40 protein-coding genes (2 of these 40 running past the window's edge) are annotated in these 57,671 nt (G+C 55.2%); 19 read left to right on the forward strand and 21 right to left on the reverse strand.

The window, feature by feature from the left end; genetic code table 11:
* The 4 genes from K239x_RS27755 to K239x_RS27770 form a co-directional block, all read right to left on the reverse strand.
* Nucleotides 1–842 carry the 5' portion of a NupC/NupG family nucleoside CNT transporter gene (locus K239x_RS27755; protein WP_419189473.1) on the reverse strand. Its footprint begins 625 nt before the window's first position, so only the first 842 of its 1,467 coding nucleotides appear in the window; the start codon lies at nucleotides 840–842; its stop codon lies off the left edge, out of view.
* A gap of 62 nt (nucleotides 843–904) precedes the next feature.
* Nucleotides 905–2,224: a citrate synthase gene (locus tag K239x_RS27760; protein ID WP_145421743.1), complete on the reverse strand. Its 1,320-nt coding sequence runs from the start codon at nucleotides 2,222–2,224 to the stop codon at nucleotides 905–907.
* A 443-nt stretch (nucleotides 2,225–2,667) separates the two neighbouring features.
* Nucleotides 2,668–3,495, reverse strand: coding sequence for a ParA family protein (locus K239x_RS27765; RefSeq protein ID WP_145421746.1), 828 nt, complete (start codon nucleotides 3,493–3,495; stop codon nucleotides 2,668–2,670).
* A 100-nt stretch (nucleotides 3,496–3,595) separates the two neighbouring features.
* Nucleotides 3,596–3,901, reverse strand: a complete 306-nt coding sequence (locus K239x_RS27770; protein ID WP_419189474.1) for a hypothetical protein — start codon at nucleotides 3,899–3,901, stop codon at nucleotides 3,596–3,598.
* A 483-nt stretch (nucleotides 3,902–4,384) separates the two neighbouring features.
* Here K239x_RS27770 and K239x_RS27775 point away from each other — a divergent pair, with 483 nt between their 5' ends.
* The gene (locus tag K239x_RS27775; RefSeq protein ID WP_145421749.1) at nucleotides 4,385–8,062 is read left to right on the forward strand and encodes a S1 RNA-binding domain-containing protein; all 3,678 of its coding nucleotides are present in this window, start codon (nucleotides 4,385–4,387) and stop codon (nucleotides 8,060–8,062) included.
* Nucleotides 8,059–8,559 (forward strand): hypothetical protein, encoded by a 501-nt coding sequence (locus tag K239x_RS27780; RefSeq protein WP_145421752.1) that lies wholly within the window; start codon nucleotides 8,059–8,061, stop codon nucleotides 8,557–8,559. The genes K239x_RS27775 and K239x_RS27780 overlap by 4 nt, the downstream gene beginning before the upstream one ends.
* A gap of 45 nt (nucleotides 8,560–8,604) precedes the next feature.
* Here K239x_RS27780 and K239x_RS27785 read toward each other — a convergent pair whose 3' ends face one another.
* The 5 genes from K239x_RS27785 to K239x_RS27805 all read right to left on the reverse strand — a co-directional run bounded on the left by K239x_RS27785 (nucleotide 8,605) and on the right by K239x_RS27805 (nucleotide 16,581).
* The gene (locus K239x_RS27785; RefSeq protein WP_145421754.1) at nucleotides 8,605–10,260 is read right to left on the reverse strand and encodes a Na+/H+ antiporter NhaC family protein; all 1,656 of its coding nucleotides are present in this window, start codon (nucleotides 10,258–10,260) and stop codon (nucleotides 8,605–8,607) included.
* Between the two features lie 10 nt (nucleotides 10,261–10,270).
* Nucleotides 10,271–11,560, reverse strand: a complete 1,290-nt coding sequence (locus K239x_RS27790) for a peptidoglycan-binding protein (RefSeq protein ID WP_145421758.1) — start codon at nucleotides 11,558–11,560, stop codon at nucleotides 10,271–10,273.
* Nucleotides 11,561–11,647: 87 nt separating this feature from the next.
* Complete coding sequence (locus K239x_RS27795) at nucleotides 11,648–13,639, reverse strand: MutS family DNA mismatch repair protein (RefSeq protein ID WP_145421760.1); 1,992 nt, start codon at nucleotides 13,637–13,639, stop codon at nucleotides 11,648–11,650.
* An 82-nt stretch (nucleotides 13,640–13,721) separates the two neighbouring features.
* The gene (locus K239x_RS27800; protein WP_419189475.1) at nucleotides 13,722–15,443 is read right to left on the reverse strand and encodes a hypothetical protein; all 1,722 of its coding nucleotides are present in this window, start codon (nucleotides 15,441–15,443) and stop codon (nucleotides 13,722–13,724) included.
* 232 nt (nucleotides 15,444–15,675) lie between these two features.
* A complete protein-coding gene (locus tag K239x_RS27805) occupies nucleotides 15,676–16,581 on the reverse strand; it encodes an EamA family transporter (RefSeq protein ID WP_145421763.1) in 906 nt (301 codons plus the stop codon).
* Between the two features lie 123 nt (nucleotides 16,582–16,704).
* Here K239x_RS27805 and K239x_RS27810 point away from each other — a divergent pair, with 123 nt between their 5' ends.
* From K239x_RS27810 to K239x_RS27830, 5 genes are all read left to right on the forward strand, one after another.
* Nucleotides 16,705–17,943, forward strand: a complete 1,239-nt coding sequence (locus K239x_RS27810) for a DUF1559 domain-containing protein (RefSeq protein WP_145421765.1) — start codon at nucleotides 16,705–16,707, stop codon at nucleotides 17,941–17,943.
* 11 nt (nucleotides 17,944–17,954) lie between these two features.
* Nucleotides 17,955–19,157, forward strand: coding sequence for a hydrolase (locus tag K239x_RS27815; protein ID WP_145421768.1), 1,203 nt, complete (start codon nucleotides 17,955–17,957; stop codon nucleotides 19,155–19,157).
* Nucleotides 19,158–19,315: 158 nt separating this feature from the next.
* Nucleotides 19,316–20,704 (forward strand): aminotransferase class III-fold pyridoxal phosphate-dependent enzyme, encoded by a 1,389-nt coding sequence (locus tag K239x_RS27820; protein ID WP_145421771.1) that lies wholly within the window; start codon nucleotides 19,316–19,318, stop codon nucleotides 20,702–20,704.
* Nucleotides 20,705–20,831: 127 nt separating this feature from the next.
* Nucleotides 20,832–21,878, forward strand: coding sequence for an arginine N-succinyltransferase (locus K239x_RS27825; RefSeq protein ID WP_145421774.1), 1,047 nt, complete (start codon nucleotides 20,832–20,834; stop codon nucleotides 21,876–21,878).
* 480 nt (nucleotides 21,879–22,358) lie between these two features.
* A complete protein-coding gene (locus K239x_RS27830) occupies nucleotides 22,359–22,757 on the forward strand; it encodes a hypothetical protein (RefSeq protein WP_145421778.1) in 399 nt (132 codons plus the stop codon).
* 269 nt (nucleotides 22,758–23,026) lie between these two features.
* Here K239x_RS27830 and K239x_RS27835 read toward each other — a convergent pair whose 3' ends face one another.
* Together K239x_RS27835 and K239x_RS27840 are read right to left on the reverse strand one after the other, a co-directional pair.
* Nucleotides 23,027–23,971 (reverse strand): DUF1559 domain-containing protein, encoded by a 945-nt coding sequence (locus tag K239x_RS27835; protein WP_145421781.1) that lies wholly within the window; start codon nucleotides 23,969–23,971, stop codon nucleotides 23,027–23,029.
* Between the two features lie 143 nt (nucleotides 23,972–24,114).
* Nucleotides 24,115–24,618, reverse strand: a complete 504-nt coding sequence (locus K239x_RS27840; RefSeq protein WP_145421784.1) for a cell division protein FtsH — start codon at nucleotides 24,616–24,618, stop codon at nucleotides 24,115–24,117.
* A 102-nt stretch (nucleotides 24,619–24,720) separates the two neighbouring features.
* Here K239x_RS27840 and K239x_RS27845 point away from each other — a divergent pair, with 102 nt between their 5' ends.
* From K239x_RS27845 to K239x_RS27855, 3 genes are all read left to right on the forward strand, one after another.
* On the forward strand, nucleotides 24,721–25,758 hold the full coding sequence (locus tag K239x_RS27845) for a galactitol-1-phosphate 5-dehydrogenase (RefSeq protein ID WP_145421787.1): 1,038 nt from the start codon (nucleotides 24,721–24,723) through the stop codon (nucleotides 25,756–25,758).
* 460 nt (nucleotides 25,759–26,218) lie between these two features.
* Nucleotides 26,219–32,458, forward strand: coding sequence for a hypothetical protein (locus tag K239x_RS27850; RefSeq protein WP_145421790.1), 6,240 nt, complete (start codon nucleotides 26,219–26,221; stop codon nucleotides 32,456–32,458).
* A gap of 351 nt (nucleotides 32,459–32,809) precedes the next feature.
* Nucleotides 32,810–34,327, forward strand: a complete 1,518-nt coding sequence (locus K239x_RS27855; protein WP_145421792.1) for a GGDEF domain-containing protein — start codon at nucleotides 32,810–32,812, stop codon at nucleotides 34,325–34,327.
* Between the two features lie 11 nt (nucleotides 34,328–34,338).
* Here K239x_RS27855 and asnB read toward each other — a convergent pair whose 3' ends face one another.
* The 5 genes from asnB to K239x_RS27880 all read right to left on the reverse strand — a co-directional run bounded on the left by asnB (nucleotide 34,339) and on the right by K239x_RS27880 (nucleotide 41,455).
* A complete protein-coding gene (asnB, locus tag K239x_RS27860; protein WP_145421795.1) occupies nucleotides 34,339–36,246 on the reverse strand; it encodes an asparagine synthase (glutamine-hydrolyzing) in 1,908 nt (635 codons plus the stop codon).
* A gap of 291 nt (nucleotides 36,247–36,537) precedes the next feature.
* The gene (locus K239x_RS27865; protein WP_145421798.1) at nucleotides 36,538–37,509 is read right to left on the reverse strand and encodes a serine/threonine protein kinase; all 972 of its coding nucleotides are present in this window, start codon (nucleotides 37,507–37,509) and stop codon (nucleotides 36,538–36,540) included.
* A 168-nt stretch (nucleotides 37,510–37,677) separates the two neighbouring features.
* Nucleotides 37,678–38,703, reverse strand: a complete 1,026-nt coding sequence (locus K239x_RS27870) for a glutamine synthetase beta-grasp domain-containing protein (protein WP_145421801.1) — start codon at nucleotides 38,701–38,703, stop codon at nucleotides 37,678–37,680.
* A 399-nt stretch (nucleotides 38,704–39,102) separates the two neighbouring features.
* Nucleotides 39,103–40,716, reverse strand: coding sequence for a sulfatase family protein (locus K239x_RS27875; protein ID WP_145421804.1), 1,614 nt, complete (start codon nucleotides 40,714–40,716; stop codon nucleotides 39,103–39,105).
* Between the two features lie 70 nt (nucleotides 40,717–40,786).
* A complete protein-coding gene (locus K239x_RS27880) occupies nucleotides 40,787–41,455 on the reverse strand; it encodes a HEAT repeat domain-containing protein (protein ID WP_145421807.1) in 669 nt (222 codons plus the stop codon).
* Nucleotides 41,456–41,693: 238 nt separating this feature from the next.
* Here K239x_RS27880 and K239x_RS27885 point away from each other — a divergent pair, with 238 nt between their 5' ends.
* The 5 genes from K239x_RS27885 to K239x_RS27905 all read left to right on the forward strand — a co-directional run bounded on the left by K239x_RS27885 (nucleotide 41,694) and on the right by K239x_RS27905 (nucleotide 46,875).
* The gene (locus K239x_RS27885) at nucleotides 41,694–42,251 is read left to right on the forward strand and encodes a hypothetical protein (RefSeq protein WP_145421810.1); all 558 of its coding nucleotides are present in this window, start codon (nucleotides 41,694–41,696) and stop codon (nucleotides 42,249–42,251) included.
* Between the two features lie 80 nt (nucleotides 42,252–42,331).
* Complete coding sequence (locus tag K239x_RS27890; protein ID WP_145421813.1) at nucleotides 42,332–42,763, forward strand: peptidylprolyl isomerase; 432 nt, start codon at nucleotides 42,332–42,334, stop codon at nucleotides 42,761–42,763.
* 133 nt (nucleotides 42,764–42,896) lie between these two features.
* Entirely contained in the window at nucleotides 42,897–44,303 is a 1,407-nt protein-coding gene (locus K239x_RS27895) for a mechanosensitive ion channel family protein (RefSeq protein WP_145421816.1), read from the forward strand.
* Nucleotides 44,304–44,425: 122 nt separating this feature from the next.
* A complete protein-coding gene (locus tag K239x_RS27900) occupies nucleotides 44,426–45,493 on the forward strand; it encodes a hypothetical protein (RefSeq protein ID WP_145421819.1) in 1,068 nt (355 codons plus the stop codon).
* Nucleotides 45,494–45,495: 2 nt separating this feature from the next.
* Complete coding sequence (locus K239x_RS27905) at nucleotides 45,496–46,875, forward strand: MBOAT family O-acyltransferase (RefSeq protein ID WP_145421822.1); 1,380 nt, start codon at nucleotides 45,496–45,498, stop codon at nucleotides 46,873–46,875.
* A gap of 94 nt (nucleotides 46,876–46,969) precedes the next feature.
* Here K239x_RS27905 and K239x_RS27910 read toward each other — a convergent pair whose 3' ends face one another.
* From K239x_RS27910 to K239x_RS27930, 5 genes are all read right to left on the reverse strand, one after another.
* Nucleotides 46,970–47,788: an ABC transporter permease gene (locus K239x_RS27910; protein WP_145421825.1), complete on the reverse strand. Its 819-nt coding sequence runs from the start codon at nucleotides 47,786–47,788 to the stop codon at nucleotides 46,970–46,972.
* A 65-nt stretch (nucleotides 47,789–47,853) separates the two neighbouring features.
* The gene (locus K239x_RS27915) at nucleotides 47,854–48,528 is read right to left on the reverse strand and encodes an ABC transporter ATP-binding protein (RefSeq protein WP_145421828.1); all 675 of its coding nucleotides are present in this window, start codon (nucleotides 48,526–48,528) and stop codon (nucleotides 47,854–47,856) included.
* The gene (gene hrpB / locus K239x_RS27920; protein WP_145421831.1) at nucleotides 48,529–51,063 is read right to left on the reverse strand and encodes an ATP-dependent helicase HrpB; all 2,535 of its coding nucleotides are present in this window, start codon (nucleotides 51,061–51,063) and stop codon (nucleotides 48,529–48,531) included.
* 66 nt (nucleotides 51,064–51,129) lie between these two features.
* A complete protein-coding gene (locus K239x_RS27925) occupies nucleotides 51,130–52,419 on the reverse strand; it encodes an alpha/beta hydrolase family protein (RefSeq protein WP_145421834.1) in 1,290 nt (429 codons plus the stop codon).
* A gap of 121 nt (nucleotides 52,420–52,540) precedes the next feature.
* Nucleotides 52,541–53,062 carry a DinB family protein gene (locus K239x_RS27930; RefSeq protein WP_145421837.1) on the reverse strand — a complete coding sequence of 174 codons (522 nt, stop codon included), beginning with the start codon at nucleotides 53,060–53,062 and terminating at the stop codon, nucleotides 52,541–52,543.
* Nucleotides 53,063–53,207: 145 nt separating this feature from the next.
* Between K239x_RS27930 and K239x_RS27935 the strand changes: the two genes are divergently transcribed.
* The 4 genes from K239x_RS27935 to K239x_RS27950 all read left to right on the forward strand — a co-directional run.
* The gene (locus K239x_RS27935) at nucleotides 53,208–54,155 is read left to right on the forward strand and encodes a ThuA domain-containing protein (RefSeq protein WP_145421840.1); all 948 of its coding nucleotides are present in this window, start codon (nucleotides 53,208–53,210) and stop codon (nucleotides 54,153–54,155) included.
* Between the two features lie 164 nt (nucleotides 54,156–54,319).
* Nucleotides 54,320–55,681 (forward strand): hypothetical protein, encoded by a 1,362-nt coding sequence (locus K239x_RS27940; RefSeq protein ID WP_145421842.1) that lies wholly within the window; start codon nucleotides 54,320–54,322, stop codon nucleotides 55,679–55,681.
* Nucleotides 55,682–55,877: 196 nt separating this feature from the next.
* On the forward strand, nucleotides 55,878–56,513 hold the full coding sequence (locus K239x_RS27945; RefSeq protein WP_145421845.1) for a sigma-70 family RNA polymerase sigma factor: 636 nt from the start codon (nucleotides 55,878–55,880) through the stop codon (nucleotides 56,511–56,513).
* Nucleotides 56,506–57,671 carry the 5' portion of a serine/threonine-protein kinase gene (locus tag K239x_RS27950; RefSeq protein ID WP_145421849.1) on the forward strand. It continues 583 nt past the right edge of the window, so only the first 1,166 of its 1,749 coding nucleotides appear in the window; it begins with the start codon at nucleotides 56,506–56,508; its stop codon lies off the right edge, out of view. Before K239x_RS27945 ends, K239x_RS27950 begins: the two co-directional genes overlap by 8 nt.

Genomic DNA, 57,671 nt, shown 5'->3' on the forward strand with positions numbered 1-57,671 from the left:
ATCGATGCGGTCAGGAGATGACCGGCGCTAATCCCAACACTGGCAAAGATCGCCATCAGGCTGCCGCTAATCGTGGCAAAACCGCCGACCATCAGCGCATTCAATTCGCTGCGAGTCATCGATGCGATGTAGGGCTTCACGACCAGGGGAGCTTCGGTGTGTCCTACCAATACATTTGCAGCGGCGGCTAAGCTTTCGGCACCGCTGACTCGCAAAGTCTTTTGCATGACCCAGGCCATCAGACGAATCAATCGCTGCATCACCCCCAAGTAGTACAGCACGCTCATCAGGGACGCGAAGAAAATGACCGTTGGCAAAACGCCAAAAGCAAAGGTCGTCAGGATCGCACGGGCATGCGTTTGATTGTCGTCAGCATCCCCATCAGGATTGGCTGAAAAGACGAACCCGGTTCCTGCTTCGACACTTCGTTTGATAACGCTGAAAAACGACTCAACGACATAGAACACCACTCCGTTTCGAAACCGGGGCAATTCGATACCGCCGGCGATCTGTTCGTCGACTTGGCTGATCGTAAAGCGTTCTTCGTCGACGGCGGTTTGCAAGTCACCGACGGTCAGCACGTCGTTTTCAAAACGGCCCGCCACCGAGGCCGTGGCGTCGGCCTGCGTGACAAGCTGCTGATACGACGTAAACGTTTTGGGAAACGTCCAGGTCTGCGAATTGAAAAACACCGCGGCCAGAGCGACCTGAAGCCCAATGCCCATGGTGACCAGACGCCAAGAAATACGGCGGCGATCACTGCTAAGCACGACGGCGATGCCAATCATCACAAAAATGCCCAGCAAGCTGATGGCATTTAAGTGAGAGACATTGGCAATCATGCGGAGCCTTCAAACGGGAGAGCACTTGGCGACCAGCGCCTGCTGATAGAGGTCGGCGCCTGCTAGTTGCGGTCGGACAGAGGCTTGAACTCTCGTTCGGTCGATCCAGTGTAGATCTGTCGCGGTCGGTTGATTCGCTTCGAAGGACTGCTGTGCATTTCGCTCCAGTGAGCAATCCAACCTGGCAGTCGCCCAATCGCAAACAAGACCGTAAACATCTGAACGGGAATGCCCAGTGCTCGGTAGATGACGCCCGAGTAGAAATCAACGTTGGGATACAGGTTACGGTCTTTGAAGTAATCGTCTTCCAAAGCAACTTGTTCCAACTGCTGAGCAATCTTGAACAATGGATCGTCCAAATTCAGCTTGGCTAACAACTTGTCGCAGCTCTTACGAATGATGGTCGCCCGTGGATCAAAGTTTTTGTAAACACGGTGACCAAAACCCATCAGGCGGAAACCGTCGGTTTTGTCCTTTGCCATGCGAACGTACTTTTCGACATCTCCCCCATCGGCGGCGATCTGCTCCAGCATGTTCACGCAAGCTTCATTTGCTCCACCGTGCAGTGGTCCCCACAAAGCACCGATGCCAGCGGATATCGACGCAAACAAGTTGGCGTTGCTACTGCCGACCATTCGTACCGTCGACGTGCTGCAGTTTTGTTCGTGATCCGCGTGGACGATCAGCAACAGGTTCAACGCTTCGGCAAAGTCGGGATCCACCATGTGTTCGTTTGCCGGCGTGGCGAACATCATGTGGAGGAAATTTTCGCAGTAGTCCAAACTGTTGTTCGGATACATGAACGGCTGGCCGACGGATTTCTTGTAACTGTAGGCCGCAATCGTTGGCAGTTTGGCCAGAAGCCGATAGATCGAAATTTCGACCTGCTCTTTGTCGGCCGGATCCATGCTGTCTTGATAGAAAGTCGACAGGGCACCCACAACGCTGCTCAGGATCGCCATCGGGTGAGCATCACGCGGAAACCCGTTGTAAAACGACCGCATGTCTTCGTGGATCATCGTATGATCGCGGATACCTTCGCGAAACTCTTTGATCTGAGCTTCGTTGGGCAAGTCGCCGTAGATCAGCAAGTAAGCGACTTCGACAAAATCGCAGTTCGCGGCGAGTTCTTCGATAGCGTAACCGCGATACCGCAGGACGCCTTCTTCTCCATTGAGAAACGTAATTGCACTGCGGGTACTGCCCGTGTTCACGAATCCTTCGTCGAGCGTGACCAAGCCAGTTTCTTTGCGGAGCGAACTGATGTCGATTCCACGTTCGCCTTCGCTGCCTTCCACCACGGGAAGTTCGATTACCTGGTCGCCATATTTGATTTGAACTGTACCGGCATTTTGGACGTCCAAGTTAACTGTCGAAGTCATCTGCGGTTCCGGGGGGCGAGATCGATGCTGGGTGGGTAAAGAAGCGTCAATAACGGCCTTATGATCGCCCCGCTAAGCGAACGAATACGTGCCAGAAACGCTTTCAATCAGTGTAGCGGCACGACTAGAAGCCGACAATCAGACGATCCCCGCTGAAGGAACACAGAAGAGCGTCCCAAACGCAAGCGAAAACAGCCCAACACGTTCGACGAAGTGGGCCCGATCGACAGGGCTCACCCCTGCGTCAAATCGACCTCACCGTCCAGTGTCGTCAGCGGCAAGCTGAGTCCTCAGAAGAATTGCCGAGATCCGAGACAGATCGCTGCGGGTACCCTGCCTACCAGAACACGCCTACCAGAGCGCCCTGCCTGGCTAGCGGAGCGGTTTACATCGTTGGCAAGGCGTCCGATTCGACAAGCAATCGATTAATAGGCCGCAGCTAACTAGGCCGCAGCGCGGATGGTTCGTGGCTGCATCATCGCGATTTCTTGTTCAATGATTTCGTCGGCCAAGGCGCGATAATCGTGCGCACCGTTGCTTTGTCCGGCATACTGAAAAATCGATTGCCCAAAACTGGGTGCTTCGGCCAGACGAATGTTTCGGCGGATTCGTGTGTCAAAGAATTTTGCGTCACGATAAAACTCGCGGCGGCCATTGCTGGCTTGAAAAAACTCGTCGATGTCCGTGCTGACCTCGGCGGCCAATCTTGTATTGCTGTCGTACATGCACAGCATGACACCGGTCAATTTCAGGTGCGCGTTCATGCGCCGCGAAACCAGCTCGATCGTTTTGAGGAGTTTGCTGAGCCCATGCAAGGCCAAAAAGTGGGGCTGCAGCGGCAAGAACACTTCCGTTACGGCGACCAGGGCATTGATCGTCAGTACACCCAAACTGGGCGGGCAATCCAGGATCAAGTAGTCGTACTCTTGATCATCTTCCTGCAGCTTGTCTCTCAAGATCATTTCACGACCGACCTCTCCTGCCAGTTCCAGTTCGGCAGCCGCCAAATCCAAGTTAGCGGGCAAGATGAAAAGATTGTCGTTGATTTGCCGGCGCGTCTGTTCGACCGAGGCGTCACCGCAGAGCATTTCGTACGTCGTCATCTCGCCATCCATGGCGGTAATGCCAAGGTGGAGCGATGCGTGTGCTTGCGGATCCAAATCGATCAGGCAAACTCGTTTTCCAGCGTCTGCCAGTGCGGCTGAGAGATTGACGCTGCTGGTGGTTTTTCCAACGCCACCCTTTTGATTGATCACGGCGATCGAGCGCATGGGATTGATTCCTTAGGTTTGGTTCAGCGACAAGTGATCAGGAGCGTTGTGCGAGGACCGTCCAGGTTGAGCGGTCAATTGAGTCGTCGAAACGAGTCAACTAAGCGGCTCGCGTGTGGGGTAAGTCTTGAAAAGCCATCAAAAGTTGATGAAGGTCTGCGTCAATCTCTGCGGTGTCATCAGCAAAATCTTCCAGCCAAGTGTGGTTGTGCTTGGCAGCCCTCATCAGCAGTGGCACCATGACCTTCAGCGGTATCTTCATCGTTTTGGGTTTGCTGAGCCCAGCGATTCGGTCAAGCTCTCGTTCGCGCCGCTCAGCGATCGGCTGAACGGATTCGCGTCGAACTCCGTCGTGCTGGGCTGGTTCGATGTTCTGCGAAAAGAGATTCAATCGGGGTGCATCCATCAAGTTGGCAATCGCTCTGGCTAAAAACGGTCGGTTTTCTAGGACCAGCTAAGGATGTTCGATACAGGCAAACGCAATTCGCCCACAACCCAAACTGGTACTACTACTTGCCCAGGTATCGACCCTGACGGTTGCGCTGGTTGAGCAGAATCTGCCGGTTTCGCAGACTTGACCGCCATCCGCCAGTTTCACGCTCGCCGTGCCCGACACGCGTTGATCGTGGCGCCAGCATGGCCAAGCAACGAAACGCCCCGATTTCACGCCTGTTTTTGCGAGCCACACGGTTGCTGCCCAACGCCTACTCGGTTGACATCGAAGCTTCCTAGCGCTATCCTCGCCCGATGAATCCGGGGATTCTTTTTCCCTAAAATAACGATCTTCGGCCAACCTCCTGTCTCATGTGTGCCAGGCTGGTGCCGACCACCGAAAACCGATGCCCCGACTTCAATCGGTCGGCTGCATCAGCATTGAGACCGACTCATCATGACTGTCGATCTGGAAGCAATTGCCCGACGCGGGCGTTGCGACGTTTCTAGTTTACGTATCGCACTGCCACTTCTTCAGCAGGGTTATTCGCCGCCATTCTTGGCGCGGTACCGCCGCGATGAACTTTCGGGCCTCAGCGAATCGAATCTGTGGGCGCTTTCTGCCGCAGTTCGCGCCGACGAGGACGTTTCGGCTTTGAAGGCCGACTTGGAAGCTCGCTGGCAAGAAACGTCGCTTCAAGATCCTGCGATTGGCAATGCCATTCGCAAATCGAATTCGCAACGGGTTTTGGATCGGCTCGCTCGCCGCGTGAAACAAGAGTCCGGTGAAACTCCGGACCCTAGCACCCTGCTGGCAATCCGCGCCTTGAATCCGCAAAAAGGTGACTCGGATGATCTGAACGCGTTGGCCGAAAGCATCGAAGCGATCGAAGACGCCAGTGCCGCCGTCGCGGGCATCGACGAAGCCATTGCAAAACGCTTGACCGGTGACCCACGGATCATGTCGGCTGCGGTTCGTTGGTTGGCCAAACACGCGCGGATTCACGTTTCCAAAATCAGCGACCCTCACACGCCAGCTGCCTCGCAACAAGCCGCCAAGGATACGAACAAGCAGGCGAAACCCGAAAATCAAATCCCCGCCACTTCGGAGCCAGCCGCTGACAAAGCGGCGGAGCCAGCAAGTGCGGCGGAAGAAACCCAAGTTGCTGCCACCCCTTCGCAACAGCCCAGCGAATCCGAATCGGCAACCCAGGTCGAAGCTGCTCAACCGTCAAGCGATCAACCCGCTGCGGAAACGACTAGCGAAGCGAATGCAAACGTTGAAACGTCAACCGCTTCGGAAGCTTCTGACGCAGCACCAGTAGCTGATGCAACACCGACAGCCGACACAGCACCGGCAGCCGAACAAACTCCCGCGGATGCCAGTGCCGAAGTCGCTCCTGCCGCCGCCGAGTCGTCCAATGAAGCAAAACCAGCGCCGCAGCCACCAATTGCAGACAAAACGCAGGCAGTAAGCAAGCCAGCAGCCAAAGCGGAACCCGCCGCGGCGCCCAAGAAAGCGAAGAAGATCTCACCACGCCAACGTCGTCGACGTTGGTTGGTCAGCGTGCTGAAACCGTTGTCAGGGAAGCGTTTTGTTTCGGACAAACTCAGCTCGTTCCAAATTGTCATGCTGGGCCGTGCGATGCGCAGCCAAGTGGCTGAGTGTTCGTTCGAATACGACGCGGCCAAATTGGTCGAAGAAATCAAACGAGTCGCCCTGGGGCTTAATCGCTCGCTGGAATCCAAACTTAGCGAAGTCGTGATGATTCACGAAGCCAATATTCGCGAGGCTGCCGAATCAGCGTGGTGGGACGAACTACACGAACGTGCCTCCGTCAGACTCGCTGGCATTGCTGCCGACCACCTGAGAGCTCAGATCAATCGGGGCGGGGTGGATGCAAAAATCGTCATGTCCATCGATGCCGTCGGGCCGCGTACAGCTGCCACCGCGATCGTTTCGGCTGACGGCCAGGTACTGCACTGCGAAGATCTGCCTTGCCAATTGTCATCCGGGCAACGCGCCGCTGCCGTCGCAAAAATGGGCGAACTCATTCACGCTCATCACGTCGACTTGATCGTGATCAGCAACGGTCCATCACGACGCGCCAGCATGATCGCGTTAGGCGAATTGATTCGTCAGTCGCCTGAGTCGTCATTGCGATGGACTTTGGCTGACCGCAGTGGCGCCGACACGTACGCCGGCAGCGACATTGCTGGCCAAGAGATGCGTAGCACGTCGCGACGATTCCGAGCGGCCGCTTGGTTGGCATTTTCGATTTTGCAACCCGCACATGCGTTGTCCAAAGTCGACCCATCAAAATTGCGTTTGGCATCGTTCCAGCGAGAGCTTGCCGAAGAGGCCATGAAGGAATCGCTGGACAATGTGATGACCAGTGGTGCTTCGCGAGGAGGTGTCGACGCCAACGGTGCTTCGGTCGCCGGGATGTCTCATCTGCCAGGCATGACCGATGCCGTCGCAAAGGCTATCGACGGACAACGTCGCAAGTCGCTCATCAAATCTCGAGATCAGCTCTTGGAACTCGAGGCTTGGCAATCAGTTGCCGAAAGCCGACAGGCGTTGCCGTTCCTCAGAGTTTTCGGAAGCGACGAAGCACTCGATGGAACGTTGATTCATCCGGACGATTACGCGTTGGCCAAGAAGCTTGCCAAGGTGCTCGAAATTGAATTGCCACCGACTACGCCGCCTGGCTATCAGTTGCCGCAGTATCTCACCGACGAACAAGCCGCGGAGGCACAGCCAGGGCTCAAAGAAGCTCAGCTGAAACCCGCTGCCCCGGTGGTCGAGGACCTCACCAAAACTGGTGACGCTATCAACGACTCCTTTGGTGCTGGAACCGACAATCCCGCGGACAGCCCTGCCGAGACCGACAGTACGGTTGATTCGGAGTCAGCGGCTTCTGGCGACAGTCAGCCGGACGACACGGCCACGCCATCATCGCCCGATTCAAGTGCCGACGAATCCACCCAAGATGCCTCGGCAGATTCCGCTCCGGCTGAAGAGAGTTCGACTGACAGTTCAGCTGAAAGCGAAGCTTCGGAATCACCAGCAGAAGCCACCAGCAAAGATACGGAGGCTCCCGCATCCCCGCCCGAGGTGACGGAACTGGTAAAGCGGCCGCGCCCCGAAAAGTCGAAAATCGACAAGTGCATCAAAGAGTGGCAGGTTGGCCCCAACCGCGTCAATCAATTGGTCAGCTGGCTTTGCGACCCGTTTGGCGACAGTGACGAATCGGGCGAACCGCCCGCCGTGATGACGTCGATGCCAACCCAAAAAACACTTCAACAAGGCGACCAAGTCATTGGTGTCGTTGTCGGCGTAATGCCATTTGGTGTGTTTGTGGAACTGGCACCCGATTGCAGCGGATTGGTTCACGTGAGCAAAGCAACCGATTCTTTCGTCGAAGACTTGCACGAAGCCATCCAAGTTGGCGACGTCATCACCGCTTGGGTGACTTCGATCGATAACAAAAAGAAGCGTGTCGCCCTCAGTGCGATCTCGCCTGAGCGTGAAGCCCAGCTTCGCGAGGAAAAGCAGCAACGTTCATCATCCAACACACGAGGCCAAGCTGCTTCGCGGGGCGGTGGACGAGGAGCACCACGCGGAGGAAGCGGCGGACAAGCTCAAGGCGGTGGACAGCATGGCGGAAAACCAAGTGCAGGAAAAACCGGCACTGGCGGTCAAGCACGCGGTGGTGGCGGCGGAGCATCACGCGGCAAACCTGCTGGGCGTGGCGGTGGTGGCCGAGGTGGCCGCCCCGATTCTCGCGGCGGACGCGGTGGACGGCGAGAGAAAACACCAGAGACATACAACGTCGTTGGCAAAAAAGAGAAAGTCGAACTCACCGACGAAATGAAGAAAGGTGCTGCACCGCTTCGCTCGTTTGGCGACCTGATGCAGTTCTTTGACAAAGACGAAGCGAAACCCAAGCAAGTCAAACCTGTCAAGCAAAAGCCAGCGGCTAAACCGCAACCTGAAAAAGCTGAACCAGCTCCTGCTGCCCAAGCGCCAGCACCACCGTCAGAAACGCCTGCGGCCGATCCGCCTGCCGACCAGGCGCCCGCTTCAGAGACTCCTGCGGCAGCGGATCCTAAGGAGACGCCTGATTCATGAGTGACGATGACTTCACATCGCGTCTTGAATCAGCCATCCAGCGAGGAAAGCGACGCGCCGAACACAAAGCGGATCTTGAACGAGCCAAGGAGCTGAGTGAGGAAGAACTCAAGCGACTGCACACGTCGTATCGCCTGTCGCTTTCGGATCGAATCGAAACGGCCGTTGCTCGCGTGGCCGATCATTTCCCAGGTTTTCGACAAGAAGGCCTCTTTGGCGAAGTCGGATGGGGTGCTGCTTGCTACCGCGACGACCTTCACATCGAAGCGGGACGACGCACGAATCTTTTCAGCCGACTGGAAATGGTGATTCGGCCCTACAGCGATCTGAAAGTGCTGGAACTCAAGGGCAAGGGAACCGTGGCAAACCGCGAACTGTTCAACCGCAGCCACTTTCTACCCGTCGTTGAAGTCGATCAGGCCGAGTACGAACAATTGATCGACTCCTGGGCAATCGAATACGCCGAGATGTACGCGACCAGCTCAGGCACCATTTAACCGAGTCAAAAACGCTCCGAGGCTCTTCCTCGCGAACGCTCGGATCTATTCGACGCGAGTCCCTAGAACTCGCAACATCGCGATCAAGACCGCTACCTGCACCGGTAGCAGAATCCAGACCGAGACACCCCAACCAACCGGCAACGTCCCAAACACAATGGCGACAGTGCCGACGCTAACGGCATAGGGCATCTGAGTCACGACGTGCGCCATATGATCACAGGCGCAAGCCTGCGACGAAAGAATGGTCGTGTCGGAGATCGGCGAGCAATGGTCACCGAATACCGCGCCAGCCAGAACACTGGCCACCGCCGCCAATAGAATCGGATGTGCCGCATCAAATTCACCGGTGCTGCTGACGACAGGCCCGATAAAACCGATCACCATCGGCATCAGTATCCCCATCGTGCCAAAACTGGTGCCCGTTGAAAATGCCAACACTCCGGCAAGCACAAAGATCATCGTCGGCAGCAGCTTGATCGTTACTGACTCTTGCGGATCTTCCACGTCCGTCGGCATGATCAACGCCGCCAAATAGTCACCGGTGTAGAGCCGGTGATCGTCGAAATCAAATGCTTCAGCCGACTGCTGTCCATCGACCGACTTGTTCCCGGTCAATCGCGACAACGCGGACGCGCACCACAGAATCGCCAGAGCGGGCAATACCACGCGAGCACCTTTGCCGGCCGCAGTGATGACTCCTGGAAAATCCAAAATGCGCTGCGTCATGCACAGCAGTCCCGCCGTCACCAAGCCCGCCAAGGCACCATACTGAAGCGATAAACTGGAGTCAGCTGCCCCCAAAATATCGCGAAGCCCAAGATCCCCCGCAGCCAGATCCGCTCCCAACGATTGCTTGCCCGTTGTGTAAAGCAACCACATCACGATCGCTAAAGTCACACCGATCGGAATCGCAGCGTTGTACCAGCGGGCTTTGTCTGGATCGATCTTGTCGCCCTCCGCCACATCGTCGTCTAGGGTTCCTGCACTACGTTGCCCCTGAGCACTCATTTGTTCGGCTCGCAACATGGGACCAAACTCACGCCCCATCAAAGCAACGATGGGCACAAACAGCAACGCGCCCAGAACATAAAACCGATAGGGAATGCTATCGACAAACAAGCTCATCGCGTTGACACCCGCGCCACCGTCTACCTGCTCCAGGCCGTCACCGATGTAATCAATTTCGACCGCCACCCACGTCGACAGCAATGCCAACCCGGCGATCGGTGCCGCGGTTGAATCAACTAAGTACGCCAGCTTTTCGCGGGAGATGCGCAACCGATCTGCCAATGGACGTAGCGTACTCCCCAGCAGAATCGTGTTGGCGTAGTCATCAAAGAAGATCACCCAACCAAGCAACCACGTTGTCAGCTGGCCACCGCGCCGAGTGCGTGCAAACGGCGAGATCTTTTCGATCAAACCATGCATTCCGCCGCTTCGCGAAATGACGCCAACCATGGCCCCCATCAACAGCGTAAACGCAAAGACCCGCAACTTACCCGGATCAGTCAACGTCGGCCAAAGATGCACTTCAAAGAAATCGTAGGCTGCGTGAACTGCTTGCCACCGATTGGTGACCAGCGCGCCAACAAAGATCCCCAGCAAAAGTGACAGCACCGCGCGGCGAGTCAAGATGGCCAATACGATCGCAATAATCGGCGGCAGCAGGCTGAGTGCTTCAAAAGGGTGGTCGTTCATGAAACAGATCTTAGCGATCTTTTGCGCTGCTCACAGGCGAACGCGGCGAACGCTGATCCAAGTTCGCCGAATCAGCTGCGATCGCCTGCCATTCCCAGCGAAACAAATTCCGCGTATCGACGTAGCGAGCATCGCTGGAGGTCGCCCCCAAGACCACCACAATTCGCGACTGACCATCGCGCCGTACCATCGACACCAAGCAAGAACCTGCGTCCGACGTCGTGCCCGTTTTCACTCCCACGTAACCCGCTGTACCCAACAGACGATTCGTGTTTTTCCACAACACATTTCGCCGATCACCGTCGGCAGTCTTGAGCGTGCAGCCGCGCTGCCGGGTCGACACAACATCGCGAAACCGCTTGACTTTCATCGCGGCTGCCGCCAACTTCAGCAAGTCGCTCGCACTCGAAACATGATTCTCTTTTGACAGTCCGTGGGTGTTTTGAAACTCCGTCGCGTCCATTCCCAACTGGTCGGCCATCCGATTCATCGCTCGGACAAACTGCCGATACGCACTGTCTTGTTGCGATGTTCCGCCGCACATTTCTAGTACCCGCTCACCGAAATGCTCGGCCAATGCCACGCTTGCATCGTTTCCCGATGGCAACATCAGTCCATACATCAACTCGTCGACCGAAAGTGATTCGCCTTCCCGAACTCCGCTCGTGGATCCTCGGGTCAGATCAGCCTTCCGCGAAAACGCAATCTTCTCGTCGACGATCTGCGAATCCTGCTCGGCAAGTCGCAAAACCAGATACGCCGTCATGATCTTGGTCGTACTAGCCATCGGCAGACCCACCGTCTCGTTCTCGCCGGATCGCAATTGCCCGGTCTCGCCATCTCCGATCGCCCACGCTTTGCAAGTCACAAACGGGGGGCCATCGAGCGAATCACGAGGCATCACCGGCAACTTTTGTGCGGCGATCACTTCGGGATCTGCAACCAGATCAGGTAGAAAACGCAACTTGCCCAGCGCTTTCCAAGTAGCCGCGTTCACGACGCCGGTAGCGTCGAGGCCGCTTTTGATTTGAAACGCTTGAACCGCTGCTTCAGTCGCCGGGCCAAAATCACCGTCGATAGAAACTTCGTCGTCGGCATCCAGCCGATCGTTGAGCGTCCGTTGCAACGCTTCGACTAGCGTTCCCACTTCGCCTTTGCGAAGTACGCCACGATCGTCACTCGACTCGGCGCCTTGCGGAACCGCTTTTTCAGCCACCACCTGGCCAACACAGGACAACGACAAAAGCGAAAGACTTACAAACGCAAACGATACACATCGGGTAGCCGACAGACACATCATCGAATCAAGACTCGTTCGTGGTGGGGAAACAGGCAATCGCTTAAACGTGCCAACCAGTCTAGCTCACCTGAATCTAGTTGCCTGAACCTATTTGCGTGAACCTAGTCCGGACTGGTCATTTTCGCCCAGGCCAACCATTTCCAACAGACGCAATGCGTTCGTCGTGGGCGACACGCCGTCACGCATCTGATAGTCAAAAGTCATTTGCTCTTCACCCTCAGCATCAGGGCGAATCGTTTCGCGAAAATGCACTGGCGTCGCGATGGACATCATTTCGGGTTCATCGGCCAACTCCAAGTCATGCGTACTAATCGCACCGATCGCGCCCGATTCACGAAGATGACGGAGCACTTGCACGACGGCGATTTGGCGTTCGCGACTGTTGGTCCCTTGCAAGATTTCATCCAACAAAAACAGAACCACTCGGTCAGGGACATCCGCCAATTGTCGGGCTTGATCCACGACACTTTTAAGTCGCTGCAGTTCAGCCATGTAAAACGAGACACCCTCGCTGAGATTGTCTCGCACGCGAATACTGGTCGCCAATTCGACCGATGGCAATTCAAAATGCGACGCACACACAGGTGCCCCCGTACCCGCCAATGCCACGTTCAATCCGACACTCCGTAGCATGGTGCTCTTGCCAGACATGTTGCTGCCGGTAACCAACAAGATCGTTCCCGGCGGCCCGACTTCGACGTCGTTTGTGACTCGTGATTCGTCGCTCAGCAGCGGGTGACCGATCGCGCTGGCTCGGACAACTTGGGCATCGGGCAATTTTTTCCATTGCGGTGTTGCCCATTGCGGATACTCGTCGCGGATCGCCGCGAGCGACAAAAGCGCTTCCAACTCACCCAAAGCGTCGAACCACTGCCGCACTTGAGGACCAAATTTACTTTGCCAATCCTCCAGCCTTTTCAAAACGCGAACGTCCCACAAGCCAAACGCTTGAAGCGGCAGGTACAACAAAAACGTCGCTGCCGATTGCCTTAACCCGCCAGCCGCTGCGACTCGCTGCAGCTGGTCCATGCCCTTGATCGCGGCATGATCACCGTCCAGTACCACTCGCCGAATTCGTGACAAGCAACCTTCAGATTCCTCGCTCTCAGCAGCCGCACCTTGAGGCAGCCACTGGGCCGCTGCGAAAATTTCGTGGTAGTTGTCGACCGCTTGTCGATTGGACATCGCAATCGAAAAAATCTGGTGCGCTGGCCCCAGCATGGCGCTGGTCAACAACATGTTCAAACCCGCCAGAGCGATCAGCCCGATCCCACAAGTTTTGACCACCGTAGCGGTGCCGATTCCAAGCACAGCCAGGAGGATCCCCAGGACACACAGAATCGTCAGCAAGACCGACACATTTGCCCAGGTCGATAGCCAACGCCGTGAATCCAACCAGGGTTCCCGCGAGGCCCACGCAACAAATTGATCCGGATCACCTGTGCTCTCGCCGACTTCGCGTGCTAACGCGTAGAACCGCATCCGTTCGTCACGTCGGGGTGCCAACGCATTGATTGCTTCGGTTCGCTCTTGGGCGGCGTCAGCATCCGATTCATTCGCCAGCCAACGTGCCAGTGTCCGAATACCAGGCATCGTGGCAGCCATCGACACCAGGTGAAACAACGATGCACGCCCCAGCAGATCCAGATCGTCCGCCACAGCTTGCTGGTGTTCGGGTAGTTCGATCGACTCCAAGCACTCAGTCAAACGACTGGTAGCCAACGTATCCCAATCGCGACCAAGCCGAGCGATCAATCGTCGAACAACCGAACGCGACCGCAGCAACGCATCCATGCGATCGCGGATGGGTTCATTCAGAACGACCACCAGAAAAAAGGCGGCGAAAGCGGCAGTCGCGGCAATGCCTGCTGTCCAACCCAGATCGGAAAACGCCGCAAGCAACGCCAGGGCCAGCGAAATAAAAAACAGGATGACTCGCAGCGTCCCATACTTAGCATCGGTTGCCTTCAGCTGAGCGTGCTGGCCATCAATCTCAGCGAGTTGCTCGCGGTAACGCGTCAGGGCGCCATCGGATTCACTGGTAGGCGGGCTTTCGTTGGACATTCTTTCAGCTGGCATCGTGTTGGTTGACGTGGTTTGTCGGAGCGCAATGTCGACTAGGAGATCAGGTGGGAGATTAGCAAATCAGAAACATCGGAACTCACGCCGGTCCTGCTTCCAACTGCGGGCGTCTTAATTCACGCCGACTGGGCTGAACGACTTTCAGTGCGACGCGATCTTGCAAGTTCGGTCGAAAAATCGTCAGCAGCAACAGCGGCAAGAACCAAGCAACGTACAAACCGCCGCCAAAACCATGCCAAAACTGAGCGGCCACCATCACGGCTGCCGAACAACTAATCAAAGTCCCAAGGTTCTTGGGCGACGGCCAGGCAGCGAACAGCGTGCTCAAAATTACAAACCCGACGATCACTGGCAAACGCCAAATCGGATTCCAACCCAAACTCCAAATGCCCTGCAAGTGTTCGGCCTGCATCATCGGTGCACGCAATCCGAACATCAGCACCAAATGGTCCAACAGTGTTGCGGTGCCGCCAAACGATAGGGCTAACATCAAACTTGCCAGCGTCGCCAAGACGCCCACGACGAATCGCCGTACACCGCGACGCCAGTAGAAACTGCACCACAGCGGCAGAAGAAACAACGGATAGTAAACCAACCCGGCCGCGAGTCCAAAAAAGACTCCTGCGATCATCGGTTTGCGATACATCAAAATCGCCCACAACAGACAAGCCGCTGGTAGCGCATGGTCAACGCGCCCCGTCATCTGAGCCGTGTACGGCAAAATCAAATACAGCGTTGCAGCGCCTACTCCCGAAGCGAGGTTTCCGAAGTGGCGATTACCGATCAAAACGATTCCCGTAACGATTGCCAGATGCGCAAGGATCGCGAGCACTTTGGCAACCATCGTCAACGTTTGCTGACTGTCATCCAGCACCGCAGCTTGGGGTGGTTCGACGCCTGCCAATGATTCGCTGACCGGACGCGTGCTGATCGCCGGAACACGGTGCATCAGAGCGTAGCCGGGTCCCAACTCAGGCCCCTGCCAAACCTGCATTCGTGGTGTGCTATTGACGACATTACCCATCAAAAACACGAACAACGAAATGCTAATAAAGTACATGCCTCCCGTCGTCAGGTTGGGATTCAGCAGCGGACGTCGCACCATCAGCGCGTCCATCAACAGCCGGATCAAAATGAAGAGCTGCACGACAAACAGCAGGATAAATCCATTGCGTCGCAAAGTCTGAGCCGAATAGAACTCCGGCGACGGCGTTACCGCTTCCTCAATCTCTTCGGTTGGCTGGTCCAAGACATCTTCACTGATCTCCGCCAACGAAGCCTCACCGTCACCGGCAACTTGATCGGCCTCACCCGCAGCTTCGTCACTGCCCGATTCGACTTGTTCCGATTCGACTTGTTCCGATTCGACTTGTTCCGCTTTGACCTGTTCCGCTTGCGCAATTCTTATGATCGCCGGCGACCGATCCACCACTGCCGTCAAGGTCGTCCCACTCGTCAGCGGAGACTCGCTCCGCCGATTCCGCTGGCTTCGCCATTTGGAATCCAAATTCGGATCGACCGCATCATGTTGGCTCAGTGGCGAGGCACCGCCTGCTTCATTGGCGGGCGGAATCAATTGGCGAGCCGCAATCGCTTCGGATTCGATTTCGCGAAGCTGTCGACGTCGCCCTTCGTGAACCATCAACAATCCGGGTGCCAACAAAATCAGTAGCACAATGTCTAGATTACGAATGCTCCAAAAACGATGAAAGACAAAGTAAAGTCCAATCGTTAAGAACGACGACATGTAAACCCACGTCGTCGGGTCGGGTCGTCTGTAGTAGAGGAGTATCTCGCTCATAGAAGTCTCGGTGACTGCATCTTGCCGACCACCGCGCTTGAGAAACGTCACTGAGTTCCGCAAAGCGCCACGAAGGTCTTGTTTGGCCCAAACGAAGTTGATCACAACTCGGGTTTTCGCGCGAAAACTAGGCTAACAATTTAACTTGCGTGACCCCTAAGAATAGCCGATTTGCGGCTGCTGAGAACACTGGGGCAAAACAATCGTTTCGCAGTCCCATTTTGGGACAAAATCAGGCCTTGCCCAGAGCCAACATCAATACACCTACCAAAATCGCCGCCACGCAAACTGCTTTGGCACCAAAGTTCACTTCGCCAAACATCTTGATCCCCACCGCAAACGCGATCACGACGCTACAGCGACGCAGCGTTGAGATCACCGCGATCAATGCTTCGGGGTCAGCCACTGCCGTGAAGTACAGCATGTCGGCAATCAGTAGCAAGGGACTCACCAGCAGAATCACCCACCGCCACTCAAACGGCACCAATCCGCGATCGCGTTTGTACCAACGGACAAATAGCGGCAGCATCACAATGACCAAATACACTGCAAACCAGACCTGCACGTTGGTTGGCCGCATCCCCAACGTCTGCAACAAAATCTTGTCGTAGATACCGCTGAGTGCCCCCAAGACAGTCGCCACGACCATGCAACCAACCCAGCGGTCGCGTGTGAATCGAATGCCTTCGCGTCGTCCCACCACCGAGAACATCCAAAAACCACCCAGCGTGATCGCGATCGCAATCCACTGCATGACGGTTGGGCGTTCACCCAAAAACGGAATCGCAATCAGGATGGTCCAGAATGGGCTGGTCGCGCGAATCGGTGATGCAATTGAAAGGGGCAGGTGTTTCAGCGCGAAAAACGCAAAGGTCCACGATGCACCCACCAAACAAGCTTTGGCAAAGATCAAACCGTGCTGAACCATCGACAGCGAATCGACCCGCAGCAATTCAATCGGTAGCGAATCGGGAGACACGGCCGACCAGATGATCAACGGCAAACAAATTGCAGCGCCGACCGAGACGTTGGCCAACAAAACCGCCGGCACGGCATTGCCGCGCACCGAAAGTTTCTTGGCAACGTCGTAGACTCCCAGCACCAAGGCCGACAACAACGACAGTACAATCCAGTTCATGCAGGGAAGTGTGGTACACCGGTCGCGATCGGACAAGCGAACGGAAATGCGAGAGCCATCGTAAGAGCGACTATCCCCCCCCCGCATCCGCGGCTACGCTCTCATTTCCAAAGGCGAACCGAAATGATCACCAAGCGACTCGGTTGCCTTGCGCTCGTTGTCTGCGTCGGATTCGTCATCGCATTGATGCTACCCGCTGTCGAAGCCGCGAGAGAGTCAGCGCGACGAATGTCTTGCAGCAATCACTTCAAGAACATTGGCCTGGCTATTCATAACTACCATGCGGCCTACAAACTAATTCCACCGGGATGTGGTGGCACCGGTCTGACTCCAGGCCACGATGATTGGTCGAACCAGCGGCGGCTTTCCGCATTGGTCGCGATCACCCCGTTCGTCGAAGCGAGCCCGATGTGGTCCATGATTTCAAACCCCTTTGTGACAGGGCAAATTCCGAAACCAGAACTGCAGAAGCAGTGGGGCATGAAAGGCAGTCCCGATTATCGATATTCATTGAACAGCCTGACAACAATCGACGGCCCCTTTCGCAATGCGAACAATGAATATTTTTTTCCGTCCATGGGGCCAGCACCATGGCGTGCTGCGTCTTACCCGGCTTGGCAGATCGGGATGCCGACCTATCGATGTCCTGCGGACAAATTGGCCCAGCCATTTGCCCAGCCATCCGCTCGGGCAGCTGCCTCCAACTATGTCGTCAGCTACGGCGATGCCGTTCATGAAGTCGGCTACGAACCCGGTTTACCGCTGGCGTTTCGTGATCAGGTTGCCGATGCGACCACTCAGCGAGGTGCGTTTATAGCTGGCAAGCAACTTCGCTTCCGAGACATCACCGATGGTTTGAGCGAAACCATATTCATGGGCGAGGTTGTTACCTATGATGGCACGCGGCGGGCCGAGGGAGCCATCGCACAAAACATCCCAGGTCTTCGCGACGATCCGTCACTCTGTCTTGCAACCGTCAAAGGCGGGATTTACAAAAGCGGCATCAAGCTAAGGATGTCGCCTGACGGCAAATCATCGCGAGGCGGCAATTGGGCCGACGGTGCGATCAGCTGGTCAGGATTCAACACCATCTTGCCGCCCAATTCGCCTAGCTGCGACACGGTAGTTGATTTTCGCCTGGAGGGCGTTTTTAGTGCTTCAAGCAATCACCGAGGTGGTTGCCATGTCCTGATGGGTGATGGCGCCGTGGTATTCATCACCAATGACGTGGATGTGGGCGACCCATCGCGACCGACCGTCTATGCTAAAGACGCGACCGGCGAAACCGTCTCTCATGCCGGAGTCTGGCGAGCGATGGGTACGATTGATACAGCCACGACCGACCAATCCTTCATTGAGTAATACGCAACGACATGCCTGATCCATTGCAAACTGCTAGTGACTGGATGCACGATCAATCCGCCAATGCGGCGCAGAGACTTGAGCATTGGTGCAATCAGAATTCGTGGTCCGAAGATGCATCTGCTCTTCGAAAAATGGCTGACGTTCTCTGCGATGACTTCGCCACGTTTGGCGTTTCCTTTCACCGCATCAACTTGCCGCCGCTTCGGTTGTTGGGTGACACAGAGGATTGGTTGGAACAAGAAACAGGGCCCGCGCTGATTTGGCATCACAACCCATCGGCCAAGCATCGCGTCTTGCTAATGATCCACTACGACACGGTGTATCCGCGCGGCAGCATGCCTGACAAATGCAAAGCCAACGGCAATCTTCTTGTCGGACCGGGAACCGTGGACGCCAAGGGTGGCATCGCTGTCATTGCGATGGCCGTCGAAGCGATGTTGAAATTCGATTTGGCGACGGACGCTGGCGTTTCTATCTTGTTGAATCCGGACGAAGAAGTTGGCTCGACGGCATCGCGGGAACTGATGTCACGGATCGCCCCCAAGTTCAATGCCGCGTTGTTGTTTGAACCTTCGCTCCCGAATGGATCGCTGGTTGCGGCTCGCAAAGGCTCTGGAAACTTTTCGTTTGTTGCCCGCGGAAAATCAGCTCACGCGGGTCGCAATCCCGGCGACGGCCGCAATGCGATCGTCCACCTTTGCAAGATCATTCCCGCACTGACGGTACTGCACGAACCCGATCGCGGAGTACTGCTGAATGTGGGTCGGATCGCCGGCGGAGGTCCTTTGAACCAAGTCCCGGACCACGCCGTTTTGCAATTGAACACGCGCGTCGTTGATGCCCAAGCGATGGAACGAATCGAAACATCGCTGCAACGAATTGCCAACGAATTCACGGTGGGCGATTACCGCGTTTCATTGACTGGAACTTTTTCGTCGCCTCCCAAACCGGTCACCCCGGCGATGCAGCAAGTTCAACGCCGCGTAGAAGCCGCAGGCGAACTTGCGGGACGAAACATCACTTGGCGAGACACCGGAGGCGCCTGTGATGGCTGCAAACTGGCTGCCTTTGGTTTGCCCAATGTCGACACAATGGGTGTGGCGGGCGGCAACTTGCACAGCCCCGACGAATTCTGCGACTTGGACTCGATCGTGCCGTCGGCATTGACGGTCGCCGCATTTATCCAGAATAGTTGTTCCGAAAAGTCCTGATCCAATACTGCGACAAAAGACATCAAACGCCCCGATCCGTCAGCATTCGTCTCGCAAGCGAAGTGCACGACAAATACTCGACTGAACCTTTCCGGGCGAAAACGCTACTATAAACGCAGCGATTAAATTCCCCATCCAACTCATTCACACGACGCACCGTGAGCAAACTCCCGTCCACCCACGCCGACTCTCTGCGATCCGATTCTCGTATCGCTCAAGCCAAGGCTCTGATTGCCGAAGCCGTCGCCGAGCATGCCGCCGATCTAACCTCCGCGCAGCCCGCCAATCCCGATTTGGCCGAACACTTTGAATCGATGCTCCAGCGACTGGGGAGTGCTCGCGGCGGTCCACCGTTTTGGCCTTACCTCTCATCAGGCATTGGTAACGGCCCGTATGTCGAAATGGCCGATGGCAGTGTCAAGCTGGACTTTATCGGCGGCATCGGCGTCCACGGGGCAGGGCACAGCAACCCCGCCATGATCGATGCAGCCATCGACGCGGCCATCGAAGACACCGTGATGCAGGGCAACCTGCAACAGCATCCGCCCAGCATCAAAATGTGTGAACGCTTGCTGGACATGGCCACCACCAGCGGCGCCAACTTGGATCATTGTTTGCTATCGACCAGTGGCGCGATGGCAAACGAAAATGCACTCAAGATCGCGATGCACAATCGTGCTCCAGCGGATCGAGTCATTGCGTTCGACAATGCCTTTGCAGGCCGATCTCTGGCAATGGCCGCCATCACGGACCGACCCAAGTACCGAATGGGTTTGCCATTGACGATCGAAGTCGACTATCTGCCGTTTCGCGACCCCAAACATCCCAAGCGAAGCCTCCGCTGGGCCATGAATGAACTGCGTCGTTTATTGAATCGTCATCCTGGACGTTACGCTGCGTTTTGGGCCGAACCCATTGCTGGCGAAGGCGGCTATTACCCGGGCAGCAACGATTTCTTCACGCCGATTTGCAAACTACTTCGCGAAGCCGAAGTGCCCATCATCTTTGACGAAGTCCAATCGTTTTCGCGAACCACGCAGCCCTTTGCTTTCCAACATTACGGCTTGGACGAGTTTGCTGACATTGTGACGGTCGGCAAAATTTCGCAGGTCTGTGCGACGCTCTATGGAGAATCGTTCAAACCGAAAGGCCCCATCCTGAGCCAGACGTTCACCGGATCGTCATCGTCCATCGCGACGGGACTGGCGATGTTGGATGCGTTGGAGTCGAACAAGTGCTTTGGCAAAGACGGTCAAAACGCAAAACGACACGACTATTTTGCAGCTGGCCTGGCCAATCTTGCTGACGCTTACCCCGACAAAATCAGCGGTCCATTTGGCGAAGGCATGATGGTAGCTTTCACACCGGGCGACGGTAGCTTTGATGTCGCTAAGACAATGATGATGAACATGTTTGACATCGGCATCCTCGGTTTTGTCTGCGGGTCCGATCCGACCAGAATCCGTTTCCTGCCGCCACCGGCAACCACGACCGACCAACACATCGATGACGCGCTAGCGTTGATTGAAACTGTTTTGAAAAGTTAGTCGCAGTCGCCGCAAGACGCTGTCAGCGACTGGACAGCAGACGACACGCTCCCAGGCAAAGCGGCTGAATCGTTGCGACGCCGCTCTACATTACCCCAAAGGTGATGGCTATTCCAAAGGTGCTGTGATGTGGATTGTTCGTGCTGTAAAGATCGACGACCTCGACGCGTTGTTTGCGTTGGTCCAATCGGCCACGCGTGGATTGACAACCCTGCAACTGGACCGAAACCGCCTGCTTGATCGCATCGAACAATCCGTCTTTGCCTTTTCAAGAACAGGCACCTCGCCACGTGGCGAACCCTATGTTTTGGTTCTCACCAACGATGAGACAGGCGAATTGGTCGGCACCTCGACTGTCTATACCAAAACGGGCGGCTACCAACCGTTCTACGCCTATCAAATCACTCATAGCGAACATCACAGTGAGCTGCTTAACATCAGTCACACGCGGACTTCGCTGCAACTGCAACGGATTCATGACGGCCCCAGTGAAATCGGCAGCTTGTTTTTGCGTGGCATCTACCGTGGCGAAGGATGGGGACGCTGGCTTTCGCTATCGCGGTTTGCACTGATCGCCATGCGGCCCGGCCGATTTGCCGATGGCATGATCGCCGAAATGCGAGGCAGACAGGACAGCGACGGACGAGTCCCTTTCTACGAAGCCATCGCACAGAAATTTATTCCGGTGGACTTCAACGTCGTCGATACGATGTCGACGATCAGCAAACAGTTCATCGAAGAGATGATGCCGATGCACCCGATCTACCTGGATTTGCTTCCGCAGGAGATCCGTGATGGCATTGGCAAAGTGCATCGTGAAACCGAGCCTGCGCTCAAGCTGCTCAAATCCGAAGGCTTCAGCGAAACCGATTTGGTCGACATTTTCGATGGCGGTCCTGTTGTCCGCTGCGAAACCAAGCAGATCAACGCGGTGCGTCGCACTCAACCGTGTCAGATCGCAAAGATCGCTGACCAACCGCTTCCCGGCCGTTCCGACACGATTTTGTCTAGTGATGCCAACGAATTCACGAGCGTCCTAACCGCGGTGTCCAGCGATGGCGATCAACTGACGATTGACCGCAACGCCGCACTGGCTCTGTCGCTGGACGTCGGCTCAACCTGCTACACAATGCCGTCACGCCCTGAAATGCCGTCACGCCCCAAGACGACCTAGATCGGTTTTGCGATAAATCGAATCGAAGATGGACGTTGGCCAAACCGATTGACTGCGACACGAATGCAAGGAATTCCACCGTGCCGCAGTGGTCTGGACCGCGTACGCGCGACGCGGCCTGCCAGTTGCAAAACTCGACTCGTTTGGCAAATCTTTTGCCATCGCTGCAACCCTCATTCAGATTGCTGCGAATTGCCTCAATCGCGTTAAGCTGAACCGGTTCTACGCACAGCAACGACGCCTGCCGGACATCTCTTGCCAGACTGCCAAAACCGTCGCATCCAGGCGACTCGCCCAGCATCGGCATAATGAGTCGCTGCGGAGTGCTTTTGATTTGAAATCAGGTTCTTGATCTAGGCAGGGTCCGTCGCAAACGCTAACCGCGTGGAATGTTTTTGTGTCGAGACGATCGCAACTTGAAACTCAAAACTGCGACCATCTCTCCACCGATTCTTTGACTAAAAATAAGAGACCCATACCATGCGAAATTTGATTCTTGCCTTGGCTGCTGTCGGTATCTTGACCGTCTCAAGCTCGGTCATGGCTCAATCGCCTGAGCACAGCATTGTTGACAGTGCTACTCAGCCGATCGTCGACGGTGTGCAGTCTGATGTTGCTATGCCCGCACCAGTGGCCGACCATCAAGTGATGGAACAGCCGATGGTTGCTCAACCCATCGATCAACAAGTGATGACCCAGGGCGAACACGCCATGGTCGCCCAACCGATGGCAGCTCAACCAATGGTCGTGCATCAACATCAACCTGCCCACGTTCACTATCACCGGCGCCCTGCAAAGAAACAGAATGTTTTTGGCAAACTGTTAGAAATGGAGCGTAAGAAAAATGCGTGGCTCAAGAAAACATTCTTGGGCAAATGACGAAGCTAATTTGAGCTAGCCGATACACTTCCGCCGGTGAACTGTTGAAATGAGATGAGCTTCCTTCCTCCAGCTGCTCCTCTCAAACGTTGGCAGACCTTGGGCCGACTTTCAAAAGACGTCAGGACACCCGGCGAGAGTCTGTGTTGACGTGCATTCGACTCCGCACGATCAACACACGCTTGCCAGCGTTTAGCCCGCTCGGGATACCGAGCGGGCTTTTCTCGTTTTTTCGTACCTGCAAAAAACAAAACCAGCCGCACGTTGCCCTAGTGCTCGTAGTCCTGGATCTCCATCCCCGCGACGCTGCCGCGAGCATGATGCAGCTTCAGATCAAGCGAATAATTGGTCATCTGCACGCTACCGTCCGACATCGCCACATTCCAACCGGTCGCGTGAGCACTACCAAAATCGTGGCAAGTCAGACAATTGTTGACTCGATCCATCGCAGGTGGCCGAGCCGCATATCGAACATACGAATGGCTGGACATCCACGATTTGTTCCAACCCGCGACTGGGCTGCGATCACCATAACAGTCACCTGTTTCGTATCGCTGCGAGTCCATCGCTTTCTCGCCCGTCAAATAAGTGTGTGATAGACCATCGAACACTCGGTTGGTCTTTGTCCGCTTTCCCAGCGTCCAAATGCCGTCTTGCTTGTGATTGATGAGCAGCGAGTTGTCTTCGGATTGTTCGGCTGAGCCGCCGTTCATCGCATAGTCCGTGCGGGCGGCGCGTGCGCCGTAGCGACTCATGTAACTGCCCACCAAGGGATAGGCTTTGGCATCACGCCGGGTGGGACAATGAAACGTCTCCACCGGAATCCGGACCGCCCGACGATCAAATTCAGTCACTGAATCGTCGTCCCTGCTGGCCAGACCTGTGACTTCTCTAAACAGCTTGCCTTGTTCCATAAACGGCATGATCTGGGTCAACCATGTATCACCCGAAAGTGCCAGCTGAGGTCTTCCGTTAGTTTCGTAGTGGATAAACGTAGGACGCCACTCGCCAGCATAGCCAGGGTATCGTTTGAAAGTGGTTTCGTAGCTGAGACACGCTAACGAGATTTGCTTGAGATGGTTTTGGCACTGAACCACTCGCGCCGCCTCGCGTGCCGCCTGCACCGCTGGCATTAGCAAACCCACCATGATTCCCACGATTGCAATCACCACCAGCAGTTCGACTAACGTGAATCCTTTCCTGCGACCGCCCATTGGTATCCTCCGCCGTGAACACAAAACGCGAATAGAAGCGGATTGTTTTATAACGGGCCAAAGACGGACCGGTCAAACTGATAGCGGCGCCAGCATTCACACAGCAAGTCGGAAATCGATACTCCGACGGGCTTTAGGTTCGATCAACCAACCCAAAACTCGAGGGCACCGGAAAGCTGTTCTTCGTCCAAATATTCGTGTGCCAGCAACTCGTCCGCCACTGCCGCAATCGCTGCCCAGCACTGATCGTCGGACAGACGCTGGTGAAGTTCAACGATCATCTTCTCCAGTATCAACGTTCGGGAGCGATCGTCTTTCACTGGCGGACAATGCATCCAGGCTTGCTGCCAATCACCTTGCCAAGGCCCATAGTGAGCCGGATGCAGACGCTCGCCCCGATAGATCATCTCCGCAACAGGACCGGCCAGGATCGTCATCAATTCGCACTGTCGCTGCCAACTGCACTCAGAGCTGACGCGGCCCCAATTGACCAAACAGTCGCCAAAACGCTCAGGCAGATCATCGTCAGCTTCACCACCTAGCTGCACGCGTTCGATTCGCCCCCCCAGGGCATAGCCGACAACAGCATGGCCGGCTTCGTGATAGGCCGTCAGTGTTTCGTCATCGTCCAAATTTGTGTCGCCCATGCTAAACTGTGTCTCTGACAAGCAACTGCCGCGCAATCCATTCGACGCCCTTTCGTTGCTCACAAACCCATTCGCCGATCAATCAACGAGACTGAGATACACATGAAAGCCCTTTTGCTGACCGAGTACAAGCAGATGCAAGTTACCGATGTCGACGAACCCGAAGTCGGACCGGATGACGTCTTGGTTCAGGTCGAAGCGTGTGGCATTTGCGGCAGCGACATCCACGGCTACGACGGCAGCACCGGTAGGCGAATCCCCCCTCTGGTCATGGGCCACGAAGCTGCGGGCATCGTTGTCGCGACGGGTGCAAACGTGACCGATTTGCCTGATGGTACAAGGGTTACGTTTGATTCCATGGTGTCGTGCGGCAAGTGCCATTTTTGCACCGATGGCCATCGCAACCTTTGCGACGACCGCATGGTGTTGGGAGTCTCCTGTGACGACTACCGACGGCACGGTGCGTTTGCCGAACGCATCAGCGTGCCGCGCCGAATTGTCTACCAATTGCCCGATTCGCTTTCGTTTGAACACGCTGCATTGGTCGAAGCCGTTTCAGTTGCGGTACACGCTGCCAACGTCACGCCGATTGAACTTGGCGATACTGCCGTGATCGTGGGCGCCGGCATGATCGGCTTGCTAACACTCCAAGCCGTGCGTGCCAAAGGTGCCACGCAAGTGATCGCGGTCGACTTGAACGACAAACGTCTAGCCGCCGCCAAAGAACTGGGTGCCGACATCACACTTCGCGGCGATCAATGCGATGTCCCCGAAGAAATTCGCAAACTGACGCACGGCCGCGGCGCCGACGTCGCAATGGAAGTCGTCGGCGCGACGCCAACCGTGACAACGGCCATCGAATCGGTTCGCAAAGGAGGCAGTGTATGCTTGGTCGGAAATGTCTCGCCCACGATCGAGTTGCCATTGCAGAGCGTCGTCACTCGCGAAGTTTCGTTGCACGGGACCTGCGGATGCAATGGTGAGTATCCCGAGTGCATCGATCTGATGAACCGAGGCATCATCAACGTCGAACCGCTGATCACTGCCAAAATTTCACTTGCCGATTCCCCCCAGTGGTTCGAACGACTGCACGCCGGCGATCCTGATCAGATGAAAGTGGTCATCTGCCCACAAAGCTAGATCTTCACCACGATTGATCGCCTTTGGATCTCCAATCGCAGACGCAGGAAAGCGAATCGTCGTTCCCTGCGCCCATCTCACGATGTGCCCGTTGCGTGCAGACCGGCGCGCGCGAACCGATGCCTGCAGCTCGCAGCAATGCTCGCCCTGTCTAATCTGCTTGCCAGGGAGCATCTCCGGCGAACTTCTTTCTCCACCGCTGGGTGGGATTTCGACGGATATTCCGGCTTGGCTCGATCATCATTGATGGCTGGCACTTTGGCTGAAATCTCCGCGATTGGAGCCGCTGCGATTTTCTTCCTAAGAATGAAGCAATTCGCTCGTTCAATCAGCAGTGCGGGAGCGCCGCAACCGTTGCTTTGCTAAATTCTTCTTCTCTTGGACACGTGACATGCATTTCCACCTGCGACCCGTCCTGGCCACCACCATCACGCTCCTCCTTTGCTTAACAAACAACCTTATGGCTGAACCAATCGGACTGATGGAAAAATACGCTCTGGCGGAAGACCGCAAGGCGATGCTGGCCGAGCTGATTCCCAATAGCGAAGACTACTTCTTCTATCACTGCCTTCACTTCCAAACGACTGGCGACACCAATCGCGCCGAAGCGATCTTGCAAGATTGGCTTGCCGAGCACAAAGGCCGCGAAACGCCCGTCATCGCCGGGATGCTCGATCGCCAACGCCTGCTCACTTACCGAGAATCACCGCAGCGTACGATTGACTATCTCGTCAATCGCCTGGGCGTCAACTTCGACCATGCCCCACCGACCACTGCGGGCCAACGGCGTTTCCCAAGTTCGCTCAAAGCCGACGAACTGGACGTCCAGCGAATCGTCACGGATGCACTGCTGCGAAACGATTCACTCAAACCTGCCGGCATGGCTTACCTGGCGGGGCTTTACCGTTCAGGCAAAACGGCAGGAATCAAAGTTTCGCTCTATGAATTTTTGTCTCGCGTGGACGGCCCTTATCTGGTGGGACTCGACCAGCTGATCGCGAAGGAGCTACTGAGCCGCAAAAAGAACGACAAGCGATTTGGCGACTTGAAAGCTCATGCCTTTCTGACGCTCGCAGAGTTAGACACGCTTGCCAAACAAGTCCCCCAAATCGCCGATGACAACGCGTTCGTTGAAGCGAGACTAAATCAACTTCGCGTCGGCGCCGATCAAGACATCAGCCAACAACCCGAAGTTCGTGCGGAGTATCTACAACGAGTCGAATCGTACGTTCGCACGCTACCACAAAGCTACAACTCGCTAAAAGCTGCCGCGTCCTACCGTGTCTTAGAATCCAATTTGGCGCAAGGCATTTATGACAAGGAGCTGTTCTTGCGGTACCTTCAACTGCCGCGCAATAGCCCGATCGTTCACCGCGATTGGGGTCGACGCGGACATCGAGCCAACTTGGGCGAAGATTTCTTTGGCATGGCTCTTTTGTCCCCAATCGGGGACGAACAGGCTCTGGTTCGCACCTATCTAGAACACTTTCTACGCGACGCCAAAGACACCAACGATTTCAGCCAGTACCTGCAACCCGATTATCTTAAACGCACATTTGCCGAAACCAAGCTGATGGCCGGCAAGGGCAATGCGCAAGACTGGTACGGCATGCTGTCGGCACCCCAACGACAAGCAATTCGTGATTCAACGCAGCTTCGATTGACCGCTGAAAACAAAGTTCGCTATGCAGCCGATGAACCAACCGAACTGACCGTTGACGTAAAAAACATCGACGAACTGGTCCTGAGAATTTATCAGATCAATACGGATGCCTACTACCGATCCAGCAGCAAGCCAATCAACACCGACATCGATTTGGACGGACTGGTTGCCAGCAGCGAACAAACGCTTCGATTCGACCAACCCGCAATCGAGCGTCATCGTGAAACGCTGTCTTTAAAAGAAATCGCTGGCCGTGGCGTATGGATCGTCGACTTGGTCGGCAAAGGTGTTCGCGCACGTGCCATGATCCGACGCGGTGAGATTCACCACGTCAGTGCGACGGTTGCAAATGGCATGCTGTTTACAATCATCGATGAAAACCAATCGCCGATCGCTGGTGCAACCATGTTGGTCGGATCGCAAGAATTTGTCGCTGACGAAAATGGCCGCATTGGATTGCCACCAGTCGCCAACCGCGTCGACCGACATGCCACTGTGTCCGACGGAAAAATCGCGAAGCGAATTGATTTCAGGCATCTCAAAGAAACGTATCGTCTTGACGCCGGCATGCACGTTGACCGCACTCAATTGCAGAGCGGCGGCACGGGACAACTGCTGCTTCGCCCGCGATTAACCATGTCGGGGCAGATCGTTGCCCCTGAAATGTTAAAGGACGTTTCCCTACTGATTCAGGCAACGGACCTGGAGAACTTAGCCACAACGATACAAGTGGAGAATCTTGAGCTCGACCAAAATCAGGAGCTCGTGATACCGTTTCGTGTTCCGCCCCGACTGGCAAACTTAAAAGCAACGCTATCGGGAAAAGTCACCGCCCTCTCTGACGGCCGCAATCGTTCGGTAGAAACCACTCGCAGCTGGAATATTGCGGGCATCCGTCAATCGTCGCACACGCACGATACCTTTCTGACGCGTGACGGGGATGACTATACGATCGAAGTCCGCGGACGCAACGGCGAACCGATTGGCGGCGCGACGATCAACGTGTCGTTGACCACAAATGTGCGAAACGCCCCCATTGAACAGGCACTCCAAAGTGATGATCGCGGCCGAGTCAATCTTGGCCCGCTACCGAATGTCGTCAGCCTCCGGTACGGCGTGCCCGGTGGAATGCAACATCAACGCGACTTACTGCTCGACCGTGCGGTTTGGCCAAACGAGGTTCACACGACAACAGATCAACCAGTGCGGCTGCCTCTGGCAAAACCAGTCGTAGACGCCAACGGACATTTTCGATTGCTGGAAATCCGTAGCGGCAAATTCCACGCCGACATCACCGACCAGCTCACCATTGATCAAGGCCTGCTTACCACGACCAAGCTGCCAGCGGGCGACTATCACTTGATCGACCGCACCGACGGCTCACGTACCCAAATCGTGGTCGTGCAAGGCACAAAACTGGGCGACGTTGTGGCCGGAAAAATCCGTCACCGTTCGACTTCTCCCAATCAGCCGATCAGCATCGCGTCGATCAAACGCGGCGATGATGGTATCCGCATTCAAGTCACGGGCGACACTCGATTCGCACGTGTTCATGTCTACGGGTCTCGCTACTTAGATTCGACCGATCCGCTTTCGCACCTTGGCCTTCCAGCAGCCGGATTAACCGGACGAAGCGTTTCGCTACCACGCTGTGGCTACGTCAGCGATCTACGTCTAGGCGATGAATATCAGTATGTCCTGCGACGTCGTTATGCGACCAAGTACCCCGGGGTCATGCTCCCTCAGCCCTCCGTCATCCTGAATCCTTGGGAAACTGAATCGACTACCAATTCAACACAGACGGCCCACGGTGGCGACGCTCCACCCCCGACTGCAGCGGCGCCCCAAAGTAGTGCGATGAAACGGGCTGCAGCAAAAGCCGACGCGCAAGCTCAAGCCGAATCGTCCGACTTTGATTTCCTGGCCGACGCTGGTGTGATCGTCGCTAACCTGCAAGTCGACAAAGATGGCGTTGTTGCGATTCCCAATGACGTCATCGGCGGTCTGCCGATTTTGCAGATCATCCTCAGTGATCCCGCCACGCTTCTCCAGCGAACCGTCACAGCGGAACTACCCGACGCGGAAACCATCGATCTGCGACTCGCCAAAGCATTGGCAGCCGACCAGCCGCTTACATTTGAGCGTGCGGTGTCGATCGTCTCCAAAGACCAACCGCTCGATTTAGCAACACTGGGTTCGGCGCAGGTGCAGGTGTATGGCAGCGTGGCGGCACTCTTCAAACTTTACAAAACGCTGCAGCCGGACTCGCGACTCAGCGATTTTGACGACCTAGCATTTTGGCATCGTTTGGATCAAGACGCCAAACTGGACGCCTATTCTCGCCTTGCCAGCCATGAACTTCATCTGTTCCTGTGGACGCACGATCGTGAATTTTTTGACACGTTCGTAAAGGACTACTTGGCCAACAAAAAGGAAAAACAGTTTTTGGACCACTGGCTACTGGGCGACGATCTGAAGTCGTTCACGCAGTTGTGGAAATACAACGAACTGAACGCTGCCGAGCGAGCACTCTTAGCGATGCGTGTCCCGAACGTGCGCAAATCGATTCAACGTGAGTTGGCCGAAATCGTCGCGAATCAGGACGACGACCATCAACAGATCCGGCAACAGATTGAGCACGCGTTGGTGACAGGCGGACTGATGTATGACTTTGAAGACGAGAGTCTCGCGGAAGTCGAGGCTCTTGGCTTGGCCAATGAAATGCCGTCCGTCGAGATGTTTGCTGCCGACGGCGTCGTTCTTAGCAAGAAGCCGCAGCGTGGAGCATCCTTGCGTGAATCGCTTGGTCGAAATTTGAGTCGTGCAAGAAAGAAGTCGGAACTTGGAGAAGCCCTCTTTGGCGGCAGAATGGGCGGGGGCGGATTCGGTGGCAAAGCATTTGGCTTCTATCAAGAACTTGATTCCACCAAACAATGGGCCGAAAGCCATTGGGATCGGATTCGCATCGTTGGCGGGCCAACCCCCAGCAGTTTGATCAGCGTAAATCCGTTCTGGTCCGACCTGGCCAACAGCGACGGAAATCCAGCCAAATTATCCACGCACTTGCTGCGCCCGGTCGATAGCCGACACAGCGTTCTGATGGCATTGGCCATGTGTGGGTTACCACTCCAGTCCGGTGAAATTGCGTTGCCAACCGAAAAGGATCAGGCATATGCCCCCGAGCATGCGGTGGCCGTCGTCACCAAACGCCTGAAACCCCTGCAACCGTCGGATGATGAAAATAGCATTCTGGTCGGTCAGCAGTTTGCGTTACTGCACGAACGCAAAGACAAGGACAACGAATCGGTCGAACCAAAAGAGTTCTTGGTCGACACCGCGTACCAAGGCCAAACGGTCGTCTCCAACCCGACGGCCGAACGAATGGTGGTTGATGTGTTCTGGCAAATCCCCGCCGGCAGCTTGCCACTGAGCAGGACGCAGGTGACCGATAGCCGAACCATTACTTTGGAACCGTTCGCAGTTCAGGCAATTCAGTACCAGTTCTACTTTCCATCGCCCGGCAACTTCGTCCACTACCCAGCAACCGTGGCCGTTGACGGCAAACTGCTTGCTCGCGGACGTGATAAAGCGTTCGCGGTGGTCGACCAGCTAACCGAAGACAACGCAATTACTTGGGAAAAAATCGCTCGCACGGGTTCACCAGAGCAGATCCAGACTTTTCTGGACGACGCCAATTTGCGTGACTTGGATTGGACGTTGGTCGCACACCGCATGAGCGATCAAGACGTCTACCGCTCCGTCATGAGCGTCTTGGACGATGCCAATTTGCCCATCGCTGATCTATGGGCGTACTCGTTGAAACATCGTGACGAGCCCCGCATCAAATCTTTCTTGGCTCTTCGCGACGACCTGACACAGCGAGTCGGCCCAGTTCTGCAGAGCGTCTTGTTGGACGTACAACCGATTGAGAGACGAAGCCATGAGATGCTGGAATATGCACCGCTGGTTCGAGCACGGATTCATCGATTGGGAAGCGAAAACGAAATCCTTAACGGAACCTTCCTGCGACAGTATCAGAGTTTTGTACAGATGCTGGGCTACCAAGAAGCCATGCCTGAAGACGAAAAACTGGCACTGACGTATTACTTGCTGCTGCAAAATCGAATGGAAGAAGCCATGGATGCATTTGACACGGCAGACCGAGCGGCCGTCGACACAAAAATCCAGTACGACTACTTGGCAGCGTATCTGGCTCTGCACCGTGAACAGTACGAAACCGCTGAAAAGATCGCCGACAAGTATGCCAACTACCCCATCGAACGATGGAAGAGCCGATTTGTCGAGATCGCCCGTCAGTTGAAACAACGTGGCAATTTGATGCCCACGCAGCAATTGGTCAGCGTTCCCGACGGACAAGGTGAGCCGAAACCGGTCACCGAAGGTTCGGGTGATCTAGCCGTACTGGATCGCGAACGTCGTCAAGCAGCCGCAACACAGTCGCAGCCCGAAGTCGTCGTCAAAATCGAAGGCGATACAGTGCGAATCGACCATCGCCGTGCCGATAAAGTGACGCTGAATTTGTACGGCGTGGACTTGGAGTTGCTCTTCAGTAAAGCACCGTTTGTTCGCGAAGACTTGCAACGGATGGCGATCGTCAAACCGCTCCGCAGCGATGTGATTGAGTTCGACGATGCAACCGGCGTAGGCCATTTCCAGCTGGACGACCATTTGCGACGTCAAACATTGCTGGTCGAAATTGTCGCGGGGGCAGCTCGCAGTACCGCGCTCTACTACGGGGGTGAAATGACAACCTATGTATCAGAGAGCTTCGGACAGTTGCAATCGACGGATGCCGCGGATCAACGCCCGATCACCAAAGCCTACGTGAAAGTCTACGCCAAGTATCGCGATGGCAGCGTAAAGTTTTACAAAGACGGCTACACGGATTTGAGAGGCCGATATGATTACACCAGCATCAGTGCGGAGAGCGCACGAGGAGCCACGCGATTTGCGATTTTGGTGATGAGCGAGGAGAAAGGCGCGACGCTGCATGATGTCGCAGCGCCGTCCAACTAGAGCGTAGTAACCCGCAAAAGTGACGAGGGTTTGCCGTCGGCGAACTCCGTTTGCTTTTGGATTCTTCACGCCGCATCAACGTGCTGCAATGCTTGTCGGATACTTCAACAGGAAGCGTCTATGGCTCAAAAACGTCGCAAATCGTGCGACCGCGGGGCTCTTTCGCTCCCGACTTGGACTCAGGCAACTGATGCTACGAAAGTTTGCCTAGCCCGAATTTTCGTGATGACGCATAGGAGACGAAGCGGCTGATTGGATCCGCTGTGGCACGCCGAAGTCACTCGCATGCGCTCGATCGCGCTGCGTCAGTATCGGCGCTAAATATCGCCTCCAGCGCCCGCGGATCCCTCCATGCAAACGATTGAGACTCAAAAATACACCGTCGATCAGTTCGCTTCCTCCAGCTGTCTTCCGACACTTCCTGAAGTCGCCAGCAAGTTGATCGAACTGGCACAACAAGAAGACCCGGACTTTCGCGAAGTCGCGCGAGTGATCCGGACGGATCCTGTCGTCAGCGGCAAAGTCATGAAGACCGTCAACTCGGCGCTCTTCGGGTTTCGCCCCAAAGTGGAAACGATCGAAGACGCGGTCAACAAGCTTGGCCTGAACATGATTCGCACCTTGCTGCTCAGTTTTCATCTGGCACAGCATGACAGCGGCCAAGCTGATCTGGAGCCGATCTGGCAAGAACACTGGCGAAGCTCGTTGACGCAGGCTGTGTTTGCAGAACTGATTGCAATCCATTTGAAACTGGAGCCTTCGTCGTACTTTCTAGCGGCGATGATTCAAGACATCGGCATCTTGGCGATGCTGTCCGAAGAACCGCGGCTCTATGTCGACAACATCCTCGACCGTGCGAAGTTCCCCACCGTTTCCGCGGCAGAACGCAGCGTGCTGGGATTCTGCCACGTCGACGTATCGGCGCAGATTATCCGCGATTGGGGACTTGCAAACCGCTTTGAACAAGCTGTTTTGCACCATAGCGATCAGGTCATCTCCAAGGCAAAACAAGGCGACGATCCCATTGTCGCGATCACCCAAGCGGCCAATCTAGGAGCGGCGGTGGTGCTTTCTCGCAACACAAAGGACTCGCTCGACAGTTCGCTTGATCAATGGACTGACTGCCTGAAGACTCAGTTCGACATCCAGCCTGATCAAGCCAAGGAGATGATCTCTGAAGTGAATGCGTTGGTGAATGAGTACTCGGTACTGTTCCGATTCAACATCGGCGAGGGTGTTCGGACCGAACGCGTCATCTCCAAGGCAAAGGATATGCTTCAGGAAATTGCCTTAGCGAATCAAATGGATCTGATGTCGACAAAGAAAACGTCAAAGAAAAATCGAATCGAAAATCACGACCTCTACCGTGACGATCTCTCCGGGTTGCATAATCGCCGCTTCATGAACGAACACCTGAGCGACCTGATGGCCGCGGCGATCAACAAGAAGCGGGCGATCGCATTGCTGTTCATGGATATCGATAAATTTAAAAGCATCAATGACAAGCTGGGACACCGCGTCGGTGATGAAGCAATCGTTCACGTTGCCGACTGGCTGCAGAAATCGATTCGAACCGAAGACTTTGCAATCCGGCTGGGTGGTGACGAATTTTTGGTGATCCTGGATTCGATCACGCTGCCCCAGTTTCGCGTCGTCGCCCAACGCGTCGCCGGCGAAATACCTCCGATGCCAGTCGATAGTGAAACAATCGAAGTTCGATTGAGCGCCGGAGGGACGTTCTATCAGCCGGTCAGAGGCGACAAGTCAAATCCCAACTGGCTAATCGATCAGGCAGATCGATTGATGTACGTCGCCAAGCGAAGTGGTGGTGGCTGTGTATCGATCGAGCAATTTAACGGGATCGGCTAGACGCCCCACTGCTAGGTCCAGCGTCGAAGCCATTTTTCCAGAATCAACAAGTTCCACAAACGGTATCCGTGATTCTGTTCGCTTGCTTCGTGGGACCGCACCAGATCGGCGACTGCTTCTTTGCGAAAATACGGACCGATCTTGGCGTCGTCCGCCAGCAGAGTGTCGTGGACCATCGGCTTCAGCTCATCACGGAACCAAGCCCCAATCGGGATGCCAAAGCCCATTTTCTTTCGTGCAAAAATGTTCTTGGGGATTTGCGATTCAAACGTATCTTGCAGAATCAATTTGCCTCGGCGACCGCGAAATTTCAAATCGACCGGTAAGCTGGCCGCGAATTCAACCACCCGATGATCCAGCATCGGCTGCCGGACTTCCAAGCCGTGCGCCATCGAAGCGATGTCGACTTTGGTACAGAGATCGCACGGCAAATACGACAAGATATCGGTAGTCGATGCCCGCGTGACGACATCGCGTCCCGCAGAACGTGACCAAGCCGAGTCGAGAAAATCAAACGGATCGTCACCGGGGAGCTGCTGTACAAAGTCATCCGTGTACAGCGATGCTCGCATTGATTCGGGAAAAATCTGTAGCCAATTCATGTACCGTCGCGCGTCCGGTTGGCCAATTGCTTCCAAGAATCGCTTGGCTCGGCGAATGACCGAACGTCGTTTATTGGAATCGGGCAGCCGCTGCACCAATCCGATTCCGGGGATGCGATGAACAGGAAAAATCTTCTGCAATCGACGGCTGAGCCACAACGCTCGATAGCGTTCGTAGCCCGCGAAGAGTTCATCTCCGCCATCACCTGACAAGGCCACGGTGACTTCTTTGCGAGTCAGTTCCGAAAGGTACCAAGTCGGCACGGCAGACGAATCACCAAACGGTTCATCGTAGTGCCAGACCAGTTTGTCGATCACATCCACTGCACTGGGTGTGACTTCAAAACGCTGATGCTGCGTCCCCAGGTGCTTGGCTACCTGCGCCGCGTAAGTCGTTTCGTCGAACTCGGCAATGGGAAAACCAATGCTAAACGTACGCACGGGTTGATCCGACTGGTTCTGCGCAATCGCAGTGATCAACGATGAATCGATTCCACCCGAAAGAAAGGATCCCAGCGGGACGTCGCTTTGCATCCGCAGCTTGACCGAATCGGTTAACAACTCGCGCAGTCGTTCTTGGGCCTGCCGCGGATCGATCGGAACTTCGACGCTGGGATCAAAGTTCCAATATCGCTGAACAGTGACTTGGCCGTTTTCGAAGATCGCGAAATGCCCCGGTGCCAGCTTTCGAACGCCTTTCCAAATCGTGCTCGGGTGGGGAATGTATTGATACGTCAGAAATTCATCGATCGCTGCAGGGTCGACTTCCGTGCAGACGCCTTCGACAGCGGCCAAGCATTTCAGTTCACTGCCGAAAACAATGCGATTGTCTTTGACTGCGTAGTAAAGCGGTTTTTGCCCAATGCGATCTCGTGCCAGCACCAGTCGATTTCGGTTTGCATCCCAAATCGCAACCGCGAACATTCCGTTGAGATGTGAGAAGCAATCTGCACCGTCGTCTTCGTAGCTGTGCAGGATGGATTCGCCATCGCCATTGGTCGCAAACCGATGCCCGCGGCCTTCTAAACGTCGACGCAGGGTTTGGTAGTTGTAGATTTCGCCGTTAAAGACCATTCGCACCGATCCGTCCTCGTTGGACATCGGCTGACGAGCACCTTCCAAATCGATGATGCTAAGCCGGCGAAACCCTAACCCCACACCCACTGGATTGCCGTACGCATCTCGGTAGTCCCTACCAATCCAAGTCTGCGAATCGTCGGGGCCACGATGTGCGATGGCATCGGTCATTTTGGCAAGCGTGGGGGCATCAATCGCCCTCCGTTCTCCTCGCCAAACAGCTCCGGTGATTCCGCACATCCTTACAAAGTTCCTCAAGTTGGTGCATCAGGTCAGAGGTCGAGTATACACGCGGACCTTTCACTACACCCTACGACATCAAAGACTCATACTTTCAGGAGTCGCAGGTCAGCACCGACAGCAGAGTGGCGGACTGGAACTTGGCTTGAACCGCATCGAAGCCACCAAGCATTTGCATCGCCCGCCAGTGTGTAAATCGGCATAAAGCCTCGGAACAGCAACCTAGAAAGAGATAGCTGAAGCCCCCTCGGCGTACATTGGGTGTGTGTGGAACTGATGCAGTTCGACCGGCTATTCGATGCTGCGAATTTCGGCGATCAATTCACGCATGCTTTGGTAGCGGTCGCCCGGTCGTTTTTGTAACGCTCGCATCACGACCTCATCGGCTCTTGGGGGAATGTTGCGGTCGGGTGATCGTTCGCTGGGCGGCTGGGGGGGTTTGTTCTTGATGTTGTCAAATGTCTCATCGATATTTGCGCCACGGAACGTTTCGCGAATGGCCAGCAATTCGTAAAGGCACACTCCAGCGCTGAAAATATCGGTCCGCTCGTCCAGCGAACGACTCCCGTCAACTTGCTCGGGAGACATGTAGAGCGGAGTCCCTGGACGTTGGCCGCCGCCTGTCAGTGTTTTCATCTGTGACTCCAGTTCACTGTCAGGTTTCAACACGGACTGTCGGATCGGCTCGTTGTCATCGGCGTGCCCCCAGACTTTGGCGACGCCCCAATCCAACAAAATCACTTCGCCAAAATTACCGACCCAGATGTTCTCCGGTTTGACATCACGGTGAATGACACCTCGCGCGTGAGCATAGGCAAGAGCTTGGCAAGCATCGGCCAGGATTTCTAACCGTCGCTCCAACGGAAATGCAGCGATGGTCGATTCATCGCCGCGAGCGATCCGTTTGAGTATCTCGAAAAAGTTCTCGCCCGAGATCCGTTTCATCACAAAGTAGACGCCGTCTTTTTCATCATCACCGACGTCGTAGACCGGGACGGTGTTGGGATGCTGAAGCTGTGCGGTCACGCGAGCTTCGCGAAGGAGCCGACGTCGTTCGCCACGGTCGCGAGCGGCATCGGGCAGCAGCGATTTGACCGCTACGGTTCGGCCTGTGATTGGATCAAAGCACGAACGAAGCAACCCATTGCCACCGCGAGCCATTTCGCGAAAACCGGTGTATCTCGATAGCCCCTGTGCAACTGCTTGAGGCAAATCAGAATCGGTGCCCGATAGGATGATGGGTTCGCTGCTCATGCCATTCATTGTAGCGAATTGTCCGGACCGACAGAACGGATCCCCGGGAGGATCCAGCAAGCCACAAAAAAACCCGGCGGCCGTGGGCCACCGGGTTTCTGTTTGAATTGCGATCTCGACATCGTTAAGGCATGGGGTTTCCAACGCCTCGATTCAATACCGGATCAGATGCCAGGGCTAAACACCTGCTGGCAGCTTTGCACTTTTGACCGTGTTGATGATTGCACTGGCAACCATGTAAGGATCAGCGTTGGATGCTGGGCGACGGTCTTCCAACCAGCCCTTCCAACCCGCTTCGACGGTACCGATTGGGATACGGATCGAAGCACCACGGTCCGAAACACCGTAGCTGAACTTGTCAATTTCCTGCGTTTCGTGCAGACCGGTCAAACGCTGATGATTGTCAGCACCGTAGACGTCGATGTGCTCTTTGATGCGTGGCTCGAAAGCTTGGCAGATGGCTTCGTAGGTTTCTTGGCTACCGCATGAACGCAACGTTTCGTTACTGAAGTTGGCGTGCATACCGCTGCCGTTCCAGTCGCCAGCAACAGGTTTGGGTTCCCAGTTGATCGACATGCCGTACTTTTCAGCGACACGTTCGAGCAAGTAACGCGAGACCCAGATTTGGTCACCAGCGTTCTTAGCACCTTTACTAAAGATCTGGTATTCCCACTGACCCATCATGACTTCGGCGTTGATGCCTTCGACATTCAGGCCGCACTCAAGGCAAAGCTCGAAGTGCTCTTCGACGATTTCGCGACCAACTGCTTTGCCGGATCCGACGCTGCAGTAGTAGGGTCCCTGAGGAGCAGGGAAACCTTCGGCGGGGAATCCGATAGGACGATTCGTCTCTGAATCCCAGATCGTGTATTCCTGCTCGAAACCGAACCAGAAATCATTGTCATCGTCGATGATTGTTGCGCGACCATTGGTACGGTGAGCTTCCCCATCGGGAGTCATCACTTCGCACATGACCAAGAAACCAGTGCCAAGGCGGGCTGGGTCTTCGCAAACGAAAACAGGTTTCAGCAAGCAGTCACTACTGCCGCCAGGAGCCTGTTCGGTGGACGAACCATCAAAGCACCAAACAGGGGCGTCTTCTACTTTGCCACTAAAATCCGAGACCACTTTGGTCTTACTACGCAAACTCTGAGTTGGCTGATAGCCGTCCAGCCAGATGTATTCCAACTTGCATTTGGTCATTAATCGATTTCTCCCAATGAATCTTGTACAACGAGTTGACCGTTTGATGCCGCCGTCACCAACACGGGACTGCTCGACGCATCAGTAAAAATCCCTCACGAAGCTTTCCTACTACCCACCTACCTGGCGCTCAAGCACACTCGGATCCGTCGAATGACCTTCAGCACACGCCGCCAAAGATTCTAAAAAAACCTTGAACAACATGTATCGGAAAGCACCAAAATAGCCAATTTGAGCATTTATGAAAGTCTTTAGCTTGATTTGGGGGCGATCGGCTCCATAGAAAGCACTTAGGGTTAAATCACAGTCGAGAGACACCGCGAAAGTCTCGCCAGTCGTCACGGTCTGCCAATCGCAGCCACCCAAAAAGTCATCTGGATCAACCTCCAGTGCCGTTCTCTACCTCCGCTGCTTCAGTTCGCTATCGCGCAAACCCGCCCGACACGCCTTGGCTTTGATCGCGACACCAGGATCGGAAAACGACTTTGTGTAAAGTTTCCAATCACTCCAGTCCGTGCCACTGCCGGTATTTTCCTTGAACTGGTAAAGCACCGACGCGCCCTGTGTCGCTGACGTGATGGAGACATTGCCGTCCGTCACGGCGATTTCGGGAGGCTCCACGCGGGGAGTTTTGCCGCCCGGTTTCATTTCCTCCATCATCACCGCTTCGGGAATCAATCCCGTGTCACTAATTTCTTCCTGCCATTGCTCCATGGCTTCACGCATCCGCTGGAGCCGCTCCTGATACTGCGGCAGGGCAGCCAAATTGTTCAATTCCCACGGATCTTTTTCAGTGTCGTAGAGCTCCTCGATTGGTTTCGTAGCAGCAAACCAATTCTTTTGCCCGCCGATGAGCTTGCCCTCGGCATTGAGCCGTCGCCAATCCTGCATCGTTGGCATCGCGTCCATGTAGTCCAGACGCTGAGCATACGTCTTCTCTGGCTCAAAGTTGCGGATGTATTTCCAACGACGATCACGCGACGCGCGTTGTAGTTCGTAGACTTCATCCATCCTGTCGCGGTGAAAGAACAAATACGATGGCTCGGGTTCTTTGGCTTCACCAATCACGACTCGACCGTGCATGTACTTTGGAACTTCGACACCCGCGACGGACAACATTGTGGGCGTTAGGTCCATTGTGCTCACCAGATCCTGTCGCACGCTGTTGGCGTCCAATTTGTCAGGCCAGCGCATGATGACGGGAACCAATGTGCCCGTGTCGTAGATCCATCGTTTGCCGCGTGGAAGCCCCATGCCATGGTCGCTCCAGAACACGACCAAGGTGTCATCCGCCAAACCATCTTCTTCCAGTCGCTTTAAAACGTCACCAGCCATCTGGTCCATCAACGTGATGTTGTCGTGGTACCAGGCCCAGTCTTTTCGAGCGGCAGGTGTGTCCGGAAAATAGGCCGGCAGCGTGTCGGCGCATTGATCGGGATCATGCTTGTTTTCCTTGCCAATCAAGTCGATGACTTCGGCATGCCGTTTTTCACCATGGCGTACTTGGCTTTCATGCGAAACGGTAAAGTTGACAACGGAAAAGAACGGCTGCTTCGGATCGCTACGCTCGCGCCAATCTTTGTGCTTATTGCCGTTGCGATCCCACATCGCGTCATTCGATTCGAACTGATAGTCGGTCTTGCTGCGGTTGGTACAGAAGTATCCGGCGGCACGCAAGATTTCCGAAAACGCTTTGACGTTTGGCGGGGGAATGATGCGGTTTCGCATGTGCTGCGAACCGATCGACGGCGGGTACATTCCGGTGATGACACCGCTTCGCACAACCGCACAAACTCCAGCCGGCGTAAACGCGCGGTCAAAACGCACGCCTTCTTTGGCCAGCGCATCGAGGTGAGGGGTGATCGCGTGCGCGTCCCCATAGCAGCTCAGGTTGGGCGAAATGTCTTCGCAGCTGAGCCATAGGATATTAGGCCGGTCATCGGCCCAGCTGTCAGACATGGCCAGCGGGAGACAAGCGGCCAAGATGCACAACGTTGCAAAGTGTCGAAACATGGAAAAACTGTGGTTGGGTGTGTCGTCAGAAAACCAATATCGATCGAACTGCGTCCGTCGAAGCCAAACGTCATTCGCCGCGAACTTTTCTTAACGCGTTCATTGCAGCACCGCCAACGTGATAGTCGCCGTTACGTTTTGCCGGGTCATTGGCAGCATGGACTTTTTTCAGCGGTTCGATGGCCGACTCGGCGTCAGCGCCCAACATGCCGATCAACTCCGCCGCGCTGCATGCCGTGCCGCGATCTGGGTACGACAGTGCATCGATCAAAATAGGCAAACGCTGGTCCATTTGTCCCGCACAGCAAAGGGCATAGGATCCTGCCATTCGCAGCGCCAGCGAATCTTTGTTTTCGGCTAGCTTGGTCAGTGGTTCGACGGCTGCCTGGAGCGGATCGCCGCCAATGCGCCCCAACTGAACCGCTGCGATGTAAGCAACGGCACGATCGTCATGCGCGAGAGCCGATAGCAAAACCTGGCCAGCGTCTTTGCCAAACGCCCCGAGCGACTTGACGGCCCTGAGTCGGACGACGCGATTTTCATCGCCCAGCAATTCTTGGTATTGATCGATCGTACGCCCGGCCACTTTCTGGTCGTCTCCCGCGGCCGAATCCGTGGAGACGTTCGACGCGGATGCATCCACGGCTTCTTGTGCCACCGTGACCGCCAATGGGCAGATCAACATCCCCGCAGCAACCAGAAATGCCGAAGAAACAGAAAGGGTCAAGTTCAGTCGCATGGTGTTTTTTAGGGGGTCGAATTTTTTCTAGCCGCGATAGCAACAAACCGGGCCGCAGCAGTCGAACAAGTCCAAGAAACGAATCGCTGCTCGAGGCATCCGATCGCTGGAAAGACGACGACGACTATCGGATTCCAATTTCAAAAGCTCTAATGTAACCGATAACGAATGCCGTTTGCTTCGTCGCAAACGCATTTCATTCCTTTCCGTAACCCGGTTTTCAACGAGGCAAGCCGCTATGTCGATGGCTCCCAACAATCCATTCGAAAGCAATCAGCCTGGCTCCTCCAACGGTGGACCCGTGCAGCCCAAAAAAACCAACACCTGGCTGTGGGTGTTCGGCATCATCGGCGGTCTGGGACTGCTTGCGGTAATGGTCTGCTGCGGTGTGGGATACTACGGATACAGTAAGGGCACCCAGATGGTCGCCGACGAAATGAAAGGCCAACTGGCCGGGAATGCCGTCATCGAAGAAAACATCGGCGAAATCAATTCCATGTCGATGAACTTGTCAGCCGTGATCGAAGAAGCCAAAAAGCAACAAGAAGCTGGCAACGACGGGGCGCCGCCATCCATGGTCTTTGACATCGAAGGCTCCAAGGGCTCCGGCCGCATCTTGATGAAAAACGAACCCGGCGGACAACCCAATGAGGTCGAACTGGTGATGGCCGATGGATCGCGTCATACCATCCCACTTGAATCACCTTTGTTTCAGGCTGAGCCGGAAGAATTCGACGACATGGACATCGATCTCGGTGAACCTGCTGAGACTCTTGAACCGGCAACCGTTCAGTAAGCCGGTTTGCATTGCTGTCGTTTGACTCGACCGCTCTCATTCTTTACCCATAAAAACACTTTTGAATTTTTGAGGACATCATGAAAGTAGCTACCTTCGATACCGACAAGGGCATCATCAAGCTAGAACTTTTCGACGACAAAACACCCAAGACGGTCGAGAACTTTGAAACGCTTTGCAGCAAAAACTACTACGACGGCTTGAAGTTTCACCGCGTCATCGCGGACTTCATGATCCAAGGCGGTTGTCCGCAAGGCACCGGCACCGGCGGCCCCGGATACAAATTCGAAGATGAATTTCATCCCGAGCTCAAGCATGACGGACCTGGCGTATTGTCGATGGCCAACGCGGGCCCCAATACGAACGGCTCGCAGTTCTTCATCACTCACACAGCCACGCCGCACCTGAACGGCAAGCACAGTGTGTTTGGCAAAGTCATCGAAGGCCAAGATGTTGTTGACGCCATCGAAATGGGCGACATCATGAAAACGGTTACCGTGACCGAAGAGTAAAATCGGTGCGTTGCCAATTTGAACGGCCACTTCAACGTCACGCATGAGCTTTTGCTCATCGCGACGGATCGTTGAAGAACGCGTTTGAATCTCGTGCGATGCTTGAATCAAAAAATCGTGGAGTACCGATGACGTGCGCGCGCGGAAATTTATCTCTCCGTTTGGAATAGCTCTAGCGGTCGCGATTGCTTGGCAGGTTGACCAACCGCAGCATGTCATCGCACAGGATATTCTGCCGGGCGAAACCGAAGCGCCGCCCAACGACGCCGATGGTCAAGTCGAAGTCGCGGCCAAGGTCGAAGTATCCCCGGCGACCAGCGATGGACCGATTGCGGCCCGGTTGTACGACATCATGTTCGCGACCGGTTGGTTTCAAAACCACGACGTCGATGTCGACGAAGGTGTCGTGTTTCTCAGCGGAAACACGAACCTAATCGCCCACAGCGAGTGGGCCGAACAGACCGCCATGCGCACCAAAGACGTCGTGGCAGTGGTCAATCGTATCGAAATCAATCCCAAACCTCTGTGGGATCTCTCGCCTGCCCAAGCGTCATTGAAATCAATGCTGCGAAATTTCGTCGCTTCGGTTCCGCTAATTGCGGTCGCGCTGGCGGTGATTGCTCTGTTTTATCTCTTCGCAAAAATAGCGGCGACGATCACACGGCGGATCTTCAATCCCGAAAGCGACAGCAAATTGCTGCGGCAGGTCGTGGCGACGGTCGTCGGTGTGGTTGTCTTTTTGATTGGACTTCACATCGCCCTAAGGATTTCCGGGCTCACGCGGCTCGCGACCACGCTATTGGGCGGAACAGGATTGATCGGATTGGCGATCGGCTTCGCTTTTCGCGACATCGCAGAGAACTTTCTCTCCAGCATCCTGCTCAGCCTGAATCATCCGTTCCGTGTCGGTGACTTAATCGAGGTCGATGGGACGACAGGTTACGTTCGCAGAGTGACCACGCGAGCAACCATCTTGGCAACGTTTGAAGGCAACCAAGTTCAGATCCCCAACAGCACGATCTACAAAGGCAAGATTACTAACTTCACGGCATCCCCCCTGCGTCGCCGTGACTTTGCCGTGGGCATCGGCTTCGATGATTCAGCTCAGCAGGCGCAAACTCTGATCATGGAAGTATTGCAAAATCACGAAGCGGTCGAAAAGGATCCGGAACCGACGGTATTGGTCGAATCTCTTGGCTCAGCGACAGTGAACTTGAAGTGCTTTTACTGGTTCAATCAAAAGAAGAATTCAGGCGGCAAAGTAAATAGCGTTCTGATCCGTCGCGTAAAACAGACGCTCAATGACAACGGCATTTCGATGCCTGACGAAGCTCGGGAATTGGTGTTTCCCGCGGATGTTCCGGTACGCATGATCGAACCGGATTCTCACACTACCGATGTCGCAACCATCACCAAGGTCAAAGCGTCCGAGCCTGAACTCTCCAGCGGCGAAGGCGACCTCGCCAGCGAAGAACAAGATGTGCAGACGGCCGTTTCGGCTGAAGAAACCGAAGAAGGCGAAAACATTTTGGAAGATTAAGCGATTACATTGATCCCGTTCAGCGTGCAATTCTGAGCGTCCTGAGTTCAGCAAGCTTTGTTCGTCGTTTAATGTGCCTCGCCCAGTTTCAGTCTTCCAGCGGAGAGCGATCCCCAAACGATATGCCGGCCAACATAAAAGAACTGTTCGGGACCTGGTTCATCGGTGTTGTTGTCGGCACAGTCATCATCGCCGTCACATCGCCGCTATTTCTACGTAGCTATGCTCCACTAACCGTCGACTCTGTGCGCCAGGTCTACACGCTATCGCAAACGCCCCGCTATCGATGGCGCAGCGAAGGCTACGCGGATTCCGTAATTGGTCCGCTAGGCATGCCTGGCCGAAGCGATTTGCCAGCTACCAAGACGGATACTCTCCGCGTTGCGTTATGGGGAGATTCGCAAACTGAAGGAGTCGCGGTTTCCGACGCAGACAAAATCTACGCGCAATGCGAACGACAGAGCGTGGAGCGATTCACAGGGGACGAGTTCAAGCAAATGGTCGTGCTTCCGTTTGCACGCAGCGGCGAAGACGCTCATGACTGGGTGCCGCAAATGTCGCGCATCGATGAACATCTCACTGTCGATGTGCACGTGTTTTTTATTGCAGAACTGGTCGACCTAGCCGCTGCAAATCAGTCACGAAGTAACGTGCAAGCAAACAACACCAAGTTTGCGTATTCAAATTATGCCCCCGCTTTTGTGATTCAAGCAGCACGAAACCTTTTCACTACGGGAGATGGTGCTCAACCGCGTCGACTTCGATTTTCGCTTGGCCCTACCCAAACGGTCTCCGCACCGCCGCCGCGAAAAGAGTTGACGCATGACCAAATCACCAAGGTCGATTGGCAAACGTCGATACACGCGATAACCGGCGGAACCACCAAACCGGTCGTCATTGTCTACGGCCCGGTCGTACCATCAATCGTGTCGGGAACAGTCGTCGCGATTGACGAACACGCAAACGAATTCGAGCGGATTAAACAAGCCGCTTTTTCCAACGGAGTCGTCGTCGTTGACGTTCGCGACGACTTATTGGACGCCGCCGGTCGCGGCAACTGGCCCCACGGATTTCATAACGGACAGTTTGGCAGCGGACACCTGAACAAAATCGGAAATGAAATCGTTGCTCGCGGTATTCTCCGGGGCGTCAAACAAGTGATGCGACGCACTGACCAAGGCTCCAACTAAGCATGTTGTTTACGCAGTTGGAATTTCCGATCTTCTTTGCGATCATCTTGATCGCAGCTTGGTTGTCACGCGGACGTACGCTCCGAAACACGCTGTTGCTGGTCGCCAGCTATTACTTTTACGCGCATTGGGATTACCGATTTTGCGTGTTGCTGATGCTGTCGACGGCTGTCGACTTTGTGGTTGCAAAACAAATCCATCGCAGCGAAAACGAAGTGTTCCGTCGGCGCATGTTGCTGATCAGCTTGGTCATCAACCTTGGGATGCTCGGTTACTTCAAGTACTGCGATTTTTTCATTGCATCGGCTCGGCCGCTATTGCAAGCGTGCGGTCTCAGCGGTGAAACGCTCGGCATCATCTTGCCGGTCGGAATCTCGTTTTTCACCTTCCAAACGCTCAGCTACACCATCGATGTGTACCGCCGCAAATTGGCGCCAACGAATAGCTTGCTGGACTTTGCATTGTTCGTGGCGTTCTTTCCGCAGTTGGTGGCAGGCCCAATCGTACGGGCCCGAGAATTGCTACCGCAGCTGGCCGCGGTCCCAAAGTTTTCGCGTCGACGAATGTACGGGGGAGCTCAGCAAATGCTTCGTGGCGCTGCCAAAAAAATCTTGATCGCCGATCGATTGGGTGAAATGGTCGATGTCGTTTTTGCTGGACCGGAACTGTATAGCGGCTTGACCATCTGGATCGCCGTGATCGCCTACGCCGGCCAGATCTACTACGACTTTGCTGGGTACAGCGATATCGCGATCGGTGCCGCCAAGATGCTGGGCTATCGGTTTCCGGCAAATTTTCGGCACCCGTATCTGGCGACTTCAATGGGCGATTTTTGGCACCGCTGGCACATGACGCTTTCGCGTTGGCTCCGTGACTATGTTTACGTTTCACTGGGTGGAAATCGAAACGGTCACTGGCAAACGTATCGCAACTTGCTACTAACGATGACGCTTGGTGGACTGTGGCACGGCGCGGCGTGGACGTTTTTGCTGTGGGGCCTTTGGCATGGCATTTCGTTGGCAATAGAAAAAGCCGGAGCGACGACGAAACGAATGCCACGTTTGCTTGGCTGGGTGATGACGATGTTCATTGTTCTGGTCGGATGGATCCTGTTTCGATGTGCAGGAGATCTTCCCCAAGCGACTGCGATGATTCAGCAGATGGCCACGTTCAGCAAAGGCATCGCTTGGTATCCGCCGCTCGCTATAGGAGCGATCGCCGTCATGGTGCTGGAACACTTGGCTTGGCGGACACCGCTGCGCAAAGCCATGCGACTGCCGTCCGATCGCTGGTATTCGCCGATCGCCACGACGATCCTGTTGTGGGCTCTCGTGATTTATGCTCCGCAGCAGTTCAGCCCATTCGTCTATTTTCAGTTTTAGTTCTGTACCAAAGACGCTTCTTGCCAATCGATCGTAAAGCACTTCCGGTGCGCGACGCAAAATGTTTGCTCCAATCAGCGTGACGGCGATCACATCACGACGCCTTTCTGATTTGGCTCCAATCGATTTGATGCTGTGTTGTGGTCACACGATAGAACGCCTGTCCCAAGGCGAGCATCACGCCCAGAGCAATGGCGGCGGCAATCACAAACATGATCATGATTTGATACTTCACCGCTTGGATTGGTGGCGCCCCCGCCAGTAACTGTCCCGTCATCATGCCGGGAATGCTAACGATTCCCGCGACGGACATTGTGTTCAGGATCGGGATCATCGCCGTTCGTGCCGACGCGACAAAAACTTCGCGGCAGGCTTCCCACCGGGTCGCTCCCAGCGTCAAACGCATTTCCACTTCATCACGGCGGCTTTGCAAATCAGACAAGAATCGGTCCATGCCCAGCGAGATTCCCGTCAGTGAATTTCCCAGCACCATTCCCAGCAGTGGAATCAACACATGCGGACTATGCCAAGGCTGTGGTCGCACAATTAGCAAAACCGTCACCGCGGTCACCAGCCAGCTACTAACCCAGACCGCGAAGATTGCCGACGGATAAATACGGTCATAGCGATGGTCGATCCGACGCACCGCTGAGTAGCCGGCAATCACTGTCATGGCGCCGGCAAGTAATAGCACTGGCAGAGCATTTGCCAATGCAAAAATCTGGTGCAGCACCAAGCCAAGTAAAAATAACTGCACCGTCATGCGAAGGGCTGCCCAGACAATCCGCTTCTCTAACCCCAGCTTCAAACGCCAAGAGATCACAGCGTTGACCAAGATCAGTGTCGCGGCCACACCAACGGACCACCACGAAAGTGCGATCGTTGCATTGGCCTGAGCGAAGAGAGCGAACATCACAAAACTGCAGAGGAGAAATTTAAAAGAACGCCATGGATCGTTCGTCGTTCCAGGGCGCTGGACTACGTGGTTACCGAAGGCTGGGATACTTTGCCATTGGCAATGATCACTCGGCGGCCAGTGACTCTTTCAAGCTGTGCCGAATCATGACTGGTCCAAACAAACGCTCTCTCAGTTGCACCGGCCATCCAATGGCCGACCAACTGTTCAAACTGTTGCACCGCTTCGGCATCCAACGAAGCCGTCGGTTCATCGAGCAGCAAGACGGCGGGGTCCAACTGAATCGCTCGCAGCAACGCGACAATCTGCTGCTCCCCCCCACTAAGCGTCGCGACGTCCTGATCTAATATCGACGCAGGTTTTCCCAACCCTTCAAACCAATCAGTCAAACGCGATTCATCGAAAGTCGTCTTGCAGGCCGTCAGAGTAAACGGGAGTTGCAAATTTTGTCGAACCGTTCCTGCCATCATCGCAGGTCGTTGATGCAAGTAGATCACGCGGCGACGATACTGGGGCATATCGCATACAGGGTCGCCTTGAAAAACCAACTTGCCACTGGACACCGGATCCAGTGCCGCTATCGCCCGCATCAACGTCGTCTTCCCACTGCCGCTGGCCCCAGCAAGCCCGATGCGATCACCCGATTGAACGGTCAAATTCAATTGATCCAATAACGCTTGATCCGTTCCCGGAATCAACCGCGTCAACTCGCAAATTTCGATCAATCGGTCTGGCATTTAGCTGCGCGGTTTCAATCCGTTGTGTGTTGCTTTGGCTGTCGTGGGGTCTTCAGGCCAATAGTGTTTGGAGTAACGACGTCGCAAGTCTTTGCGAACTTGTGCGTAGGTTTCCTTCCAGAAATTCGCCAAATCATCGGTAATCTGCTGCGGTCGCCGATTGGGCCCCAACAAATGTAGTTGTACCGGCACGCGTCCACCAGCGATGCGCGGCGTATCCGGCCAACCGAACAGTTCTTGAATTCGTGCCGCCAAGACAGGTGGCTTTCCGTCGGCGTACTCAATGCGCGCAAGATTGCCACTGGGCAGTGTCAATGAATCCGGTGCCAACCGATCGATCTGCTGAAGCTGTTCGTAGCTGTATCTGCCACGCAAATGGTCATTCCATGGTGCACGTTTCAGTTCGGCGACCGAAGTGCGTGACTGACACAGTTCGTACAAGATTTCTTGAATCCCCTGATCACTCAGGTCTGGCAGATCCGCATCGGTGACATGCTGGCAGATGAATCGCACGCGTGCAATGAAGTTCTGAATCGCTTGATCCGTGTCAGGGAACAAGCGACCTACATCATGGTGCGTCGCATCGTAAAGCAGATTCGCGACCTCTTCGCTTGGCCGACACTCGATGGGTGATTCAGCCAACAGCAGATCAACGAAATAACGCCTTCGCCGCGCAACGACTGCCTTGGATGTCGCACTATAGAATGGTTCGTCCATTTCGCGAATCATGCGACCGGGGAGCCACTTTTCGTCAACCGCTGACGCTGCGCGGACCAGTGCCTCCGTGCCTTTGGCGTCCACATCAATGCACAAAAACAACTCACTGGATTTCACCAACGATCTGCGATCCAATTTGACGCCGCGACCGCCCACCATCACGCCGTAGACAGCTTTCGAGTTTGATTTGGAATCAGGAGTGCGCTGCCGCGCCTTGGCAAGTCGATCGGGGTACGCCGCCAGCAATGACTGCATCAAGGATTCGTTGGCAGAGATCTTCTTATCCGTTGTCGTTGCGCTGATCTTCGACACGGTTCGCAAAAGTTGTTTGGCGACTCGTTGAACTTGTTTTGCAGATCCCACGTCGATGTTTTGAAAATTGCCCTCCGCAAATGCCTCCATTCTTTCCACGCGATCCACGACGTCGCTTGCGGTATGCACCTTGGCTTGTTCGCTGGAACCGAAACCGCGAAACGGGTCGCGTTCGGTCAGCAATGCCGCCGCCAACGATGCTTTCGCCGCAACGCCACGGTGTGCCGCCGCGACCATAAAGCGAGCGAGACGCGGGTGCAGCGGCAACGACAACATGCTGGTGCCGACATCGGTTAACCCACCCGCGGCATCGATCGCGTCGATGCTCTTGAGTAGTGCGTTGGCCGACTGAACGGAATCTTGACGGGGCGGTGTCAACCAATCAAACGCGGCGGGATCGCGTTCACCCCAGGCAGCCAAGGTCAGCATGGCGGACGAAAAATCGTTGCGACTGATTTCCGGAGTATCGACTTCGCGGCGTGAACGATGTGTATTGGCCGGCCAAAGCCGAAGGCAAACACCAGACTCGGTACGTCCCGCACGACCAGCACGTTGGTCCGCAGATGCTTGCGAGATGGGTTCAACACGAAGTGCCGACATTCCCACCGCTGGATCAAAACGCAGCACCCGAGACTGTCCGCTATCGATCACGCCCGTCACGCCCGGAATGGTGATCGACGTTTCGGCCACGTTGGTTGCCAAAATGATTTTGCGAACAGCACTCTCGGCTAACACATGGTCCTGGTCTTTGGGTGACAAATCACCGTACAGCGGCAGCACGTGCGCATCGCGGTCGAGCCCTCGTTCGGCGATCGCCGCCTGTGTCCGACGAATCTCACCGACGCCTGGCAAGAACACCAACACGTGCCCGGATGTTGAACCAAGCATTTGGGGCAATGCGTCGGCGACTTGTCGATCGATCCAGTCGCGAGAAAGACTGGGCGCGTACCGGATGTCGACCGGATAGGATCGACCTTCGCTGGTAACCGCAAGAGCATCGCCCAGAAAATCGACAATCGGCGCGGGCTCCAGCGTCGCAGACATGACGACTAACTTGAGCTCGGGACGCAACGATTGCCGGATGCGATGAATCATGCCCAAAGCAAGGTCCATCTCCAGACTACGTTCGTGAAATTCATCCAAAATCACGCAAGCGACATCATCCAGTAGCGGATCGGAGCTCAGACGACGAAGCAAAATGCCGGTCGTCATTGCGATCACTTTTGTCGACGCGGCGGCTTTGCGATCAAAGCGAACGTGATAGCCCACTTCTTCGCCAAGTTTCGCACCGACCACCTTCGCGATCCGACTGGCTGCCGTTCTAGCGGCAAGTCGACGGGGTTGCACCAGGATGATCTGGCCCGAATCTGCGACACCCGCGTTTAAGAGCGCCGGGGGAACACCGGTCGTTTTGCCCGCACCAGGAGGAGCTTTTAGCACGACCGGTGTGTCGGCAACAATCGCCGAAACGATTTCGTCCAGGCAGTCTTCAACCGGAAGTTTCATCAGTATCCAAGTAGTCCTGCGACGCCGCTGGCAGGACGGTACACCTTATTGCATTGCAGTAAACGCTTATTGCAGATGACGATCGGCAAAGTCCAGGTACTGCTGCCAATCAAAATCCGTCACGTCGTGGCCACCGGTGCGAAGGTGATACCCGATCGTGCCCCCTTTGATCGGCTGATCGGGGGCAACCTTACTGGTTGCAACACCGTCCACACCAAACCCATCCGTCCCCAGCAATCGAAAGACCGGTTCAGCATGAATTTCGGCAAGCAGTTCGCCCTTGGGATCTGCCCACTGATCACCGGTCGCACTGGCGACATAAACCGCTCGCGGCGCGATCAGGGCAATTAATTCGTGCTGGTCGACGGGACAAGCATTTTCGTTTTGATTGTACTGCTTGAAATTAGCATTGAACCAATGCGGAAACGAAGTATTGATGCGCCCGACCGTCTCGCCGATCGCTCGTCGGCTGAGCGCCGCGCCACCGCAACCGGAGTTATTGCTGATGACCATCTTGAAACGTTCGTCCGACGCGCCGGCCCACAACGAAGTCTTGCCTAACCGCGAGTGGCCAAACACGGCGACGCGATCTCCGTCCACCTTGGCATCGTTTTCCAAGTAGTCCAGCGCGCGGCTCAGGCCGTAAGACCATGCCGCAATGCTGCCCCATTTTTCCGCTGCAGGAATGTCTTTGGTTTGATCAGCCATTGCGCCGTGGATTCCGTTTTTGAATCCGTCATCAAAATCGGGGTCGATGTCACCGTAGTAAATCGTGACCAAACCGTATCCCCGATCAATAATTTTTTCGACGGGCCAACGGCTTGACGCCACACCCCGTGCTTTTTCGGTCGCGCGGTTGTCTTTGACGGTTTCGTTTCTTCGATCTCGCACCCAACGGTCACCCAGCGAAATCGCCGGATCCGATTCGATGCTGTGATTGCCCTGAAAATTCAGCCCCAAGAATGCGGCGACCGGTTTGTCTGTCTTGGGTGTATAGATCAGCAAACGCATCGAGTGGGCGTCCGTGGTGTCGCCAAAAAAGACGTCCACCTCACGACGAATCGCTTTCCCGCTGACCGCGTCGTCTTTGGTGCTAACAACCTTGTGCGAAATTTTGCACGCGGCAGGACTACGACCGTAAACATGCTTCTGAAACAAGTCGACGATTTCCGGCCGTCGTGTTTCTTGCCACTGTTTCGCAGTCGTCACGGCTTCTCCCGCCTCGGTCACCAGCGGGTTGGGCAACGTAAACTCGGGGATCTTCGATTCGTCGTAGTTGGCAACGAATTTCTGCGCGTGCAGCTGGGCTTGCAGGAACAAGCAGGCGATCAACAAAAGTGAAACGCGAATCGACATAGTAGGACCTTCAAGGAAGTCGATGGTGGGAAATGCAGGTCAACATTGTAGCCTCCGCTGCTGTGACGATCCGCAACGGAGTCGACTACGAGATCATCGCTATCCGCCGAAATCCGATCGACTACGCTGGCCCCAGTCCGATCGCTCGACGCCATGCACTGAGTTGACCGATGTGCAGCATCACATGGCCGCCGACGTAGAAATCAAACAAGCCGCCCTGGGTGGGGAATTTTCCACGCATCGCTTCGTTGGGATTTTCTTTGGTAAACACGTCATCGGGAGCTTGCTTCAAAGCTTCTACCGCGGCGCCGTACCCGTCAAAGAAAGCTTTTGTAACGACGTCCATCGGAGGGTAGATCGAACCTTCGGTGTCATCGACGCATTGGGCGTCTTTGGAAAACGCCCTCTCAAAATCTTCGCTCGGCTGAAGGCTGCTGGCGTCTTGTCCGCAGCCTTCGACGACGCGGCACGCGTACAAACTGAGGTGGCCGTAAATAAAGGCAGGGTGATTCGACTGGATCACGGTGTCACCGACTTTGGCAAATCGAGCAAACTGCTCGGGGGTGACATCTTTGAGCAAACGTTCGGCGTAACCCAGAGCCAGCTGAGCGGACTCGGCAATCATGGGACCAAAGTTCGACATGTTTGTATCCTTTGTATTTCGATATCAGTTGAATTCTTAGTCACGTTCTTATGCCCAAATCTATACGCCATCCGCCCGCGCAGGCCCACCACCCTAGGTTATCATGAGAGGGACCATTTACCTTGACTTTAAAGGTGCCGTGCGAATGAAACGATTCTCAACCCATTTTGTCGGCTGCCTCCTTGCGGCGATTCTGTGCGCCGGTCTATCGCTGGCCGATGATGTACCTCGCATTCTCTTCTTGACGCAGAGCAAGGGCTTCCAGCACGGGTCCGTCAACCGTAAACAGGGCACGCGTGCGCCAGCCGAACTTGCCATGTTGCAACTCGCCAAAGACAGCGGTGCCTTCAAAATCACCTGCACGCAGAATGCGGAAGCTGACATCACCAAGGAGAATTTGCAAAAGTTTGACCTCGTGGCGTTTTACACTTCCGGAAACCTGCCCATCGCAGACGCCGACTTGGACTACTTACTGAACGATTGGTTGCATCAGAAAGGACACGGTTTCATCGGCTTTCACTCAGCCACGGACACCTACAAAAACCACGAACCGTACTGGGATTTCGTCGGTGGAACGTTCAACGGACATCCCTGGGGTGCCGGATCCAAAGTCACGGTCAAGGTTCACGACACGGAGCACCCCGCGATGATGCCGTTTGGTGATTCGTTTGAAATCCAAGACGAGATCTATCAGTACAACCACTGGCAACCTGAGAAATGCCATGTGCTAATGAGCATCGACATGGCCGCGACACAGACGAAGCGGCCCTACCACGTCCCGATTGCTTGGTGCAAACAAATTGGTCAGGGACGAATGTTCTGCAACAATCTGGGACATCGCGAAGAGACTTGGCAAGACGAGCGTTTCTTGAAATCCGTGTTGGCGGCAGTGCAGTGGGTCAGCGGACAAACCAACGCGGATGCAAAACCCAATCCTGCTGTTTCGGCTGCTCACCATGCGGCGTCGATCAAGGCGGCTCACGCAGCTGGCATCACTCAGGAGCGACTGCAAGCGGAGAAGAAAATCAAAGACGCTAAGCGTGCGGCAAAGAATGCTGCTGACAAAGCAAAGGCAGCGGCAGCAGGCAATTAGCTAGCAGCTGCAAGCCATTGGGCGTCGAAGACAAAAAAACTTGACCGCAGCGCGTGCGCAACAGATAAAAGAAGGGATCGCTTGGCGTTTGCCATGCGACACTTTGCCTTTTGTCGCCACACTTTTGGACGTTTGGTCTGGCGACGCACAACAGGACACTCGCCATGAAACGCAGGAATGCAATTGCGTGCGATGAAGCACGCCTTATCCTCGCTTCGGGTGACCGCCCAATCGATCACCTCGATAGTGACACGCTCGACCGGCATTTAGAAAACGTCTACCTCTTCAAGTTGGGCCTGTACAACTCGTTCGGCGTCGAATTTCGCAGCCAATCGTACACGGCCAAAGCATCAATAGGGCAAACGACCCCTGTTCTCTTCAACTATCTCAGCGAAGTGTTGCCGCTGGTGCAGACGCAAGCCGATCGACTGCCGGTCCGTCGCCTCGCGGCGTACAACAGCCTTGCCGATGCCGCTATCAACTCTTTCTGGGAAATTTTCTATCGATTTCAGCCATTGATTCACCAAGCCGCCAACGCAAATGGTGTCGAAGTCGATAGCCTTGGCAACGTGCTTGGCCGCGCCATCTTGTTGTACGACAAGAGACGAGGGTTCAAGTTCTATAGCTATCTCGACAAAACACTCCGTGAGAGCGTCAAGAATCTTCGCGGCCAAGTCTGCGCGCAGCAGTATCAGCTTCCACAGTCCGCCGGCCGTTTGCTGCCGCTACTCTGGTGGATAGTCGATCAAGAAACACTTCGCCTTGGGCATCGATTGTCGGCCGACGAAAGCGATGCTTTGGTGCTTGATTTCCTGCAGAAACATCCTGCTCGGTTTTCGCATCGCACGATGCAGAAGGTCGCCGATGTGGTCCGCACCGGTACACGCACTTTGTCGTTGGATGCTGGCCTAACTGATCCGTTTGACTCCGAATCGCAGGCCAAGAAAGTCCGTGTTCCGACGCAGACAGATTCCGACTCGCTTGAATCTCAAGACGAATACGAACACACGCTCCGACGAATCGCGGACGCCACCCAAAGGGCTCAGTTCACTAAACGCGAACAAGCGATTCTGCTTCAGCGGCTGGAACTGGCGTACGACCAGAACGTGTACGCGGATGCCGAATCCGAATTGACCGCCGGCAGTTTGCGAAATCGCCGAGCACAATTATTGGTTCGCTTCCTAGCAGCTTTTCATTGCCCCGATGCCAGACGATTTGGGAAGTTCTTGTTGGCCGATCCTGTCGCCTGCAAGCCGTTTCTTGCGCGTGCGATCGACAGCTTGGCGGCGCAGTTTTCGGTCTCCACCAATCAAGTCATCCGTTGCGTATTGAATGATCTTGCTCTGAGCGAAACACCGTACCGAGTTTCTATTACTCAGCGCGGCCAACTGGAAGCGTACTTGCGTGCTCACCCGCATGCTCCGATGACGGCGATCTCCGGCCACCTATTTCACAAACTCAAGGCCGGATTGATCGACCAAGACCGATTGGATTTTCCATGCATCCGCAAATTGTTGTCGGACTAGCGATCTACAATCGCACCAGCACCAATGACGCCGAAGGATACATCGACAATGCAGGCCTGGTCTGTGGATGCCGGTCAACCGCCTGTGACTCTTGGTTAACAGCCGCTTCCGCGATCGCTGTCCCACAATCTGCCAGTCTTGCTTCTTTTTCGTGATAGATTCTCTCGGCAGCGGATAGTCAACACTCAGGAGACCTATGCAGATGGAACCGGAAACGCGTGAAAGCCTGATTGCTCGGTTGCCCGATCACACTGACCGAGCAGCTTGGTATGAATTCGTCGAACTCTATGAACCGTTGATCTACGGCATTGGTCGTCGTCACGGAATGCAACCCGCCGACGCAGGAGACTTAGTCCAAGACGTTCTGGTCGCTGTTGCCAATTCGATCGAAAAGTTTGAGCCCGACAGCCAGCGGGGGCGTTTTCGATCTTGGCTTTTTCGCGTTGCCCGCAATCAATCGCTCCTAAGGCTGCGAAAATTGAAACACCATGTCGCGGGAACCGGCGACAGCGAAGTAGGCCGCATGCTCAGCAATCACGCCAACAACGATCCCGCCGAAACAGAATTTGACGCCGCCTTTCGACGACGCGCCTTTCGCTGGGCTGCGCGGCGCGTCCGCGAAAACGTGAATCCAAAGACTTGGGAAGCATTTTCACGAACCGCGATCGGGGGCGAGTCGACGCAGCAAGTCGCCAAAGAATTGAACATCGAAGTCGGAGCGGTCTATCTCTCGCGAAGCCGCGTGATGGCAAAGCTAAAACGCGCAGTCGAAAATGTCAGCGAAGAAATCTCGATCGCCGTCGCCGACCAAAGCGAGACCCACCATGCCTAAATGCCCAATCGATTTAGTCGATGCCGCCGCGGCCGATCGCTTGGCCGACGACAAAATCAAACCGCTGCAAAAACACCTTACTAGCTGCGTGCGTTGTCGCAGTCGATTGGAATCATCGGCTGCATCGCCGCTCTGGTGGAACGATGCGGCGCGGTTGTTGGACGAAGGCCTGCTGGATGACCCCGGCGCGGACATGGCGGACTCGTCCGCGGCCGATGCCAGATTGTTTGAAGACGACGATCCGCTCGGCGAACTCAAAGCCGCTGGCGTCATCGATTCGCCAAGTCACCCCGAAATGCTAGGCCAGTTGGGTCGCTACGCGATCGAACGTGAAATCGGTTCTGGCGGTATGGGAGTAGTGCTGAAAGGTTTCGATGCCGAGCTAAACCGAACGGTTGCGATCAAGGTTCTGGCACCGCACTTGGCACGCAGTTCCGCCGCACGGCAACGATTCATTCGTGAAGGCCGAGCCGCCGCTGCGGTCGTTCACGAGAACATTGTCGCCATTCACGAAGTCGACACGACCGGCCGGTTGCCCAATTTGGTCATGCACTTTGTCGATGGTGTTTCGCTGCAACGTCACGTCGACACGATCGGTCCGCTACCGGTTTGTGACGCCCTGAGAATCGGCGCACAGAGCGCCGCTGGACTAGCTGCCGCTCATCGCCAAGGCATCATTCACCGCGACGTCAAACCGGCCAACATCATGATTGGCGGTGGAGGCCAACGAGTCTGGATCACTGACTTTGGATTGGCCCGCGCCGTGGATGATGCAAGTTTGACTCGCACGGGATTTATCGCTGGCACACCGCACTACATGTCACCCGAGCAAGCTCGCGGCGGCAGCGTCGGGCCCGTCAGCGACCTATTCAGCCTGGGCGCAGTCATCTACTTCATGTTGGCTGCACGTCCGCCCTGGCGAGCCGAGCGTTCGCTGGCGGTACTGCACCGAATTGTCGAACAGCCGCATCGCCCACTGTGGCAAGTCAATCCAGATGTGCCTCGCGAAGTAAGTGATTTGGTGGATCGATTGCTTTGCAAATCACCTGAAGGTCGCGGCGAATCAGCTGACAAAATCCAAGCTGAACTAGAACAAATGCTCAGCCAGATGCAAAACCCCGATCACCCCCACTCGTTAGTTGGCAGCCAAGTGGAAAC

Source organism: Stieleria marina (genome assembly GCA_007741555.1).
Lineage (GTDB): Bacteria > Planctomycetota > Planctomycetia > Pirellulales > Pirellulaceae > K23-9.

Excerpts from the sequence above, each read along its gene's own strand:
- K239x_RS27760 (WP_145421743.1), bottom strand. The coding sequence starts at position 2,224 with ATGACTTCGACAGTTAACTTGGACGTCCAAAATGCCGGTACAGTTCAA.
- K239x_RS27765 (WP_145421746.1), bottom strand. The coding sequence starts at position 3,495 with ATGCGCTCGATCGCCGTGATCAATCAAAAGGGTGGCGTTGGAAAAACC.
- K239x_RS27770 (WP_419189474.1), bottom strand. The coding sequence starts at position 3,901 with ATGGATGCACCCCGATTGAATCTCTTTTCGCAGAACATCGAACCAGCC.
- K239x_RS27775 (WP_145421749.1), top strand. The coding sequence starts at position 4,385 with ATGACTGTCGATCTGGAAGCAATTGCCCGACGCGGGCGTTGCGACGTT.
- K239x_RS27780 (WP_145421752.1), top strand. The coding sequence starts at position 8,059 with ATGAGTGACGATGACTTCACATCGCGTCTTGAATCAGCCATCCAGCGA.
- K239x_RS27785 (WP_145421754.1), bottom strand. The coding sequence starts at position 10,260 with ATGAACGACCACCCTTTTGAAGCACTCAGCCTGCTGCCGCCGATTATT.
- K239x_RS27790 (WP_145421758.1), bottom strand. The coding sequence starts at position 11,560 with ATGATGTGTCTGTCGGCTACCCGATGTGTATCGTTTGCGTTTGTAAGT.
- K239x_RS27795 (WP_145421760.1), bottom strand. The coding sequence starts at position 13,639 with ATGCCAGCTGAAAGAATGTCCAACGAAAGCCCGCCTACCAGTGAATCC.
- K239x_RS27800 (WP_419189475.1), bottom strand. The coding sequence starts at position 15,443 with ATGAGCGAGATACTCCTCTACTACAGACGACCCGACCCGACGACGTGG.
- K239x_RS27805 (WP_145421763.1), bottom strand. The coding sequence starts at position 16,581 with ATGAACTGGATTGTACTGTCGTTGTTGTCGGCCTTGGTGCTGGGAGTC.
- K239x_RS27810 (WP_145421765.1), top strand. The coding sequence starts at position 16,705 with ATGATCACCAAGCGACTCGGTTGCCTTGCGCTCGTTGTCTGCGTCGGA.
- K239x_RS27815 (WP_145421768.1), top strand. The coding sequence starts at position 17,955 with ATGCCTGATCCATTGCAAACTGCTAGTGACTGGATGCACGATCAATCC.
- K239x_RS27825 (WP_145421774.1), top strand. The coding sequence starts at position 20,832 with ATGTGGATTGTTCGTGCTGTAAAGATCGACGACCTCGACGCGTTGTTT.
- K239x_RS27830 (WP_145421778.1), top strand. The coding sequence starts at position 22,359 with ATGCGAAATTTGATTCTTGCCTTGGCTGCTGTCGGTATCTTGACCGTC.
- K239x_RS27835 (WP_145421781.1), bottom strand. The coding sequence starts at position 23,971 with ATGGGCGGTCGCAGGAAAGGATTCACGTTAGTCGAACTGCTGGTGGTG.
- K239x_RS27840 (WP_145421784.1), bottom strand. The coding sequence starts at position 24,618 with ATGGGCGACACAAATTTGGACGATGACGAAACACTGACGGCCTATCAC.
- K239x_RS27845 (WP_145421787.1), top strand. The coding sequence starts at position 24,721 with ATGAAAGCCCTTTTGCTGACCGAGTACAAGCAGATGCAAGTTACCGAT.
- K239x_RS27850 (WP_145421790.1), top strand. The coding sequence starts at position 26,219 with ATGGCTGAACCAATCGGACTGATGGAAAAATACGCTCTGGCGGAAGAC.
- K239x_RS27855 (WP_145421792.1), top strand. The coding sequence starts at position 32,810 with ATGCAAACGATTGAGACTCAAAAATACACCGTCGATCAGTTCGCTTCC.
- asnB (WP_145421795.1), bottom strand. The coding sequence starts at position 36,246 with ATGTGCGGAATCACCGGAGCTGTTTGGCGAGGAGAACGGAGGGCGATT.
- K239x_RS27865 (WP_145421798.1), bottom strand. The coding sequence starts at position 37,509 with ATGAATGGCATGAGCAGCGAACCCATCATCCTATCGGGCACCGATTCT.
- K239x_RS27870 (WP_145421801.1), bottom strand. The coding sequence starts at position 38,703 with ATGACCAAATGCAAGTTGGAATACATCTGGCTGGACGGCTATCAGCCA.
- K239x_RS27875 (WP_145421804.1), bottom strand. The coding sequence starts at position 40,716 with ATGTTTCGACACTTTGCAACGTTGTGCATCTTGGCCGCTTGTCTCCCG.
- K239x_RS27880 (WP_145421807.1), bottom strand. The coding sequence starts at position 41,455 with ATGCGACTGAACTTGACCCTTTCTGTTTCTTCGGCATTTCTGGTTGCT.
- K239x_RS27885 (WP_145421810.1), top strand. The coding sequence starts at position 41,694 with ATGTCGATGGCTCCCAACAATCCATTCGAAAGCAATCAGCCTGGCTCC.
- K239x_RS27890 (WP_145421813.1), top strand. The coding sequence starts at position 42,332 with ATGAAAGTAGCTACCTTCGATACCGACAAGGGCATCATCAAGCTAGAA.
- K239x_RS27900 (WP_145421819.1), top strand. The coding sequence starts at position 44,426 with ATGCCGGCCAACATAAAAGAACTGTTCGGGACCTGGTTCATCGGTGTT.
- K239x_RS27905 (WP_145421822.1), top strand. The coding sequence starts at position 45,496 with ATGTTGTTTACGCAGTTGGAATTTCCGATCTTCTTTGCGATCATCTTG.
- K239x_RS27910 (WP_145421825.1), bottom strand. The coding sequence starts at position 47,788 with ATGTTCGCTCTCTTCGCTCAGGCCAATGCAACGATCGCACTTTCGTGG.
- K239x_RS27915 (WP_145421828.1), bottom strand. The coding sequence starts at position 48,528 with ATGCCAGACCGATTGATCGAAATTTGCGAGTTGACGCGGTTGATTCCG.
- hrpB (WP_145421831.1), bottom strand. The coding sequence starts at position 51,063 with ATGAAACTTCCGGTTGAAGACTGCCTGGACGAAATCGTTTCGGCGATT.
- K239x_RS27925 (WP_145421834.1), bottom strand. The coding sequence starts at position 52,419 with ATGTCGATTCGCGTTTCACTTTTGTTGATCGCCTGCTTGTTCCTGCAA.
- K239x_RS27930 (WP_145421837.1), bottom strand. The coding sequence starts at position 53,062 with ATGTCGAACTTTGGTCCCATGATTGCCGAGTCCGCTCAGCTGGCTCTG.
- K239x_RS27935 (WP_145421840.1), top strand. The coding sequence starts at position 53,208 with ATGAAACGATTCTCAACCCATTTTGTCGGCTGCCTCCTTGCGGCGATT.
- K239x_RS27940 (WP_145421842.1), top strand. The coding sequence starts at position 54,320 with ATGAAACGCAGGAATGCAATTGCGTGCGATGAAGCACGCCTTATCCTC.
- K239x_RS27945 (WP_145421845.1), top strand. The coding sequence starts at position 55,878 with ATGCAGATGGAACCGGAAACGCGTGAAAGCCTGATTGCTCGGTTGCCC.